This is a genomic window from Cupriavidus sp. GW823-FHT07B10, from assembly GCF_058794355.1.
The window spans coordinates 664537-722207 of the sequence record NZ_JBXAGS010000001.1; the positions used below are offsets into that span (position 1 = coordinate 664537).

48 protein-coding genes and 3 pseudogenes (2 of these 51 only partly in view) are annotated in these 57671 nt (G+C 65.8%); 24 read left to right on the top strand and 27 right to left on the bottom strand.

Annotated elements, in window-relative coordinates:
• The 4 genes in view from tssF to AC1Q6V_RS03225 are tightly spaced (at most 4 nt apart) and all read right to left on the bottom strand, a layout consistent with a single transcriptional unit that may run on beyond the window.
• On the bottom strand, nt 1–234 hold the beginning of the coding sequence (gene tssF, locus AC1Q6V_RS03210) for a type VI secretion system baseplate subunit TssF (RefSeq protein WP_041687169.1). Its footprint begins 1647 nt before the window's first position; only the first 234 of its 1881 coding nucleotides appear in the window; its start codon is at nt 232–234; its stop codon lies beyond the left edge, outside the window.
• A 4-nt stretch (nt 235–238) separates the two neighbouring features.
• Entirely contained in the window at nt 239–760 is a 522-nt protein-coding gene (gene tssE / locus AC1Q6V_RS03215; protein WP_011614627.1) for a type VI secretion system baseplate subunit TssE, read from the bottom strand.
• Nucleotides 753–1589, bottom strand: coding sequence for a type VI secretion system accessory protein TagJ (locus tag AC1Q6V_RS03220; protein WP_454750035.1), 837 nt, complete (start codon nt 1587–1589; stop codon nt 753–755). Before AC1Q6V_RS03220 ends, tssE begins: the two co-directional genes overlap by 8 nt.
• The gene (locus AC1Q6V_RS03225) at nt 1579–2181 is read right to left on the bottom strand and encodes a TagK domain-containing protein (protein WP_454750036.1); all 603 of its coding nucleotides are present in this window, start codon (nt 2179–2181) and stop codon (nt 1579–1581) included. Before AC1Q6V_RS03225 ends, AC1Q6V_RS03220 begins: the two co-directional genes overlap by 11 nt.
• A gap of 454 nt (nt 2182–2635) precedes the next feature.
• Between AC1Q6V_RS03225 and tssH the strand changes: the two genes are divergently transcribed.
• The 15 genes from tssH (at nt 2636) to AC1Q6V_RS03300 (ending at nt 25729) form a co-directional block, all read left to right on the top strand.
• Complete coding sequence (gene tssH, locus AC1Q6V_RS03230; RefSeq protein ID WP_454750037.1) at nt 2636–5350, top strand: type VI secretion system ATPase TssH; 2715 nt, start codon at nt 2636–2638, stop codon at nt 5348–5350.
• Nucleotides 5351–5389: 39 nt separating this feature from the next.
• Nucleotides 5390–5923, top strand: a complete 534-nt coding sequence (gene tssB / locus AC1Q6V_RS03235; protein ID WP_454750038.1) for a type VI secretion system contractile sheath small subunit — start codon at nt 5390–5392, stop codon at nt 5921–5923.
• A 49-nt stretch (nt 5924–5972) separates the two neighbouring features.
• The gene (tssC, locus tag AC1Q6V_RS03240; protein WP_439668580.1) at nt 5973–7466 is read left to right on the top strand and encodes a type VI secretion system contractile sheath large subunit; all 1494 of its coding nucleotides are present in this window, start codon (nt 5973–5975) and stop codon (nt 7464–7466) included.
• A 128-nt stretch (nt 7467–7594) separates the two neighbouring features.
• Nucleotides 7595–8080, top strand: a complete 486-nt coding sequence (locus AC1Q6V_RS03245; RefSeq protein WP_010811256.1) for an Hcp family type VI secretion system effector — start codon at nt 7595–7597, stop codon at nt 8078–8080.
• 313 nt (nt 8081–8393) lie between these two features.
• The gene (locus AC1Q6V_RS03250) at nt 8394–9488 is read left to right on the top strand and encodes a T6SS immunity protein Tli4 family protein (RefSeq protein WP_454750039.1); all 1095 of its coding nucleotides are present in this window, start codon (nt 8394–8396) and stop codon (nt 9486–9488) included.
• A 23-nt stretch (nt 9489–9511) separates the two neighbouring features.
• Nucleotides 9512–12106, top strand: a complete 2595-nt coding sequence (locus AC1Q6V_RS03255; RefSeq protein ID WP_454750040.1) for a type VI secretion system Vgr family protein — start codon at nt 9512–9514, stop codon at nt 12104–12106.
• A 33-nt stretch (nt 12107–12139) separates the two neighbouring features.
• Nucleotides 12140–14488, top strand: a complete 2349-nt coding sequence (locus AC1Q6V_RS03260; protein ID WP_454750041.1) for a T6SS effector phospholipase Tle3 domain-containing protein — start codon at nt 12140–12142, stop codon at nt 14486–14488.
• 91 nt (nt 14489–14579) lie between these two features.
• Nucleotides 14580–16037 (top strand): hypothetical protein, encoded by a 1458-nt coding sequence (locus tag AC1Q6V_RS03265; RefSeq protein WP_492316312.1) that lies wholly within the window; start codon nt 14580–14582, stop codon nt 16035–16037.
• A 15-nt stretch (nt 16038–16052) separates the two neighbouring features.
• Nucleotides 16053–17615: a hypothetical protein gene (locus tag AC1Q6V_RS03270; RefSeq protein ID WP_037025105.1), complete on the top strand. Its 1563-nt coding sequence runs from the start codon at nt 16053–16055 to the stop codon at nt 17613–17615.
• Between the two features lie 145 nt (nt 17616–17760).
• Nucleotides 17761–18021 (top strand): PAAR domain-containing protein, encoded by a 261-nt coding sequence (locus AC1Q6V_RS03275; RefSeq protein WP_010811517.1) that lies wholly within the window; start codon nt 17761–17763, stop codon nt 18019–18021.
• Nucleotides 18022–18050: 29 nt separating this feature from the next.
• On the top strand, nt 18051–18557 hold the full coding sequence (tssJ, locus tag AC1Q6V_RS03280; RefSeq protein ID WP_010811518.1) for a type VI secretion system lipoprotein TssJ: 507 nt from the start codon (nt 18051–18053) through the stop codon (nt 18555–18557).
• A gap of 4 nt (nt 18558–18561) precedes the next feature.
• Nucleotides 18562–19905, top strand: coding sequence for a type VI secretion system baseplate subunit TssK (gene tssK, locus AC1Q6V_RS03285; protein WP_454749298.1), 1344 nt, complete (start codon nt 18562–18564; stop codon nt 19903–19905).
• Nucleotides 19902–21179 (top strand): type VI secretion system protein TssL, long form, encoded by a 1278-nt coding sequence (tssL, locus tag AC1Q6V_RS03290; protein WP_058697001.1) that lies wholly within the window; start codon nt 19902–19904, stop codon nt 21177–21179. Before tssK ends, tssL begins: the two co-directional genes overlap by 4 nt.
• A 12-nt stretch (nt 21180–21191) precedes the next feature.
• Nucleotides 21192–25013, top strand: coding sequence for a type VI secretion system membrane subunit TssM (gene tssM / locus AC1Q6V_RS03295; protein ID WP_454749299.1), 3822 nt, complete (start codon nt 21192–21194; stop codon nt 25011–25013).
• The gene (locus tag AC1Q6V_RS03300) at nt 25010–25729 is read left to right on the top strand and encodes a TagF domain-containing protein (RefSeq protein ID WP_454749300.1); all 720 of its coding nucleotides are present in this window, start codon (nt 25010–25012) and stop codon (nt 25727–25729) included. Before tssM ends, AC1Q6V_RS03300 begins: the two co-directional genes overlap by 4 nt.
• Nucleotides 25730–25775: 46 nt before the next feature.
• On the opposite strand, the gene AC1Q6V_RS03305 is transcribed toward AC1Q6V_RS03300, so the two are convergent.
• From AC1Q6V_RS03305 to AC1Q6V_RS03320, 4 genes and pseudogenes are all read right to left on the bottom strand, one after another.
• On the bottom strand, nt 25776–26471 hold the full coding sequence (locus tag AC1Q6V_RS03305) for a transglycosylase domain-containing protein (RefSeq protein WP_010811523.1): 696 nt from the start codon (nt 26469–26471) through the stop codon (nt 25776–25778).
• 58 nt (nt 26472–26529) lie between these two features.
• On the bottom strand, nt 26530–27579 hold the full coding sequence (locus AC1Q6V_RS03310; RefSeq protein WP_010811524.1) for an Ldh family oxidoreductase: 1050 nt from the start codon (nt 27577–27579) through the stop codon (nt 26530–26532).
• A 13-nt stretch (nt 27580–27592) separates the two neighbouring features.
• Nucleotides 27593–28030, bottom strand: a pseudogene (locus AC1Q6V_RS03315) (anion permease); the annotation flags it as partial.
• 13 nt (nt 28031–28043) lie between these two features.
• Nucleotides 28044–29258 (bottom strand): annotated as a pseudogene (locus AC1Q6V_RS03320) (SLC13 family permease); the annotation flags it as partial.
• 436 nt (nt 29259–29694) lie between these two features.
• Between AC1Q6V_RS03320 and AC1Q6V_RS03325 the strand changes: the two are divergent.
• Entirely contained in the window at nt 29695–29940 is a 246-nt protein-coding gene (locus AC1Q6V_RS03325; RefSeq protein ID WP_010811526.1) for a hypothetical protein, read from the top strand.
• Nucleotides 29941–29990: 50 nt separating this feature from the next.
• Nucleotides 29991–30812 carry a tyrosine-protein phosphatase gene (locus tag AC1Q6V_RS03330; protein ID WP_454749301.1) on the top strand — a complete coding sequence of 274 codons (822 nt, stop codon included), beginning with the start codon at nt 29991–29993 and terminating at the stop codon, nt 30810–30812.
• Nucleotide 30813: 1 nt separating this feature from the next.
• Here the strand turns inward: AC1Q6V_RS03330 and AC1Q6V_RS03335 are convergent, their stop codons facing one another.
• Together AC1Q6V_RS03335 and AC1Q6V_RS03340 are read right to left on the bottom strand one after the other, a co-directional pair.
• Complete coding sequence (locus AC1Q6V_RS03335) at nt 30814–32049, bottom strand: acetate/propionate family kinase (protein WP_454749302.1); 1236 nt, start codon at nt 32047–32049, stop codon at nt 30814–30816.
• A 47-nt stretch (nt 32050–32096) separates the two neighbouring features.
• Nucleotides 32097–32291: pseudogene (locus AC1Q6V_RS03340) on the bottom strand (phosphate acetyltransferase); the annotation flags it as partial.
• Between the two features lie 279 nt (nt 32292–32570).
• On the opposite strand from AC1Q6V_RS03340, the gene AC1Q6V_RS03345 reads away from it, so the two are divergent.
• The 4 genes from AC1Q6V_RS03345 to AC1Q6V_RS03360 all read left to right on the top strand — a co-directional run bounded on the left by AC1Q6V_RS03345 (nt 32571) and on the right by AC1Q6V_RS03360 (nt 36989).
• Nucleotides 32571–34856: a DUF3141 domain-containing protein gene (locus tag AC1Q6V_RS03345; RefSeq protein WP_454749303.1), complete on the top strand. Its 2286-nt coding sequence runs from the start codon at nt 32571–32573 to the stop codon at nt 34854–34856.
• 84 nt (nt 34857–34940) lie between these two features.
• A complete protein-coding gene (locus AC1Q6V_RS03350; protein WP_010811530.1) occupies nt 34941–35735 on the top strand; it encodes a TOBE domain-containing protein in 795 nt (264 codons plus the stop codon).
• Between the two features lie 96 nt (nt 35736–35831).
• Nucleotides 35832–36431 carry a LysE/ArgO family amino acid transporter gene (locus AC1Q6V_RS03355; protein WP_454749304.1) on the top strand — a complete coding sequence of 200 codons (600 nt, stop codon included), beginning with the start codon at nt 35832–35834 and terminating at the stop codon, nt 36429–36431.
• An 18-nt stretch (nt 36432–36449) separates the two neighbouring features.
• A complete protein-coding gene (locus tag AC1Q6V_RS03360) occupies nt 36450–36989 on the top strand; it encodes a class IV adenylate cyclase (protein ID WP_010811532.1) in 540 nt (179 codons plus the stop codon).
• Here the strand turns inward: AC1Q6V_RS03360 and AC1Q6V_RS03365 are convergent.
• From AC1Q6V_RS03365 to AC1Q6V_RS03385, 5 genes are all read right to left on the bottom strand, one after another.
• The gene (locus AC1Q6V_RS03365) at nt 36959–37681 is read right to left on the bottom strand and encodes an ATP-binding cassette domain-containing protein (protein WP_454749305.1); all 723 of its coding nucleotides are present in this window, start codon (nt 37679–37681) and stop codon (nt 36959–36961) included. The two genes, AC1Q6V_RS03360 and AC1Q6V_RS03365, sit on opposite strands and share 31 nt — an antisense overlap.
• Nucleotides 37682–37694: 13 nt before the next feature.
• The gene (gene modB, locus AC1Q6V_RS03370) at nt 37695–38405 is read right to left on the bottom strand and encodes a molybdate ABC transporter permease subunit (protein ID WP_058696992.1); all 711 of its coding nucleotides are present in this window, start codon (nt 38403–38405) and stop codon (nt 37695–37697) included.
• Nucleotides 38406–38423: 18 nt separating this feature from the next.
• Nucleotides 38424–39197: a molybdate ABC transporter substrate-binding protein gene (gene modA / locus AC1Q6V_RS03375; protein ID WP_010811535.1), complete on the bottom strand. Its 774-nt coding sequence runs from the start codon at nt 39195–39197 to the stop codon at nt 38424–38426.
• Nucleotides 39198–39408: 211 nt separating this feature from the next.
• Complete coding sequence (locus AC1Q6V_RS03380) at nt 39409–39603, bottom strand: DUF1059 domain-containing protein (protein ID WP_010811536.1); 195 nt, start codon at nt 39601–39603, stop codon at nt 39409–39411.
• A gap of 71 nt (nt 39604–39674) precedes the next feature.
• A complete protein-coding gene (locus tag AC1Q6V_RS03385; protein ID WP_439671314.1) occupies nt 39675–40616 on the bottom strand; it encodes a 2-hydroxyacid dehydrogenase in 942 nt (313 codons plus the stop codon).
• Between the two features lie 178 nt (nt 40617–40794).
• Between AC1Q6V_RS03385 and AC1Q6V_RS03390 the strand changes: the two genes are divergently transcribed.
• Complete coding sequence (locus tag AC1Q6V_RS03390) at nt 40795–41355, top strand: nucleoside 2-deoxyribosyltransferase (RefSeq protein WP_174549465.1); 561 nt, start codon at nt 40795–40797, stop codon at nt 41353–41355.
• On the opposite strand, the gene AC1Q6V_RS03395 is transcribed toward AC1Q6V_RS03390, so the two are convergent.
• The 7 genes from AC1Q6V_RS03395 to AC1Q6V_RS03425 all read right to left on the bottom strand — a co-directional run bounded on the left by AC1Q6V_RS03395 (nt 41352) and on the right by AC1Q6V_RS03425 (nt 48514).
• On the bottom strand, nt 41352–41957 hold the full coding sequence (locus AC1Q6V_RS03395; protein WP_011614649.1) for a PqiC family protein: 606 nt from the start codon (nt 41955–41957) through the stop codon (nt 41352–41354). The genes AC1Q6V_RS03390 and AC1Q6V_RS03395 overlap by 4 nt on opposite strands.
• Entirely contained in the window at nt 41954–43609 is a 1656-nt protein-coding gene (locus AC1Q6V_RS03400) for a PqiB family protein (protein WP_010811540.1), read from the bottom strand. The genes AC1Q6V_RS03395 and AC1Q6V_RS03400 overlap by 4 nt, the downstream gene beginning before the upstream one ends.
• A complete protein-coding gene (locus AC1Q6V_RS03405; RefSeq protein WP_011614651.1) occupies nt 43596–44348 on the bottom strand; it encodes a paraquat-inducible protein A in 753 nt (250 codons plus the stop codon). Before AC1Q6V_RS03405 ends, AC1Q6V_RS03400 begins: the two co-directional genes overlap by 14 nt.
• Nucleotides 44345–45034: a paraquat-inducible protein A gene (locus tag AC1Q6V_RS03410; protein WP_010811542.1), complete on the bottom strand. Its 690-nt coding sequence runs from the start codon at nt 45032–45034 to the stop codon at nt 44345–44347. Before AC1Q6V_RS03410 ends, AC1Q6V_RS03405 begins: the two co-directional genes overlap by 4 nt.
• On the bottom strand, nt 45034–46191 hold the full coding sequence (locus tag AC1Q6V_RS03415) for an AI-2E family transporter (protein ID WP_010811543.1): 1158 nt from the start codon (nt 46189–46191) through the stop codon (nt 45034–45036). Before AC1Q6V_RS03415 ends, AC1Q6V_RS03410 begins: the two co-directional genes overlap by 1 nt.
• 584 nt (nt 46192–46775) lie before the next feature.
• Nucleotides 46776–47915: an HPP family protein gene (locus AC1Q6V_RS03420; protein WP_010813069.1), complete on the bottom strand. Its 1140-nt coding sequence runs from the start codon at nt 47913–47915 to the stop codon at nt 46776–46778.
• Nucleotides 47916–48094: 179 nt separating this feature from the next.
• On the bottom strand, nt 48095–48514 hold the full coding sequence (locus tag AC1Q6V_RS03425) for an Lrp/AsnC family transcriptional regulator (protein ID WP_010813068.1): 420 nt from the start codon (nt 48512–48514) through the stop codon (nt 48095–48097).
• A 163-nt stretch (nt 48515–48677) separates the two neighbouring features.
• On the opposite strand from AC1Q6V_RS03425, the gene AC1Q6V_RS03430 reads away from it, so the two are divergent.
• Nucleotides 48678–49556: a dimethylarginine dimethylaminohydrolase family protein gene (locus tag AC1Q6V_RS03430; protein WP_011614653.1), complete on the top strand. Its 879-nt coding sequence runs from the start codon at nt 48678–48680 to the stop codon at nt 49554–49556.
• A 35-nt stretch (nt 49557–49591) separates the two neighbouring features.
• Nucleotides 49592–50677 (top strand): ornithine cyclodeaminase, encoded by a 1086-nt coding sequence (ocd, locus tag AC1Q6V_RS03435; protein ID WP_010813066.1) that lies wholly within the window; start codon nt 49592–49594, stop codon nt 50675–50677.
• A 46-nt stretch (nt 50678–50723) separates the two neighbouring features.
• Here ocd and AC1Q6V_RS03440 read toward each other — a convergent pair whose 3' ends face one another.
• The 5 genes from AC1Q6V_RS03440 to AC1Q6V_RS03460 all read right to left on the bottom strand — a co-directional run.
• Nucleotides 50724–51320, bottom strand: a complete 597-nt coding sequence (locus AC1Q6V_RS03440) for a helix-turn-helix domain-containing protein (RefSeq protein WP_010813065.1) — start codon at nt 51318–51320, stop codon at nt 50724–50726.
• Nucleotides 51321–51800: 480 nt separating this feature from the next.
• Complete coding sequence (locus AC1Q6V_RS03445) at nt 51801–53120, bottom strand: sigma-54-dependent transcriptional regulator (RefSeq protein ID WP_010813064.1); 1320 nt, start codon at nt 53118–53120, stop codon at nt 51801–51803.
• Nucleotides 53110–55059 (bottom strand): sensor histidine kinase, encoded by a 1950-nt coding sequence (locus tag AC1Q6V_RS03450; protein WP_011614654.1) that lies wholly within the window; start codon nt 55057–55059, stop codon nt 53110–53112. Before AC1Q6V_RS03450 ends, AC1Q6V_RS03445 begins: the two co-directional genes overlap by 11 nt.
• Nucleotides 55060–55225: 166 nt before the next feature.
• Complete coding sequence (locus AC1Q6V_RS03455) at nt 55226–56536, bottom strand: dicarboxylate/amino acid:cation symporter (RefSeq protein WP_010813062.1); 1311 nt, start codon at nt 56534–56536, stop codon at nt 55226–55228.
• Nucleotides 56537–57144: 608 nt separating this feature from the next.
• On the bottom strand, nt 57145–57671 hold the end of the coding sequence (locus AC1Q6V_RS03460) for an MFS transporter (protein WP_439668595.1). 772 nt of this gene lie beyond the right edge of the window; 527 of the gene's 1299 nt are visible here — the last part of the coding sequence; its start codon lies off the right edge, out of view; its stop codon occupies nt 57145–57147.

Genomic DNA, 57671 nt, shown 5'->3' on the forward strand with positions numbered 1-57671 from the left:
CACCTCCAGCAGCCGCTGGGTGAAGCGTGGGAACTCTGCGTCCAGCTTGATCTCGGTACGCGCTGACAGGAAGCAGAACGCCTCGATCAGGCGCTCGACGTAGGGGTCGGCCACCTCGATGCCCTGCATGCCCAGCCGTTTCGCGACCTTCGGGTGCTGTTTGGCGAATTCCCCGGCCAGCTCGCGCATATAGACGAGCTCGCGATTGTAGTAATCGAGCAGTTGCGGATCCATGGTGTCAGCTGGCGTGGATCGATTGGACACTCATCCGGCTGGTTTCCAGGTCGAGCGAGCTTTGGGCAGTGAACGCCATCGGATACGGGTTCATATGGATCAGGCCTTTGATCTCGAACACCAGGGTGTTATAGCGTTGTGGCGCATCTTCTTTCAGTAGCGGCTTCACTTCCAGCGAGCCGGGGATGAGCCGGGGTTCGAAGTCCAGGATCGCACGCCTGACGATGGTGACGATATCGCTCCACTTGTGTTCGGCCAGATAACTGCCGGCGACCGGGGACACGCCGTAGTTGATGGTCGATGCGGCAGCAGCGGGATAGCGCTTGCGATCGATTTCATCCTCGCGATTGGTGGTGTTGAGCAGATAGGTGAGGTCGCGTTGGATGATCTCGCGCATCTGGGCACGCGTGACGGTGTATTCGTCCGCGCTTTCCGTCTGGCGCTGGGGCGCGTCGTCGCGCAGCCGGTCCAGCAACGTCGGCAGCAGTTGCGAATTCGGGCGGCGCGGCGGGCGGTGTTCAGCCATGCTCCGCGTCCAGGGTGAGCGTTGTCACATCCAGCATGGCGACATCTCCCGTGTCTGTCATCCAGGTCTTCTGGCCGAAACCGATGACACCTGTCTCGCCCGCTTCACTCCAGCTGGTTTCGCGAGCCAGCCGAATCCCGTCGCTGCCTTGTTCGGAGCCTGGGTAGCGCACCGGCAGGAAGCCACGGCTGACCACGCCGTCGGCGAGTGTCACCGTGGCCGGGCGCCATAACAGATCCAGCAACCCGGACGCCTTGCCCAACTCGATCTTGCGCATCTGCGCAAAGGGCAGCCAGGCGTAGCGCCCCGCGGTCACGATCTCGCAGGTCGGTCCCAGCCGTGTGTCTGTGTCGGTAATCCAGGCAAAGCGCACGCCGTCGTGCGCGCCGGCTGAGGCTGGCACCTGCGACAGGGCCAGGTGCCGGCTGGCGTCCGCGGCTGAGCATTCGCCGGCCTTGTTTTCCGCCAGAGCCGTGTGGAGCTTTGCCACCCACGCCGGGGCCGGCAGCAGCGAGCCGGGGGTGCGCTGGCCGGCGAATACCTCGCCACGAAACACCTCCGCACGGATCAGGTCGCGGTACACATGCGCGGTTTGCGCGAAGCCGGGCGCAAGCTGCGTGGCGACCTGCAATTGCTTGAGGGCCCTGGACCAGTCACCGACCACGCAGAGCCACTGGAATAGCTGCCAACGGAAAGCGAAAGAGCCAGGTTCCTCGCGGACCTGCGCCTCCGTCCGGGCCAGCGCGCCTTTGACCGAGCCGCTTCGGCGAAGGATTGATGACAGCCCCGTGCCGGGTGCCTGACGAGGGGTGTGCGCTTCAAGCGTCATGGCCAGGATCAGGCGGCAGCGCCGGCGCGGGACGGTAGGCGCTGCCCATCGACACCAGATGGTGTTCGCGACGGGTAAGCAGGGCCGTGACATCGCGGCGCCGCGTGGGCGCAATGTCGCCAGCGAACAGCCACAGCACGTCCGGCGCAGCCGGGGTTGAAAAGAGTTCGTGCTCTTCCAGGGATTCCCGGGAACCGATCAGCGAATCAATATGGCCTGCCGTGTCCAGCATGTCCATCAAGCTATCGGCATGGTTCGCTTCGCGCGCGAGCGTTTGCAGCGGCTTCGGTTCGCCCTCCGCCGGGATCGGAGCTGTCGACGCTGCGTTGGAGCTGGCATGTGCACTGACGTAGTTCGGGTCCCGTAGCGCCGCCTCGGCCTCGCGTTTGAGCTGATCGAGCACGTCGGCCGGCTCAGGGCCAGCCGCCGCCGTTGTCCCCGCACCACCGGCTGGCTTCACCAGCGAGAACGGATCGGCACCGTCTGGCTGCGTCCCGCCGAGCGCATCCCAAGGCCAGGGCGCATTGCTGTCGCCATCGAGTCTGGCGTTGACGGCGTGGATTTCCGCAGTGCGGTTCTGCCAGTCGCTCATAGCCCGGCCACCTGAGGTTATTGGTTTTCGAAAGCGTCTGATGATAATCGCAAATCCTGGCGTAACGAAATTATAAATGGAATGGAATTTTCCTATTTAATATCCGGAAAATCAGAATTAAAAAGTGATCATAGAGATTTAAGGGTGATCCTATGGACATTGGATAAAAATGATGTATATCTCGGATGGATTGTCAAAATTTGTAATATTCCATGGGGACATGGTGTTGGGTCATTGTCGGCCAGAAGAAAACGTGATAACCGCGCGATGGAGTGAATAAAGTACATAAAATCAATGGGTTATATCGATTTTGGGTGCCGATGCGCCAGAGGCCTAGTCGCGGACGAGACATTTGCTAGCGTATTGTTTTGGTCATATCCTAAAAAAGCCAAATAACAAAATCTCCGTGCAATGGTAGTCCTCTCATCCAAGGGGCGAACGGCAAAGGCATCGAATGGATATTTCGCGTCAGGCATTATTTGGCCGACTCAATCTCACGCTATTCAAGGCGATCGAAAGCGCGACGGCCTTTTGCAAGCTCCGCGGCAACCCGTACGTGGAGCTTGTGCATTGGCTCCACCAACTGCTGCAAGCCCCGGATGGCGACCTGCAGCGGATGCTGCGCCATGCCGGCGCCGACCTGTCCGTGCTTGAAGCCGACCTGACCCGCGCGCTGGCCGCGTTGCCTGCCGGCGCCACCTCGATCAGTGACTTTTCGTTCCAGCTTGAGTCGGCGATCGAGCGAGCGTGGGTCTATGCGACGCTTGCTTTTTCCGATGACCACGTGCGCGGCGCTTATCTGCTCGCTGCGCTGCTCAAGACGCCGGAGTTGCGCCGTACGGTGCTGGGCATCTCAAGCCAGTTCGCGAAGGTGCGGCCCGATGACCTGGTGGAAATGGCACCGGCGCTCATCGCGCAATCGCCTGAGAGCCGTGAAGCGGCTTATGACGGCAGTGGCCTGGCGCCGGCCACACCGGGTGAAGCCAGTGGCGCGACGGCACCTGCCAGTGCCGGCAAGCCCGCCCTGGGCAGGTACTGCCGCGACCTGACCGAGGAGGCACGCGCGGGCCGGCTGGATCCGGTGATCGGCCGCGAGCATGAGATCCGCACCATGACGGACATCCTGCTGCGCCGCCGTCAGAACAATCCGCTCCTGACCGGAGAGGCGGGTGTCGGCAAGACCGCCGTCATCGAGGGGCTGGCACAGGCCATTGCCGCGGGTGAGGTGCCGCCCAGCCTGAAGGACATCAGGCTGCTGAGCCTCGACGTGGGTGCGCTGCTGGCGGGCGCCAGCATGAAAGGCGAGTTCGAAGCGCGGTTGAAGGGCGTGCTTGAGGAAGCTGCCAAATCCCCGACGCCCGTGATCCTGTTCGTCGATGAGGTCCACACACTGGTTGGCGCCGGTGGCCAGGCCGGCACCGGCGATGCCGCGAACCTGCTCAAGCCGGCGCTGGCGCGTGGGACACTGCGCACGATCGGCGCCACCACCTGGAGCGAATACAAGCGCCACATCGAGAAGGACCCGGCGCTCACCCGCCGCTTCCAGGTCCTGCAGGTCATGGAACCGGACGAAGCCAGGGCGGTTGCCATGGTGCGGGGTCTGGTCCGGACGTTCGAGGCGCATCACCAGGTACTGATCCGCGACGAGGGGGTGCGCGCCGCCGTCAGGCTATCGCATCGCTTTATCCCGTCGCGGCAGTTGCCCGACAAGGCGATCAGCCTGCTCGACACCGCTTGTGCGCGCGTAGCCCTGTCATTGCATGCGCCCCCGGCAGAAGTCGAACATCTGCGCCACGAACTCGCCGCGGCCGACGCCGAGTGCGCACTATTGGCCCGGGAAGCCGGCTTTGGCCGGCCGGACGCTGCGCGGATTGCGCTCGCACGGGCTCGGCGCGAGCAGTTCGAAGCCGACCTGGCTTTGGCCTCGGCGCGCTGGGACCGGGTGCGCGGTCTGGCGACCGACCTGGTCGCCCGCCGATACGCACTGGTGCAGTCCGCGTCGGATGAATCGACTGTGGCCGCGCCGGCGCGACGAACCCTGGATGAGCTCGAGGGCCATCTTCATGCCGCGCAAGCGGATGCGCCGCTTGTGTACACGGAAGTGGATGAACGCGTGGTCGCCGCAATCGTCGCCGACTGGACCGGTATCCCGGTTGGGCGCATGGTCGCGGACGAGGTGGCAACCGTGATGCAGCTGCCGCAGACACTTGGCGAACGCGTGATCGGGCAAGGCCATGCGCTGATCCAGCTCGGGGAGCGCGTCACGACCGCCCGTGCACAACTGACTGACCCCAACAAGCCGGTCGGAGTCTTCCTGCTGGCAGGCCCGTCGGGCGTTGGCAAGACCGAGACTGCGCTGGCGTTGGCCGACGCCCTGTACGGCGGTGAGCAAAACCTCATCACCATCAACCTCTCGGAATTCCAGGAGCCGCATACCGTCTCGACGCTCAAGGGCGCGCCGCCGGGTTATGTCGGCTACGGCGAAGGGGGCGTACTGACCGAAGCGGTGCGCCGCCGGCCCTACAGCGTGGTGTTGCTCGACGAGGTCGAGAAGGCCCATGCCGATATCCACGAAGTCTTCTACCAGGTCTTCGACAAGGGCTACATGGAGGATGGCGAGGGGCGCCATATCGACTTCAGGAACACCATCCTGCTGCTCACCAGCAATGCCGGCTCCGATCTGCTGGCGAATCTCTGTGAAGACCCGGCGCTGATGCCGGAGCCCGCTGCACTGCGCGACGCGCTGATGCCCGAGCTGCGCAAGGTATTCCCGGCGGCGTTCCTCGGGCGGCTGGTAGTCGTGCCATATCTGCCGCTGGCGGCTGAAAACCTGGGCCGCATCGTGCGCCTGCATCTCGATCGCGTGGCGGTGCGCATGCAGCATCAGCACGGCATTGTGCTGACTTACGACGACCCGGTGGTCGAGTTCATCGTGGCGCGCTGTCCGGTCGGCGAGACCGACGCCCGGCAGCTGATCGGCTTCATTGAGCAGGTCATCCAGCCGCAACTGGCGCGCCTGTGGCTGTTGGCCCTGTCCGAGAAGCGCGAGCTCGCCATGATCGCGATCCGCGTCGCCGACAGCGCGCCTGCCGGGCTCGCCTACCACACCGAATACCGCGCTGGCCACGATGCCGTTGTGCCGGAGTGTCCCGAGGCCGGCTCGGCTTGACGCCGACCGGCATGTCCATGTAACCCGCAGGGGAGATCCATGTCTGTTGTGAACAGTTCGCAGAAATTCATCGCGCGCAACCGCGCGCCGCGCGTGCAGATCGAGTACGACGTCGAAGTCTATGGCTCGGAGAAGCGTATCGAGCTGCCCTTCGTGATGGGCGTGCTGGCCGACCTGTCGGGCAGGCCGGCCGAGCCGCTGCCGGCGGTTGCCGATCGCAAGTTTCTTGAGATCAATATCGACAACTTCGACGAGCGCATGAAGGCCATGAAGCCGCGCGTGGCGTTTGCGGTGCCCAACACGCTGTCCGGCGACGGCCAGCTCATGGTCGACATGACATTCGAGAGCATCGAGGATTTCTCGCCCGCGGCGGTAGCCGGCAAGGTCGATGCGCTCAGGCAATTGCTCGAAGCCCGCACCCAGCTCGCCAACCTGCAGACCTACATGGATGGCAAGTCCGGCGCCGAATCGCTGATCAACCAGTTGCTGCAGGATCCCGCGCTGCTGCAGTCGCTTGCCAAGGCGCCCAAGCCCAGGGCCGGCGACGACGAACCTCAGTCGCCGCAGTCCTGAATGGATCGGCTACTTGCCTTCCTGAACCACCTCATCAAGCAAGGATTCCATGGCCACCGCCCAACCAGCACAACAGCAAGCGCTCGCGAGCGCTGACCATTCCGACTTCGCCGCGCTGATCAACCGCGAATTCTCGCCCAAGACCGAACAGGCCCGCGAGGCTGTCGACCTCGCCGTCAAGACCCTGGCCGAGCAGGCGCTCGCCAGCTCGTTCACCATGAGCGATGATGCCTACAAGAGCATCGAAGCCATCATCGGCGCCATCGACAAGAAGCTCTCCGAGCAGATCAACCTGATCCTGCACCATGAGGACTTCCAGAAGCTGGAGTCCGCCTGGCGCGGCCTGCACCACCTGGTCTCAAACACCGAAACCGACGACAAGCTGCGCATCCGCGTGATGGATGTGTCCAAGGAAGAGCTGCGCCGGACCCTGCGCCGCTACAAGGGCATCGGCTGGGACCAAAGCCCGTTCTTCAAGCGCATCTATGAAGAAGAGTACGGCCAGCTTGGTGGTGAACCCTACGGCTGCCTGGTAGCCGACTACTACTTCGATCACACACCGCCCGACGTCGAACTCCTTGGCTCGCTTGCCAAGATCTCGGCAGCGGCTCACGCCCCGTTCATTGCAGGCGCCTCGCCGTCGGTGCTGCAGATGGATTCGTGGCAGGAACTCGCCAATCCGCGCGATCTGTCCAAGATATTCCAGAACCTGGAATACGCGCCGTGGAACAGCCTGCGCAACTCGGAAGATGCCCGCTATGTCGGCCTCGCCATGCCGCGTTTCCTGTCGCGCCTTCCCTACGGCATCAAGACCAATCCGGTCGATGAATTTGACTTCGAGGAAGACACCGACGGTGCGGATCACCGCAAGTACGTGTGGAGCAATGCCGCCTACGCCATGGCGGTCAACATCAACCGATCGTTCAAGCTCTATGGCTGGTGCACGCTGATCCGCGGCGTCGAAAGCGGCGGCGTGGTCGAGAACCTGCCGTGCCACACCTTCCCGACCGACGATGGCGGCATTGACATAAAGTGCCCGACCGAAATCGCCATCTCGGACCGCCGTGAAGCCGAACTGTCGAAGAACGGCTTTATCTCGCTGGTGCACCGCAAGAACACCGACTACGCAGCTTTTATCGGTGCCCAGTCGATGCAGAAGCCAGCCGAGTACTACGACGCTGATGCGACCGCCAACGCCAACCTGTCGGCACGCCTGCCGTACCTGTTCGCCTGCTCGCGCTTTGCCCATTACCTGAAGTGCATCGTGCGCGACAAGATCGGCGCCTTCAAGGAACGCGAGGACATGCAGCGCTGGCTCAACGAATGGATCATGAATTACGTTGATGCCGACCCGGCCAACTCGTCGCAGGAGACCAAGGCACGCCGACCGCTGGCTGCAGCCGAGGTGGTCGTCGAGGAACTGGAAGGCAACCCCGGCTACTACAGCGCCAAGTTCTTCCTGCGTCCGCACTTCCAGCTCGAGGGCCTGACCGTTTCGCTGCGGCTGGTGGCGCGCCTGCCGTCGGTCAAGGACGCCGCCTGAGCGTCGCTCAGGCGTTGAAACGTACCGGTAGTTCCACGCCGAGGTATCGCGCCCCTGACCTGATTGGGGCGCGGCCCTGGCTGTGGCTCTTGTCTGCAGTACCTGTCTTAACGTCAAGGAGTTTTGCAATGGCACAGGACATTTTCCTGAAGATCAATGGCATCGATGGCGAGTCGCAGGATTCGTCGCACAAGAACGAAGTCGAAGTGCTGGCCTGGGACTGGAGCATCGAGCAGCAGTCCACCATGCACGCGGGCAGCGGCGGCGGCGCCGGCAAGGCGACCGTGTCGGACCTGTCCTTCGAGCACTTCATCGACCGCGCCTCGCCCAACCTGATGAAGTACTGCCTGACCGGCAAGCACATCAACGAGGCCGTGCTGGTGGTGCGCAAGGCCGGCGGCAATCCGCTCGAATACCTGAAGCTCACCATGACCGACGTGATCGTCACCAAGGTGAGCCCCAAGGGCTCGGTGGATGACGAAGTGCGCATGCGCGAGAAGGTGGCGCTGTCGTTCTCCAGGGTGAAGCAGGAGTATGTGGTGCAGAACGCCCAGGGCGGCAGCGGTGGTGCTGTGACCGCGGGCTACGACATCAAGGGCAATAAGGAAGCCTGATTGTCATGACCGGTCTCGCCGGCTACCCGAGTGGAAGCTGGCGAGGCCAAGGACGCTGGCATTGACCGAGTGCGGAATCCATGCGGATGACAACGGCCAGACTCCGAGCGGCCGTTAAAGAGATGACCTCATGAGTGCGCTAAACAATCTGAAGAGCCTGGCCGTTGGGCGGAATCGCACCGTTAGCGTTTCCAGCGCGGCGATTCCCGACCTGCTGGGACAGCCCCAGCTGGAATGAGATGGCTCAGTTCGTGACGCTGTATAGCATTGTCAAGCTGACGGCACAAGTCAGGACGCCCCCGGGGAACTTGATATGGCCGCCAAACTGAACATGGCTGGCCTGTTTCTGGCCGCACTTCTAACGACTGGCTGTCAACGAGCGGCCACAAATCCCTTTCCGCCCATGGATATCCACCAGCCATACAAGACGCATTGCATTGGCCGTTTCCTAATTGACCTGCCAGAAGAGTTCAATTCGGTACCGGATTCGATGGACAGTCCCGGCGATGCCGAGTTGCTCTATGGCAAAGATAAGGACTTCAAGCGCATCTATGTCAAGGTGCCCAAGCAACGTCCGGTGGAGGCAGAGCCGGTCATCCTGCGCGAAGATTTTGAGCGGGCGGTGAGTAAGCGAATGCAAGAACTAAGGGATGCACGCAATGAAGTTACACATGCCCCGATGTTGGTGTCCAGTACACCGTTAGGTGAAGGTGAAGGAGGCTATCTGATTCGTCGCTACGACAATGCGCAGCAAGGTAAATACTTTAGAAGCGAAATCCACCTCCTGGCGGGAGACTTGCGATACGTCATCTTTGAGGAAAAGAGCTACCCCGATAGCGAGCCGGCGGAAGCGGTAGAAGCGCGGTTGCGAAACCTCGCAGTCCACACTCGCGCCTATACCGACCCGGAGGCTGCCGGTCCCGGCTTCTGCGTCAAAGGCGTAGTGCTGAACGACATCCACGACGAAGAGACGGCGATGTTCAGTTTTCAAAGTGAACTCCATAAGGATCTTCTCTTTGACATCCATTCGCGCGCGCTTGTCACGCAGGACGAGGGCATGATCGCGCGACTGGAAAAGCGATTGGAAGGCGCCCCGCTGGCATATCGGCTCGCATTCCACACCCTACGCAAGGGCAAGCGAACCGTTGCCGGCATGGAAGCAGATGAGCTTGTGGAGACCTTCAAGGAAGAGGGATACAGGCGGCAGGGTTTGAAGGCGGAGACCAAGCGGGATACGCCGCAGTACATGCAGCCGCAGATGCATCTTACGTTAATGACCGGCGGACAGATTCCTGGTGGCGCTTATGTCGACTCATCGATGGATGACGATGAGGTGCTGAGGATTTGGGACAAGGTGGTGAATTCGATCCGGCCCCGGCCAGGTGCGGTGGAGGGAGAGAAGAGGTGAGCAGGGAAACCAGAACCCATCCCATGAATCGGCTAGCTGCTTTTGCTTCGTGTTCTCGCACCGTTAGCGTTTCCAGCGCAGCCATTCCTGATTTGCTGGGACAGCCCCAGCTGGAATTCGTGAGGCTCTCAGGTCATGAGGGATTGAGCGAACTCTTCACCTACAAGGTAGACCTGCGTGCGGTCTCGCCTGCCGCGGAACAGTATCTTGCGGAGGCAGATCCCGATGCGATGATCGGCCGCGAGATGACCGTCACGATCGAGCTCGATGGCATGGGCACAGGGCTGCTGGGTGGCGTGGGCGCAGGGCACCGCGAGATCACCGGCGTCATCTCAGATATCGAGCATGTCGGCGGCGTTGCGGAGAATCGCTTGTACCGGTTCACGCTGCGCCCCTGGCTATGGCTCGCGACGCAGACGTCGGACTTCAAGCCCTTCCAGAAGAAGACGGTGATTGAGATTCTTGACGAGGTGCTTGCGGACTACCCGTTCTCGGTGGAGAAGCGCCTCGATACATCGGTCTATCCGAAGCTTGCCTGGGAGGTGCAGCATGGCGAGACCGATGCGCATTTCATCCAGCGCCTGACCGAAGAGTATGGCATTACATACTTCTTCGAGCATGACGGCGGACACCATCGGCTGATCCTGGCCGCCGAATCGGGCGCGTACCGCGCGTTTCCCAGCGAGGCCTATCGCACGCTGCCACTCTATCCGCGTGGCTTCAAGATCGACCAGGAACATCTGGTCCGCTTCGATCCGGTCAACCGGCTGCGCACGGGCAAGGTGACGTTGAACGACTACGATCCACGCAAGCCGCGCGCGAATCTGACCACCGACAACAGCCAGCCGCGCAATACCAGCTTCGCCGACTTCGAGCGCTACGAGCACCCGGGCGACTATGTCGATCCGGCGGTGGGCGAGATGCGGGCGAGGATCCGCATGGAGGAGCGCCGCTCGCGTGGCCGGCGTGCGCGGGGCGTGGGTGCGCTGCGCGGAGTGGTGGCGGGCTGCACCTACCTGGTGAGCAATCACGGCAACCCGGCGATGAACCGCGAGTATCTGGTGATCGGTGCGACGCTGGAGCTGGAGGATGTCGGCGGCGAATCCGGCAGCGGGCAACAGTTTTCGTGCCGCGTTGCGTTTGAAGCGCACCCCACTGATGAAGTCTTTCGCCCGCCGCGCACGGTCGGCAAGCCATACGTGGCCGGCGTGCAGCGGGCCGTGGTGACCGGCCCGAAGAACCAGGAGATCTGGTGCAACGATCACGGCAACGTGATCATTCAATTCGAATGGGATCGCTACGGGAAGTACGACGAGAACTCGTCGCCGTGGATTCGGGTGGTCAACGGCTGGTCGGGCGACCAGTTCGGCGCGATGCACATTCCGCGTATCGGGCAGGAGGTCATTGTGGCGTTCATCAACGGCGATCCGGACTGTCCCGTGATTGTCGGGCGGGCGCCGAATCAGCTCAATCTGCCGCCGTGGGCGCTGCCGGGGCAGCATGCCTTGTCGGGGATTCGCAGCAAGGAGTTGTTTGGCGGGCGCCACAATCATCTGTTGATGGACGATACGAAGGATCAGATCCAGGCGCAGCTGTCCTCGGATCACCAGGCATCGCAACTGAACCTGGGCTATCTGACCGGGGTGCCGGACCACGCCGGGCGCAAGGACCGGCGTGGTGAAGGCTTCGACCTGCGCACCGATGGGCAGGGTGCCATACGCGGTGGGAAGGGCTTGTTCGTTACCGCGGAAGGGCAGGTAGGCGCCATGGGCGGGCACCTGTCGCGCGACGAGTTTATCCGCTGCATGGAGGCGGCGCTGGAGGCGGCGAAGGCGTTGGGGGACTATGGCCATGCCCATGAAGGGCTGGCTGCCGATACGGACCCGCAGGCCGAACTCACGCGGGCCGTCAGGGAGTGGGACGCTGGCGCCAACAACCACAAGGACGTGCCTGGTGAGGGAGGTCAGCCGTTGATCGGTGCCTATGCGCCGGCGGGCATGGCACTGGCTACGCCCAAGGTATTGACGACGTATGCCGGCAAGCATATCGACACCGTCTCACGGCTGAACCAGCAAATGACCGCAGGGCAGCAGTTCGTTGTCAATGCGGGGCAGGGAATCGGGTTCTTCGCACACAGCGGTGAGCTGCGCGGCATTGCGCACCAGGGCAATCTGCTTCTGCAGGCGCAGAAATCCAACATCGAAGCGAATGCCAGACAGAACGTAGTGGTGACCGCAACCGATGGCAACATCGTTCTGAACGCGGGCAAGAGCCTGAGCTTGATGACAGCGGACGGCGCCGGCATCCGCATTGGCGGAGGCAAGGTGGATATCTATGGTCCTGGCGGGATCCTGCTGCATACGTCGGATTTCGACATCGTAGGGCCGTCCAGCCTGAACGGACCGTTGCCGCAGTTTAGCCAGGGTGACGCGGGCCGAAAGTTCCTGCTGAAGGCAGGCGAGCTCGAGCGACCGGTCCCCAATGCACCCTACCAGATTGTCAAGGCGGACGGCAGTGTGGTGGAAGGTGTAACCAATGCCGCTGGCGAAACCGCGCAGTCGGCTTCGGATCTGATCGAGGCGGTGAGCGTAAAGATATTTGCGCCCAAGCTGTACTGAGTCTGCTTCGCATCGATTGTCACGGAACCAGATATGAGTGCACCCATAGTATCCAGACAAGGGGTCAACCCGATTGCCAGCGCCGACGACATTCACGTTCCAAGTAAGGCGCTCCGAAAGCTCGACCTGAAGACGCTGCCCGGCATCATCATCTTCGTGCACGGCGTGAACTCGAACGGCGAATGGTTCGCCAGCGCTGAAGAAGGCTTGTGCAAAGGCTTGAATCAGCGCCAGCAGCGCGGGGAAACGGGCGATACGTACGACATGGGGGCGCTACGGCCAGCGCAGTATCTGTCGGAGCTGACACCCAAAGGCTACCTGTCCCGGGAAGTCAATGCGACGAACTTCGTTGCCGATGGCGACCAGAGCCCCATTATCCGATTCCGCTGGGGCTATAAAGCTGCCAAGGAGGACCTGGCGACGGTTGGGCCAAACATCTTGCTTGACGAAGAGGATGCCTGGGGCGGCGGTCCCTTCGCCAACGGATGCTCTGCCCTGCCGGATCTGTGGACCACGGGCACGGTCACCGACCTGTTTGCCGGGTTACAGGCGCAGGACCTGAATACGGAGACAAGCCGGCTGATCTACGGCTGCCCCCCACGCCACTATGGAGCGCATGCCGCCCGGCGCCTGGCCGCACTGGTGGCGCAAGTCCGGGTCAAGCATATTGACGCCTATGGCAAGGTGTGTCCGGTCACGGTGGTCTGTCACAGCCAGGGCAATATGGTCGGCATGGCCTCGGCATTTATTGGCAAACATGACTTCGGCGGGGATGGCGTGGCGGACACCTATGTACTCGCCAATCCGCCATACAGCGTCCTGCCGAACTTCTTCGATAACTTCGGGCAATACAACGCCGATACGGACCTGGGCCGCGTCACCGTTTTCGCGCGGCGCAAGACGCTGGATCGCTTCTTTGAGATTGTCGGTGCCTCCAGCTTTGATCATGCCAGCGACGACTGCGTCAACGCCCTGACGCCCACCCGGCGTCCCAAGCAAGGGGAAGCTCCCTGGACGGCCGGGAAGGACAGCAAGGAACGTCAGACACGCAAGCACGTCTTCCTCTATAGCAATCCCCACGATCAAGTGATTTCAGTGAGCACCGTGCAGGGGATGGGGTGGCTGGGCCTGTCGAAGGAGGTGCTGGCCGGTACCGACCACGACATGCTGGAGTCGGCCAAGGCGCGCGGCGATCGCCCCTATGCTTTCGCGCATCATGCCGAAGTCTTGTTCCAGCGTGTGTGGGCCCAGGGTAATCCGGGCAAGTATGGCCAGATGCCATTCGAAGTGGGTGCCAAGCCAAGCAACTTCGTCTATTACGACAGAGGTAACCCGTCGAAGGTCGATCCGATCCAGGGCGATGGGAAGGCATTCTGGTACCGCAAGCCATTGCCACTGCGCTTTCATCTGACGCGGGTATGGCAGGACGACCAGCGCGGCTTCGGAGAAAAGCTTGGTGCGACCGCGCTCGGTGGAATCTATGAAATGGCCTTCGCCCTGCTAAGGGTGACGACGTTCGGGCATGTCAACTATGTGCCCGTGAACGCCGACCCACCGGACGGCTGGACCGTGCCGATCAATGCTCCGGCAGTGAAGGAGGCCATCGCGCCGCGGGCCATTCACCTGTATCACCCCGACAAACGGGCGCCTGACGATGGCGGGCAAAGCGCGAAAGCCGGGACCGTGGAAGGGATCTTCAACCAGGGACCCGAGTCGCACACGGATGCGCTCAATCCGGCAGGCAGGAGCGACGACATCTACGACAAGTACCGGAGCGCGGGGCAGGGCGCGGCGGACTACAGCGACGAAGCGGCGCTGCGCTATGAACACAATGCCAGCGTGCGTCAGCTTGCCCGACGCAAGGCTGACGATCCCTATGAGGCGGCCATTGAGCAGATGAAGGATGGCGGGGACCTTGCGGGGGACGAGTATGCGGAATTCCGCGAGTTCGATGCAGACAAGCGCGGGTATTTCCTGAAATACGCGGTGGATCTGAATGCTACGAACCACTCGACCATCCTGACCAATCCGGTGCACTGCGAGAAGGTGCTCGCCTATGACGTTGATGTGGGTATATGCATGATGCCGCCAAAGGAATTGAAGTGGCTGCGGCAGTTGGCCGACTGGCGGCGCTGCGATCCGGCTGACGATCTCATGAAGGGATGGAGCTGGTACTACGGATCAGGTCGCATTAATGGCCAAGAATTGGCGAAGCGTGAAGAGTATGCGCGAGAAGTGCCGCGCACTCTCGGCATGGATGACGAGCGCTCAGGCAGCCGCCTTTCACAGACGCCTTCCGAAACGCTGCATCAGCGACCCACCGAGCATGACGCGGCCTTCGGCGGGCAGATCCTGCAGGGAGGGCCCCGTGAACACCACTGATCGACGCTCACTACCCATCAATCGTCTTGCCATCGCCATGACTGGAGTCGCCATCGCTGTGCTCCTGTCGGCCTGTTCATCGGGAAAGCCCATGTCTAACTATCACCGAGATCCGTCGCCGTATCCACTTGCTGCGCGCACACTCGCGAGCGGCCCCAACGCGCCGGCAGCGTATGTACTTGGGGTGCAGTGGATGAATCCGCTGATGTGGAAGGACTACCCGACCCATTGGAACCTGTTGTGGGCGCAGGGAATGGCGGACCGCAACCCCTCTGATACGGACAGCCCGCATCTGACGCTCGGTGACGCGCCGGGATTGCTCGTCCGCGGGGTCAACCCGGTCTGGAAGAATGACAATCCCAATCCGGTCTATTGGAAAGCCCTTGATGCCCTGATCCGTGAGCCGCTCTATCCACTGGGCTACCACACGGCGGTCAACGCGAATTACTTCTACTCGATCCGGAACGGCACGCGACGGCCGGACTTTGCCGACATCCGAGTATTTGCCGGGATGTCGCAGGCGTGGATCAATACACCGACCTATATCAAGGAGTCGAATCGGTATCTGAACGGCCTAGACGAACTCGCTCAACATATCCGGCTTGGCATGCCGGCCCCCTCAATACTGGCGGAGAATGAGGAGCACGCCGAGGCGCGCATGTATGACCTCTTCGTGAAGATTTACGACGACAGGGGCAGTCCGGTACGGGGGCTGTCCCATGATAGCGACATGGTGATTGGCCTGCCCACCTTCACGCTTAACGCGGCGCGCCGGCTGTTCTTCATGGAGATCTATAGCGCGGCCGAGGCGATGAGCCTGAAGATCTTCCCCGAACCGAAGCTGGCTAATGTCACGGTGATGGCGGGCGAGGAAACCGTGGGCTTCTATGACCTGCAGGCGGCGATTGCCTACCTGAACGCCAACCCGAAGAAGACGGTGTGGGTGTACACCATGGACGCGCCCAACTACCCGAAAGGCGAGCAGACCAACGAAAATTCGGTGCTGCTGATCCTGGGACATCCCAGCGCGGACTGGGGCTATGCGCCGCTGGCGGCGCTGTACACCCCGCAACAGCACGAGGGCGGCATCGGAGCGAAGGCAGCTACCCCTGGTGGCGCGTGGCAGGGCCTGCTGCAAGCCGTGCAAGCGCAAGTGCCGCAGGAGCATCCGGTCGACCGCGTCTACCACGACATGGACCGGCGCGCGCCCAATGTGACCACAGTGCTTGCGCCCCTGCGTGCGGCGGTGCACCAGCAGTGGCCGGACCTGGACCAGTTGAAAGACTTCCGCAGCGTCTCGGAACATATGGTGGGCCCGGCCCGCGCGGCCAGCGCGGGGCTGAACATTGCCTATGCGGTGGCGTATGCGGACCAGACCGGGCATAGCGCAGTCGTGACCAGCGTGGTGGATCCCAACGATGCGTGGACGGTGCTGGTGGCGCCACCGCCAGGCTGGACCAGGCGCGAACCTCCCAAGGAATGGCCGCGGGCGCGGGGCAGGACAACTGCCTACTACCCGTGGTTCGGCAAGCAGACGGATGGGCGTTGAGGGGATGAAAGAACCATGGCCACTCGCATGAACAAGGTAGCCGTACGGCGCGCGATTGCCGTCATGGTGGGCGCCACCGTCGCGGCGCTCCTGTCGGCCTGTTCATCGGGAAAGCCCATGTCCAACTATCACCGAGATCCGTCGCCGTATCCACTTGCTGCGCGCACACTCGCGAGCGGCCCCAACGCGCCGGCAGCGTATGTACTTGGGGTGCAGTGGATGAATCCGCTGATGTGGAAGGACTACCCGACCCATTGGAACCTGTTGTGGGCGCAGGGAATGGCGGACCGCAACCCCTCTGATACGGACAGCCCGCATCTGAAGCTCGGTGACGCGCCGGGATTGCTCGTCCGCGGGGTCAACCCGGTCTGGAAGAATGACAATCCCAATCCGGTCTATTGGAAAGCCCTTGATGCCCTGATCCGTGAGCCGCTCTATCCACTGGGCTACCACACGGCGGTCAACGCGAATTACTTCTACTCGATCCGGAACGGCACGCGACGGCCGGACTTTGCCGACATCCGAGTATTTGCCGGCATGTCGCAGGCGTGGATCAATACACCCACCTATATCAAGGAGTCCAATCGATACATGAATGGCCGGGACCGATTGGCAGAGCAGATCGATTGGGGAATGCCGGCACCGTCGATTCTGGCAGAGAACGAAGAGCATGCCGATGAGCGTATGGCGGACTATTTTGTGAAGAACTATGCCGGTTATGACGGTCAGCCCAGAAGGGGACTCCCTTATGACTCGGACATGGTAATCGGCCTGCCAACCTTCACGCTTAACGCGGCGCGCCGGCTGTTCTCCATGGAGATCTATAGCGCGGCCGAGGCGATGAGCCTGAAGATCTTCCCCGAACCAAAGCTGGCCAATGTCACGGTGATGGCGGGCGAGGAAACCGTGGGCTTCTATGACCTGCAGGCGGCGATTGCCTACCTGAACGCCAACCCGAAGAAGACGGTGTGGGTGTACACCATGGACGCGCCCAACTACCCGAAAGGCGAGCAGACCAACGAAAATTCGGTGCTGCTGATCCTGGGACATCCCAGCGCGGACTGGGGCTATGCGCCGCTGGCGGCACTGTACACCCCGCAGCAGCACGAGGGCGGCATCAGAGCGAAGTCAGCTGCCCCTGGTGGCGCGTGGCAGGGCCTGCTGCAAGCCGTGCAAGCGCAAGCACCGCAGGCCCATTCGGTCGACCGGGTCTACCACGACATGGATCGGCGCGCGCCCAATGCGAATACGGCGCTCGCCCCGCTGCGTGCGGCGGTGCACCAGCAGTGGCCGGAGCTTGACCAGTTGAAAGATTTCCGCAGCGTCTCGGAACATATGGTGGGCCCGGCCCGCGCGGCCAGCGCGGGACTGAACATTGCCTATGCGGTCGCGTATGCGGACCAGACCGGGCATAGCGCAGTCGTGACCAGCGTGGCGGATCCCAACGATGCGTGGACGGTGCTGGTGGCGCCGCCGCCAGGCTGGACCAGGCGCGAACCGCCCAAAGAATGGCCGCGGGCGCGGGGCAGGACAACTGCCTACTACCCGTGGTTCGGCAAGCAGACGGACCGGCGTTGAGGGGATGAGAACAATGGTCAATTGGATGAACACGCTTTGCCACCAACGAGGATTTCGTCGGGGCGCTCCTGCTGGCTCGCTCATCGGAAGAGTTGCACCGGCCCATTGCAGTATGTACGCCATTTACCTGGGAGCAGATATATCGATGGCAGATTCCATTGTTGTCGTTGGCGATGGTCACACGCATGGTGGCGTCGTGCTGGCAGGCTCGCCCAACCGCAAGATCAACGGTCGCCCTATCGCACGTCAGGGGGATGCAGTCAGTTGTCCCTTGCATGGGATAAGCCGCATTTCGCAGGTAAGAGGCCTGTACAAGGTCGATGGCGTGCCAGGTGCGGTCAGCGGTGATATGACGGATTGCGGCGCGGTACTGATTGGCTCGGTGTCGGCGCGGGTGGGCTCATGACTCGCAAGGCTCTCTTGATACGGCACAGGATGGCGAGAACCGTGTCGCTGCTTGGCCTATTCGCAGTATCGGTCCTCGGCTCGGCCTGCTCCACAGCACCGGCCCAGCGCGAGCAGATGAAGCTGGATCTGGCTGTATCCGCCAAAGATACCGTCAACCCTGACGACAAGGGCAGGCCCTCTCCGGTCCTGGTTCGGGTCTACGAACTCAAGACCGACAGCGCGTTTGAGAATGCGGACTACTACTCGCTGGAGAAGTCGGACAAGACGCTGCTGACGCAGGATCTGCTGGCACGAGACGAGTTCATCCTCCGGCCCGGCGAGTCGCGCGACATCGAGCGCAAGCTCAATCCGGACACGCAAGCCATCGGCATTCTGGTCGGGTACAGGGAGCTTGGCAAAGCCACCTGGAGATCTGTCTACAAACTGCCACCGGCGCCGGACGCTGCGTGGTACCGCATGGCAATTCCGGCACGCAAGGTCAAGCTGCAAGTCTCGTTGGACCAGCAGACCATCACAATTTCCAAACCTGATTGAATCCATGAGCTGGTACAACAAGGTCGTCTGGAGCGAGGGACTGTTCCTGCGCCCGCAACTCTTTCAGCAGCAGGAGCGCTATCTGGAACACTACGCGCACAAGCGTAGCGCCGCGCTCAGCCCGTTCTTCTGGGGCTTTCACCATTTCTCGATCGATGCTGAAGCGCTCTCGCTGGGTAAGCTGGTGGTCTCCAGTGCCGCTGGAATCTTCCAGGACGGTACGCCCTTCGACGCTCCGGCACATACGGCAGTGCCGGCGCCGCTTGCGCTTCAGGCCGAGCACCTGAATCAGATCATCTGTCTGGCGGTGCCGATCCGCACGCCAAATGCGGAAGAAACGAATTTCGATGATGCCACGGATTCCCTGGCGCGATACCGTGCCTTTGAGCAGGAATTGCTGGATGCGAATTCGATCGCACAGGGACCAAAACTGGTGCAGTTGGCAGACTTGCGTCTTCGGCTTTTGCCGGAGAAGGAACTCTCCGAGTCCTGGCTTGGCCTGCCGTTGACAAGAGTGACGGAAATCCGCGCCGATGGCAGTGCCAGACTGGATGCAGCGCTGATTCCGCCGGTCAATGTCTACACGGCCAGTGCATTGCTTCAAACATGGCTTACCGAAATCCACGGCCTCCTGCATCTCAGGGCCGATGCGATGGCCGAGCGCCTGTCTGCTGCCACTATGCGGGGCGGGGATGCTGCCGAAGTATCGGAATACCTGATCCTCCAATTGCTGAACCGGTACGAGCCGATTCTGACCCACCTGCTGAAGGCCAAGGCCGCGTCGCCAGAGGTGTTGTACCTGCACCTGGCGGCATTGTCGGGGGAACTGTCGACGTTCGTGCGCACCCAGACCCGTCGGCCGGCTGAGCATGCGGCTTATCGGCACGATGCTCCGCATCTTTGCCTGAAGCCATTGGTTGACGACCTGCGCTTCCTGCTCAATGTGGTGCTGGAACGCGCTGCGCAGCGGATTGAAATCACGGAGCAGTCACATGGGATCCGAACGGCGGTGCTCGATCCGGGCGAGATCGGCCGTTTCGCGACCTTTGTGCTGGCGGTGACCGCGCAGGTTCCGGCGGATCTGTTGCAGCAGCAGTTTCCGGCCCAGACCAAGGTGGGGCCGTCTGCGCGGTTGGCGGAACTGGTTCGGTCCCATCTTCCTGGAATTCCGCTGCAGCCATTGCCGGTGCCGCCACGGCAGATCCCGTTCAATGCTGGCCATGTCTACTTTGAACTGTCCCAGCAGCACCCGCTCTGGGACCAGGTGGCGCAGTACGGTGGGCTGGCGCTGCACGTAGCGGGGACCTTTCCTGAGTTGCGTATGGAACTGTGGGGAGTGCGGCAATGAGCAAGCCACTTGTGTCGAGTGATCCCCAATTGGACTCGCAAGCAGCACAGCCTGCCAAGGCAGGAGATCGCGCGAGCCCACGCGCCGCAGCGGAGGCGAGCAGCCAGAACGACGCGCGCAAGTCCGTTGAGCAGCGGGTGGAAGAGATCAGCCGCAAGGCCAATCCCTTGCTTGCGGCAGCGCGGCCGCTGTTGCGCGCACTGGCTGACATGCCGACATCGCTGCGACAGGATCAGGCGGCTGCACTGAAGGGAATTCTGGTGGGGGAAGCGAAAGATTTTCAGGCAGTCTGCGAGCGCGCCAATATTCGGCGCGAGCACGTTCTGGCCGCACAGTATTGTCTGTGCACGGCGCTGGATGAGGCTGCCAATGGCATGCCATGGGGGCGCCATACCTGGGCGAACAACAGCTTGCTGATCCAGCTGCATGGCGAAAACGATGGCGGCGAGAAGGTGTTCCAGTTGTTGGGGCGGCTGGCGAGCTCCGCCGCAGAGCACATGGACGTGATCGAGGTGATCTATCACATCTTGTCACTCGGCTTCCTTGGCCGCTATGCTGGCCACGCCGATGGCGATCGCCAGCTCGACGCCATTCGGCAGCGGTTGTTGCACCTGATCAGCGCGGCACGCGAAAGCGTGCCGCGCGACCTGTCGCCACACTGGCGCGGCGCGGACGCCGGGCGCCTCAGCCTGCTTCGCACAGTGCCGGTGTGGGTCACGGCGTCGGTGCTGGCACTGGCGGTCTTTGGCCAGTTCGCCTGGTACAAGTACCAACTCTTGTTCCGCACCCACGATCTCGAACAGCAAATCCTCGCCATCGGCAAGGCAACACCGCCGGAGCCGCCCAAGGCGCTGCGCCTCGCCGAGTTGCTCAAGGATGAGATTGCGCGTGGGGTTGTCAGCGTACAGGAGGATGCGACCCGCAGTGCCGTCACGTTCCGCGGGGATGACATGTTCGGCGGTGGCCGCGCCGAGGTCAGCGACAAGGTCCTGCCGTTGCTGGACAAGGTTGCCGGAGAAATCAACAAGGTATCCGGCAAGGTGACCGTGGTCGGCCACAGCGACAACGTTCCCATCAAGACGGCGAAGTACCCGTCAAACCAGGTGCTGTCGGAAGAGCGTGCTGCGACCGTGACAGAGTACCTGGCCAGCAAGGGCGTCGCAAAGAATCGGCTCGAAGCGATTGGCAAGGGCGATTCGGAGCCGCTTACCGACAACAAGACGCCAGCCGCCCGGGCAAGGAATCGCCGGGTCGAAATCGTTGTAACGCCGTAATCGGGGTCAGGCATGGAATTTCTGAAACGTATCGGCGCTGTGCTGTTCTCCCGGCAGACGCTCGCGCTCATTGCCGTGCTCATGGTCGCGGCAGCTATCTGGTTCATCGGGCCGCTGCTCGGGTTCAGTAGCATGCATCCGCTGGCGGGCATCGGCGCGCGCGTCACGCTCATGGTGCTGTTGCTGGCAACGACGCTGTTCTGGTTGCTTGGCTGGCCGGTCTCCACGATAGGCCTCGCCGCGCTGTGTCTGCTGATCTGGCATGCGGGGCCGTTGCTTGCGATTGGCGCCAGCCATCCGCTGGAGCCGAGCTCAGTCCGCATTCTGCTGATCGCGGCGATTGTGCTCGTGTTCGTCGGCTATGTGTTGTACCTGCTTTGGCAGCGCGCACGCACGGACAAGACTTTTGTCGAGAGCCTGCTGAACTTTGGCGGGAAGCGCGAGGAGGTTGTGGCCAAGGATGAAATCGCCAGGCTGAACACGGCGGTTCAGACTGCCCTGCGACAACTCAAGGGCATGCGTAGCGGCAGCCGGGTCGGTCGCCTGTTCGAAGGCCGCCGCTACCTCTATGAACTGCCCTGGTACATGATGGTTGGCGTGCCGGGGGCCGGCAAGACGACGGCGTTGCTGAACGCCGGACTGCAATTCCCTATCGCGGGTCAGATGAGTGCGGCGGCTCGCGCACGGGATGGCACCGAGCAGGCAGATTGGTGGTTCACCAATGAGGCGGTTCTGATCGACACGGCAGGCCGCTATACGGCGCAGGAAGCGGGTTCGGCGATCGACCCGGCAGAATGGAAGGGATTCCTCGGCCTGCTGCGAAAATATCGCGCCCGCGCCCCGATCAACGGCGCGCTGGTGACGATCAGCGTGGAGGACCTGCTTTGGCACTCCAAAGAGGAGCGGGTGATCGAAGCGGCCAGGATTCGGGCGCGCCTGGCCGAACTGCGCGAGGAACTGGGCATCCAGTTTCCTGTCTACGTGCTGGTGACCAAGGTCGATCAGCTTGCCGGCTTCACGGACTATTGCCAGTACCTGACCAGCGAAGGCCGTGCCCAGCCTTTGGGGTTCACCTTTCCGGTTGCGGGAAAGCGGCGGCGGGGACAGCCAGCAATCGATGTTGTTGCGCAGTGCCGTGAGGAGATGTGGGCGCTGGTGGAGCGGCTGGAAGCCGGGCAGGTCAAACGGCTGTATGAGGAGTTCGATCTGGCCCGACGCCGGGCGCTCTACGCGCTGAGCGACGAGTTCGCGAGCGTGACGGAGCCGCTTGTCGCGATGCTGGAGCAGGTATTCCTTGACTCGCGCTATGACGACACCGAGCGGAATTCCATGTTGCGCGGCGTGTATTTCACCAGTGCGGCGCAAACCGGGGAAGCGATCGTCGCGGATGCGAGCACCGTGATCCGGCGGGTGCGTGGCAACGGGAAGTCTGGCGCCCAGGACGCCGCCGTCGCGGAAAAGTCAACCGGCAACCGCAGCTACTTCCTGCAGGACGTCTTCAAGCGCATCATCGTGCCCGAGGCGCACCTGGTGAAGCCGAACCTGCGCTGGGAGTTCCGCTTCCGCCTGTTGCGCCTGTTTGGCCATGCGCTGGTGCTGGTCATTTCCCTGTGGCTAGCCGGAGCGCTCTATACGAGCTTTGGCGACAATCGCAGCTATCTGGCGGTGGTGCAGGAGAAAGCCAAGGCGCTGGCCGCCACGGTAACGGCGTTTTACAAGAAGCCGCAGCCTGATGCGATGCCGGAGGTGTTGGGAGCGGCCCGCGACCTGCCTGCCTACGCCGGCCTGGATCTGGTCAATCCTTCTGCTGATTGGCGCTATGGCCTGTACAGCGTGGTGCCGGTGCTGGGCGCCGCGACCTTGACCCATACCAGGTTGCAGGACAACCTGCTGGTGCCGTACCTGGTGCGCCGGGTCGAAGCGGTGCTGTCAACGGCGGTCAGTCAGCGCGACGCCAAGCAGGCCTACGACACGCTGCGGGTCTACCTGATGCTGCATGACAAGGACAAGTTCAACGCATCCGACGTGCGTAGCTGGGTGCGCAGCGACTGGGCGACGGGCAACGGGGCGGATGCCTTTGGTGGCCGCGTGGCGGTGCTGGAGCATCTGGACAGCCTGCTCGATGGCAGCCGGCCGGTCTTGTCGCCCTACGCAAAGAACGAGGCACTGATCCGCTCGGCGCGCGATTTCCTGGACAGCGATACCTCGGTCGAACGCCTGTATGACCGCGCCAAGGCGGCCATGATGGAAGAGGCACCGCAGGATTTCACGCTGGTGCGCGCGGTCGGTCCCCAGGCCGGCACGGTCTTTACCCGGGCCAGCGGCGAGCCGCTGGAGCGCGGTATTCCGGGGCTTTTTACCTATGCCGGCTACCACGACCTGTTCAATGTCCGTTTGCCGGAGTTTGTCGCCAGGGCGCAGGCGGTCGACATTTGGGTGATGGGGCGTGGAACAGGGCCTGGCGCTCAAAAAAAAACGGCTGACAATGCCGTCGGCCGGCTCACGGGCAATGATCCGCTCACGCGCGAGATCCGGCGCCTTTACCTGAGCGAATATGCCCGGAACTGGGAGAAGTTTCTGGGTGACATCCGGACCGTGACGGGAAGCAACCTGGCCTTTGACCTGGAGATCCTGCGCAACTTTGCCGCGCCGGATTCACCGCTTGCCCGGCTGGGCAGGGCCGCGGTGCAAGAAACGACGCTCAGCCGCACGCTCGAGCCCGAGGAAAAGTCCCTTGCGGAGAAGGCGTTGTCAGCGCTGGACAAGAAGGCCGACAAAGCCAGCGCACTGAGCGTGCGTGCCGAGGCCCGTCAGGAACGCGAGCTGGTCGATAACCGCTTCGCCGCGCTGCGCGAAGTGGTTACCGGCCAGGCCGACGCGGCGGCGCCAGGCGCGCGGGACACCGCCGGCAAGCCGCAACTGGATACGATTGCCGGCATCGTCAATGCTTACTACACCAGTCTGGTAGTGGCCAATAACGCGCTGAGCACCCGGAACCTGCCGCCGCCCGCGGATGCAGGCGAGCAGTTGCGCATGGAGGCGGCGAAGCTGCCGGCGCCCTTCAAGGCGGTGCTGACCGACCTGGTCGTGCAGGGCGCCAGGGACGTCAACAAGGGTGTTGGCGATATCCTGATTGCGCAGATGGACGCCGTCATCGGCGAGAGCTGCCGCGGCGCCATCGACGGCAAGTATCCGTTCACGCCGACGTCGATGCAGGACGTGGACCCGGAAGACTTTGCACGCGTCTTCGCCGCGGGCGGAGTGTTGGACGACTTTTTCCAGAAGGTGTTGGCGCCGCACGTGGATACCACCATCTCGCCTTGGCGCTACAAGCTGACCGCCCCCGACGTGCCGCCCGTGGCTGGCCCGAGTCTGGTGCCGTTCCAGCGCGCCAGGGAAATCCGGGAAGTGTTCTTCCGGGATCCGGGAGCGAAGAAGATGGCCTGGAAGGTCGACCTGAAGGTGGTGGAACTCGATCCCGAAATCGTCGAGCTGAACATGGACTTCGACGGACAGAGCCAGCGTTACGTGCACGGTCCGGTCATCCCGCTCAAGGTGACCTGGCCGGGACCGCGGGGCGGGCAAGGGGCCGAGATCACTGCCAGCCCCCGGATTCGTCCGGATACCTCGACGCTGGCCGCCAACGGCCCGTGGGCCCTGATGCGGGTGATTGCCAAGGGCAGGCTCGCCGGCTCCGCTAGCGCCAGCCACTTCATGGCCGAATATGACTTCGACGGCCGCAGGGCGAAGCTCGATATCAATACCGGCAGCCTCGCCAACCCCTGGACCACCGGGCTGCTGCAGGGCTTCCAGTGTCCCGGGAGATCCGGGTGATCACGGCGCCGTCGATTTTCGGCAAGCTGCCAGCGCTGGGAGACTTTGTCCGCCACAATGCGCCGCTGGACCAGGTGCAGGCGTGGCGGAGCTGGTTCGATCATCGGGACGACGAACTCCTGGCGAGGGCGGCGTCGCATTCCGCGGGCGGCGGCGTCCGGCATTGGCTGCACCTGACCCCGCCCAGTCTCTCGGTTCAGTCCCGCTTGCGCCCGTCTGAACCATGCCTCTTCATCCTGCGGCCGTGCGGCCTGCAGTTTCCCAGCGAAAGCAGCTACCTGCTCGGTGTCTTGGCTGCATCGCATGACCGGGTTGGGCGCCGCTATCCGCTGGTGGTCTGGCAGGCCGCGAGCGCGCAATGGGCCGGTCATATCCTTGCCGCGCCCGCACAGTGGCTTACCGATTTGGTGCAAATCGTGCACGGCCACACACACACGGCGGACCGCACCGGCCTGGCCGCGGCGGTCGATGCCCTCTGGGCCCGCCATCGGCCAGGCTGGCGTGAGCGTGTCCAGCGTTCGCTCAGGCGGCTGGCCGATGCATCCCGGCTTGGCGCTTCAGGCGACGGCGTTATCGGGCCAAAGTCAACGCGAGACGACTGGCCCCCGGGCCTGTTGCGCGATGGCAGCCTTGGCAGCGTTTGGCAGTCCGCTGCCCACTGCGCTATCGAGATTGACGGCGTTGCTTCCATTCGCCGAATCGTGGCCGGACTCTGATCCTTCCTCCAGGGGGGAATTTTCTGCCAGCGCCATTACCGACGGCTTACCTCAGCCTCAACGGCTCCAGCAATGCCCCGTCATACTCTCCTCGCGAGATCCGTCCAAGCTCCAGCATCCGCTGCAGGATATAAACCTGCCGCTGCCGCGCCCGCCTCGGATTCGCCACCGGATTATTAGCCGACGGCGCCTTGGGGAGCCCGGCAAGCATCGCACACTCAGCCAGCGTCAACTGATCCAGCCGCTTGCCAAAGTAAGTCCGCGCCGCATCGGCAAAGCCGTACGCCCCCTGGCCCAGGTAGATCTTGTTCATGTACAACTCCAGGATCTCGTCCTTGGTCAGCGCCTTTTCAATCCGGTATGAAAGCAGCACCTCGTACAGCTTGCGGGTATAGGTCTTGTCCCGCGACAGGTAGAAATTGCGTGCCACCTGCATGGTGATGGTCGATGCCCCCTGCGACAGCTCGTCCGACAGGTTGGCAACGCCGGCACGGACGACGCCGATGTAGTCGATGCCGTCATGCACGTAGAAGCGCTCATCCTCGATCGCCACCACGGCGCCGGTCAGCTCGCGCGGGATCTTGCCGATGGGCACGTAGTCGGGCGTATGGCGGAAGGCGGTGAGGGCGTCGAGCGACGGCAGTTGCCGGTTGGCGGCCAGGATGGCGATGGCAGCCAGCAGCGCGCCGCCGATCACGGCGAGCACCAGCAGCTTGATGAAGGCGGACCAGAGTCTTTTCATGGCACGTATTGTGCCAGCCGTGTGCGGCAGGGTGCGAGTCCCGCCGCAGGCGGCACCTTCAGGCCGTGGGGACGGCCACGTTGAGCGACTGCGCCAGGCGCTCAAGATTGCGCCAGATGGCCGGGTTGATGTTTAGCGTGTCGCTGGCCTGCGCCCGGTTGGCGGCCTCGTACTCGCCGGGGTACTGCACGCGGTCGACGCCCGGCGCCGGCGGTGTGTCGTGCAGGTAGCGCACGAACGCCTCGACCTCGGCGCTCTGCCAGTCCAGGCCCAGGTCCAGCGCGGGATTGAGCAGCACCGCGAACAGGTTGTTGGTGGCCACGCCGCCGCGCGGATTGTCTGGCTGGATGGTACCGCCGCCGGACAGCACGCCCGCCAGCAGCTCGGCCACAACGCCCAGTGCGTAGCCCTTGTGGCCGCCAAAGGGCAGCAGCGCGCCGGGGTGTTCGCCGAACATGGTTGACGCGTCGGTGGTGGGGTTGCCGTCGGCGCCGATGATGCTGCCTTCGGGCGCCGGCTCGCCTTTCTCGGCCAGCACACGGGCCTTGTTGATGGCAATCGCGCTGGTGGCGATGTCCACCACCAGAGGCGGCCGCCCGTTGGGCATCGGGCCGGCGAAACACAGCGGGTTGGTGGTGAGCCGCGCCACGCGGCCGCCGAACGGCGCCACCACCGGCGCGCGGTTGATCACGTTGGTGAAGCTCAGCAGCACAAAGCCGGCGGCGGCCGCCATCTCGCCGTAGTGGCCCATGCGGCCGAGATGGTGCGAGCGGCGCAGCGTGACGATGCAGTGGCCATGCTGGCGCACGCGCTCGATCGCTGCTTGCATCACGGACTTGCCCACGTGCTGGCCGAAGCCGCCGTCGCCGTCGAACACCATCAGCGTGCCCTGGTCCAGCACGCATTTGGCGCGGCCTTGCGGGTTGACGCTGTGGCTGTCGAGGGCGGTGCGGTAGTTGGGCAGGATCGACAGGCCGTGGCTGATATAGCCGCAGCGGTCGGATTCGACCAGGTGCTCGGCCACGTCGTCAGCGATGTCGGCGGGCACCTGCTGCGCGGCGAGGATGTCGCGGGCAAGCTGGCGGGCGCTGGTGAGGGAGATCTTCATGGTTCGTACCTCCTCAGACCCAGCCCAGCCAGCGCCAGTAGGTGGCTGCGAACAGCAGCATCATGGCGTAGCCGATGATCGTCACGGGGATGCCGATGCGCGCGAACTGGCGGCCGTTGAAGGTTTCCGTGCCCAGGCACACCATGTTCTGCGGCGCGTTGATCGGCAGGATAAAGCCGAAGCTGACGGTAAAGCCCAGCAGCATGGTCATGCCCACGCGGTTGATGTCGCCGGGCAGTGTCTGCAGCACCGCGATCAGGATCGGCAGCAGTGCCGCGGTCAGCGCGGTGGCGCTGGCAAAGCCCAGGTGGATCAGGATCAGGAAGGCCGACAGGATCGCAAACACCGGCAGCGCGCCGTGCGCCGCCAGTCCGGAATGCGTGACCACGAACTGCCCCAGCCACTGGCCGGCGTTGGTGGACAGCAGCGCCGTGCCCAGGCTGATGCCGACTCAGGAAGGCCGACAGGATCGCAAACACCGGCAGCGCGCCGTGCGCCGCCAGTCCGGAATGCGTGACCACGAACTGCCCCAGCCACTGGCCGGCGTTGGTGGACAGCAGCGCCGTGCCCAGGCTGATGCCGACGCCGAACACGATCAGCGTGCCCCACGGCGTGCGTTGCTGCATGGTCTTCCAGTCCATCACGCCGATGCGCGGCATCATCAGGATCACCAGGCCGACGAAGGTCACGGTGGCGGTGTCGAAGCTGTGCAGCTTGCCTTCGGTGGCCCAGAACAGCAGCAGGCCCAGCGATACCGCGGCCAGCCGCTTCTGCGGCGCGCTCATGGGGCCGAGGGCCGACAGCTCGCGCTGCACGGCTTCCTTGCCGCCGGGGATGGCGTCGGTTTCGGCGGGCAGCAGCAAGCGCACCAGGAAATACAGCACCACCGACATTGCGATGGCCCATGGCGCGCCCGCGATCAGCCATTGCAGCCAGGTGATGCGCTCGCCCAGCAGCTTGTCCATGAAGCCCACCGTCAGCAGGTTCTGCGCCGCGGCGGTCTGGATGCCGACGTTCCAGATGCTGGTGGCCTGCGCCACCGTGATCATGATGCCGGCGGCGATATTGGACTTCTTGTCGACGCCGAAGGCGGCGATCACGCCCATCATGATCGGCACCACGCAGGCACTGCGCGCGGTGGCGCTGGGCACCACCAGGCTCAGCGCGATGGTGACGGCGATCGTGCCGATCAGGATGCGGCGCGTGCTGGTGCCAATGGCAGACAGCGTCACCAGCGCGATGCGCCGGTCCAGCCCGGTCACGGTCATCGCCGCGGAGATGAACAGCGCCGCGGCGACCAGTGCCAGCGCGGTGTTGGAGAACCCCGCCAGCGCCATGCCGAGCGCCTTCGAGGTGCCGTACTGCACCGAGGGGTCGTTGACGGTCGGCGCAAAGCCGATCAGCCCCGCCATCAGCGAGGTGATCATGATGGCGCTGGTCTCATATGACACCGCCTCGGTGATCCACACCACGATGGCGAAGGCGAGGATCGCCAGCATGCGCTGGCCGGCGACGGTCAGCCCCTCGGGCTGCGGGATCGCCAGCACCACCAGCAGCGCAGCAACGGCGGCGAACAGGCCCCAGTGCAGCGTGAGTTTCGGCGCCGGCACGACAGCCTGTGCAGCCGCGGCGGAAGGGGCGGAAGGGGCGGAAGGGGGGGAGGCGGAAGTATCTGTCATTGCCGGCATCCTTTTGGTTGGTGATCCTGCTCGGTACCCGGGTGCACCTGGCTCGGACGGCTCTCGGCAGACAGTGCGGCGCGCCGGCGCTGGGACAGCGCGGCCGGCAGGACAGGCAGGTGTCGGTCGCGAGACGGCATCCGTGTGCGGCGTGCCCGGAGCGGCCTCGCTGCTGGCGTGGCCGCCGCGTTCGACATGATAGGAATTTTCCGACCGGCAGCCGGCCCTGTCGAGGGCGATTCCAAGCTATTTCCGCCCGCCATGAGCAAGATCAAGTCCACGTGTGATCAATGGATACCCGCGCCGCCGCAGGCGTCATACCAGTGAGAAGCTCGCCACATAAGGTCTGGCGGCGGTGTGTGTGCGCAAGCGCGCCACCATGGCCCCGGCCGGGTGATGCATGAGCAGGAGTGATCTGAAATAATTGGAGCCGACCATGAAGGTTTTAGTACGTGGACTGAAAGCAGGCCTGGACGCGGCGGCACTGCGCGAGGCGCTGGCGCGGTATGCGAAGATCCGTTCGGTGGAACTGGTGGAAGCGGGCGACCCGAAGCACCCGTGGGCGTGGGTCGATATCGATGCCAGTGCGCTGACGGTGTGGAAGCTGGTGGCGCGGCTGGACCGGCGCTATATCGCCGGCTGCCACCTGCGCTGGCATGTGCCGGCGTACCGCGCGCGCTGATGCGCCGGCACAGCATCGGCCTGCATCGCAAGGACAATCAGGAAAGAACAATGATCAAGTGGCTTCAACGCGCAGGATGCCTGTCCGCCCATGCCGTCGTGCCGCAGGCTCCGGCCGCGGCCAGCGTGCAGGGCCGGCATGACCTGGCATTCGACACCATCAGCAATGCGCGCGACCTGGGCGGCCTGGCCGGCGCGGGCGGACGCCGCGTGCGCCAGGGGCGCCTGTACCGCAGCGGCAACCCCGCGCTGGCCAGCGCGGCGGACCTGGAGCGGCTGCAGACGCTCGGGCTCGACATGGTGGTGGATTTCCGTTCGCCCGGCGAGAAGTCGCCTGAAGAGGCCGCCTTCGGCCAGCGCTTCCACTGGGTGGCGGCGCCCGTGCTGGAGGGCAGCATGGCGATGGATGTGCTGATGCCGCGCCTGCGCGCCAGCACGCCGGCACAGATGGATGCCTTCATGCTGGAGGTCTACGGCGACTTCCCGGTGCGCTACCGCGAGGCCTTTGCCGGCTTCATGCGTACCGCGCAAGGCGGCAAGACGCTGCTGTTCCACTGCACCGCCGGCAAGGACCGCACCGGCTTTGCCGCACTGCTGTTGCTGGCGGCGCTGGGCGTGGCGCAGGACGATATCCTGGCCAACTACCTGGAGTCGAACCAGCGCAATGCGCAGTTCAACCAGACTGCGTTGGCGCGCATGGCCGGGCTTGGCGTGGCCCCCGCGGTGATGACGCCGCTGCTGGAAGTCCGCGCCAGCTATCTCGATGCGTCGATGCAGGCCATCGACGCGGGCTGGGGCAGCGTCGACAACTACCTGCGTGAGGCGCTCGAAGTGGACGTCGCGCAGCTGCGCGGGCACTACCTGGCAGGCTGACTCAGAGCTGCCCGCATTCGCGCAGGATGCGGGCGGTGTTCAGCGCAATCATCCCTTCTTCATCGGTCGGCAGCACCAGCACCGGCACGCGGCTGTCGTCGCGGCTGACGCGCTGGCTGTTCTCGCCGTTGGCGCCACCGTCGAGCGCGATGCCGAACAGCCCCGCCAAGTGTTCGCAGATGCGTGCGCGCACCGGCGGCGAGTTGGCGCCGATGCCCGCGGTGAACACCAGCGCGTCAAGGCCGCCCAGCGTGGTGGCGAGCTTGCCGATCTCCTGCGCGGCGCGGTAGGCATAGAAGTCCAGTGCCAGCCGCGCGCGCGGCGCATCGCTGGCCAGCAGCGCGCGCATGTCGCTGCTCACGCCTGACAGTCCCTTCAGCCCGGATTCCTGGTACAGCATCGTCTGGATCTCGGCCGGCTTCATGCCCTGCTGCGCCAGCCACAGCAGTGCGCCGGGATCGACCGAGCCGCAGCGCGTGCCCATGGGCAGGCCGTCGAGCGCGGTCAGGCCCATGGTGCTTTCCACGCTGCGGCCGTCGCGCATGGCGCACAGGCTGGCGCCGTTGCCCAGGTGGGCCACGATCACGCGGCCCTCGGCCAGGTCGGGCGCGACCTGGCGCAGCCGGCGCGCGATGTACTCGTACGACAGCCCATGGAAGCCATAGCGCCGGATGCCGCGCTCGTAGTACGCGTAGGGCAGCGCCATCAGCTGCGCCAGCACGTCGTGGCCGGCATGGAAGGCGGTGTCGAAGCAGGCCACCTGCAGCAGGTCCGGCACAGCCTCGCGCACCGCGCGGATTGCAGTCAGGTTGTGCGGCTGGTGCAGCGGTGCCAGCGGCACCAGCGCTTCCAGCTTTGCGATTACCTCGTCGTCGATGCGCACGGCCTGCGCATAGTCGGCACCGCCATGCACCACGCGATGGCCGATCGCCACCGGCGGGTTGTCGCGCAGGCCCACGCTCAGTACCAGCCGCACCAGGCGGAAGGCGGCGTCGTGGTCGGCCACCTGGGCCTGCGGGAAGGTCTCGTCGGCGACCACGCGCCCGTCGGCCATGCGCGCGGTCAGGCGCGGCGCCACGCCGATGCCCTCGATCTGGCCGTGCGCGCTCAGCACCGGGTTGATGTCGGCATTGCCATGCGCGGCGTCGGGCACGGCGTAGACCGAGACCTTGACGCTGGATGAGCCGGCGTTGACAACGAGGATGACGGGATGCACGGCGGGGTGGATGGCGGGCACGCTGGATGGACTCCCAAGTGGTTGCGCAAGGGCTGCACGGGCATGGCTCAGACCTGCGCCGCGGCTGCGGCGCTGCGGCGCGCATGGGCCAGCAGCACGGCAATGGCGCAGCTGCCGATGCGCGCGCGTACGCTGTCGGCCCGGCTGGTGAGGATGATGAGAACGCGCGCGCCCAGCACGATGCCGGCGGCTTCGGCGCCGGCCAGGAAGGTCAGCTGCTTGGCCAGCATATTGCCCGCTTCCCTTGCGACAGGCGCCGCCCGGTGCGCAGCCCGCCGGCCGCGCGCGGGTGCGCGATTGCTGCGGTGCGCAAAGTGCCTTGCGCCAGTATAGGCGACGATTCTTTCCAGTCGATGACCGCGCGGCGCGCTAACAGTGTGGCATTGCGCGCAGCCAGTCTCTGGGTTGCACCGCAGGGCAGCGGCTGGTACGCTTGGTTTTGTTGCAGAGCAACATGCGTCACTCCGGCCGCGCCGCCAAGCGCGCGGATACGCCGGACGGGCGCCAACCAGGGGAGTGGAATGACCGCACGCGAACGCGCCGACCTGCCGCGGGACAGCAGCGCCACCTCGACCGCTACCAGTCTGTCCGCGCACGCCAACCCGTTCGCGGCACTGGCACAGCCGGCGCTGGAATACGCCCTGGACGCATGGCAGCGCACCGTGCTGCTGCTCGACATCCTGCGCCAGCGCGGCAACGAGTCCGCCGAGCATGAGCTTGAGGGCATGCCGCCCGTGCTGGTGTTCGAGCACGAGCTGCTGGCCGATGGCCGCCAGTTGCCTGAACCCGCCAACTACGCGCTGCTGCGCATCGTGCCGCCGGCGGACAGCCCGACAGATCCCGCCCTGCGCCCCTTCGTGGTGATCGACCCGCGCGCAGGCCACGGCCCGGGCATCGGCGGTTTCAAGGCCGACAGCGAGATCGGCATCGCGCTGCGCACCGGTCATCCGTGCTATTTCATCACCTTCTTCTACGAGCCCTGCCCGGGCCAGACCATCGAATCGGTGGCGCGCGCCGAGGCTGCCTTCCTGCAGATCGTTGGCGAGCGCCACCCGGATGCACCGGGCAAGCCCTTCATCATCGGCAACTGCCAGGCTGGCTGGGCGCTGATGATGCTGGCCGCGGTGGCGCCGGAGCGCACCGGCCCGTTGCTGCTGGCCGGCGCGCCGCTGGCGTACTGGTCCGGCGTGCGCGGGCGCAACCCGATGCGCTACAGCGGCGGCCTGCTGGGCGGTTCGTGGCTGGCCTCGCTGATTGCTGACCTGGGCAATGGCCGCTTCGACGGCGCCTGGCTGGTGGAGAACTTCGAACAGCTCAATCCCGCCAATACACTGTGGGAGAAGCTCTACGACGTCTATGCGAAGGCCGACACCGAAGGCCCGCGTTTCCTCGACTTCGAGCGCTGGTGGGGTGGCCACTTCCTGATGAACCGCGCCGAGATCGACTGGATCGTGCAGAAGCTGTTCGTCGGCAACCGGCTCACCGCGGGCGAGGTGCGTAGCACCGACGGCAAGACCGTGGTGGACCTGCGCAACGTGCGCTCGCCGGTGATCATCTTTGCCTCCTGGGGAGACAACATTACGCCGCCGCAGCAGGCGCTGAACTGGATCCCGGACCTGTACGCGAGCGATGAGGAACTGGTCGCCAACGACCAGGTGATCGTCTACTGCCTGCACCCGACCGTGGGCCACCTCGGCATTTTTGTCTCCGCGGGCGTGGCCAACCGCGAGCACAGCGAACTGTTCTGCGCACTGGACCTGATCGACGTGCTGCCGCCGGGCCTGTACGAGGCGAAGATCGAAGACGTCGCGCCCGACCTGCGGCACCGCGACCTGGTCGAAGGGCGCTACCTGATGCGCTTCGAGTGCCGCGGCATTGCCGACATCCTGGCGCTGGACGACGGCCGCGACGACGAGCGCGCCTTCGAGGTGGTGCGGCGCGTGGCCGAGGTCAACCAGCATATCTACGACACCTTCGCCTCGCCGTGGGTACGCGCCATGTCCAACGAATTGAGCGCGCAGTGGCTGCGCGCGCTGCATCCCGCGCGGCTGGAGCGCGAGCTGGCGACCGACGTGAACCCATGGATGGCGTGGATCGGCGCGCTGGCGCCGCTGGTGCGCGAGCATCGCGCGCCGGTATCGGCGGACAATCCGCTGCTGACGCTGGAGCACGCGGCCTCGGCGCAGATCGTCAGCGCGCTCGACCAGTTCCGCGACCTGCGCGATGCCTGGTACGAGCGGGCCTTCGAGGCGATCTACGCTTCGCCGGCGATGGCGGCGCTGGTGGGGCTGCGCGCGCCGGCGCCGGTCAACCTGGAGTCGCCCGTGACTGTGGCGCTGCGCAAGGAGCTGGCCGCGCGCCGGCTGCATGATGCCGAGGCGGCGATCGGGCAGGGTGGCACGCTGGAGGCCTTTGTGCGCGTGCTGGCCTACGTTGCCGATCGCCCCAGCGCCATCGAGGAGCGGCCGTTCAACCTGCTGCGTCGTATCGCGCGCGAACAGCAGCAAGCCACCGGGCAATCCGGCGGCCAGGCCGACCTGGCCGCGTTCAAGACCGCGGTGCGCCAGCAGAGCTTTATCGTCAGGCTGGATCCGCAGCGCGCGATCCGGGCGCTGCCGGCACTGGTGCCGGACCGCGAGACCCGCCGCAAGCTGATGGTGGCGGCGCATCGCGTGATGACGGTCGGCGGCCCGCTGTCAGGCGAGCGGCTGGGGCGCTATCGCGAAGTCGCCGAAGTGATGGGGACGGGTCATCCGCGCGAGGTTGCCGACTCAGCCAAGGGGGATGAGGCCGCGCACCAGGACTGAGTGCGCCGGACCGATCCGCAATTCGGATTACCATAGCCGCGTCTCGGACTCCATTGCGGTGCCGGCCACCGGCACCCGACATCCATGCTTGAACTTCAGGGGGCCATCTGGTTCCGCTCCGGCTCGCAAGACTGGGGCGGCAAGGACCGCATCGCGCTGCTCGCCGCCATCGGCGAACACGGCTCGATCACCGCAGCCGCGCGCGCGGTCGGCATCAGCTACAAGGCCGCGTGGGACGCCATCGATGCCATGAACAACAGCGCGGGCGAGCCGCTGGTGGTGCGCGCCGCCGGGGGCAAGGGCGGCGGCGGCACGCACCTGACCGCGCGCGGCGAGCAACTGATCCGCACCTATCGTGCGCTGGAAGGCGAACACCAGCGCTTTGTCGCACAGCTGTCGCTCTTGGGCGAGGGGGCGGCCGACGATATCCACCTGATGAGGCGAATGATGATCAAGACCAGTGCACGCAACAAGCTGTTCGGGCGCGTGGCCAGCGTGCGCGGCGGCGCGGTCAATGACGAGGTCGTGCTGGAACTGCCCGGCGGGCAGCAGATCGTTGCCACCATCACGCATGAAAGCGTCGAGACGCTGGCCCTGGCCGAGGGCGCGGAGGCGTTTGCGCTGATCAAGGCATCTTCGGTGCTGGTGGGGCTGCCCGATCCGGGGATGCGGCTGTCGGCGCGCAACCAGCTGCCGGGCGTGGTGTCGCGCGTGATGCCGGGTGCGGTGAATGCCGAGGTGGTGATCGAACTCGACGGCGGCGGTACGGTTGCGGCGATCGTGACCAATGGCAGTGTGGAAGCGCTGGGGCTGCAGGTGGGGGTGGCTGCGCTGGCGGTGTTCAAGGCGTCAAGCGTGATCCTGGGTGTAGTGGCGTGAGGTAGTCCTGCGGCAGGAATGGGAAGATGGGCGGGCATGGCGGCTGCCCCCGGCGTGCAATAATAGCCACCCAAAAAAACAGCCGTTCCACATCCAATGCACGCCGCCCTGGCCGGCTTCTCCCTCGGTCTTTCCCTGATTCTTGCCATCGGTTCCCAGAATGCTTTCGTGCTGCGACAAGGGTTGCGGCGCGAGCATGTGCTCTGGGTCTGCCTGGTGTGCGCGCTTTCCGATGCGCTGCTGATCCTGCTGGGCGTTTCCGGCTTTGCCGTGATGATCCGCGAGCTGCCCTGGCTGGGTGCGGCGATGCGCTACGGCGGCGCGGCTTTCCTGATCTGGTATGGCGCGCGCAGCTTCCTGGCCGCGTGGCGCTCGAACGCGGTGCTGGATCCCAGCGACGCCGCGCCGCGGCCGCTTGGGGCCGCGCTGGCGGTGTGCCTGGCGTTCACCTGGCTCAATCCACATGTGTATCTCGATACGGTGATGCTGATCGGTTCGGTGTCGACGCAGTTCGCAGGGAACGCGCGCGAGTTCGCCGCGGGTGCCATGACCGCGTCGTTCCTGTTCTTCTTTTCGCTGGGCTATGGCGCGGCGCTGCTGCGGCCGGTGTTTGCGCGGTCGCGTGCGTGGCAGGTGCTGGAAGTGGTGATCGGCATCACCATGTGGGTGATTGCCGCGCGGCTGCTGCTGGGCTGATTGCAAGGAGACAGACGCATGCCAAGAAACGTCGAGATCAAGGCCCGCATTGACAGTATCGAAGCCGTGTTGCCGCATGCGGCAGCGCTGGCCGACAGCGGTCCCGAATACATCCGCCAGGACGATACCTTCTTCCCCTGTGTCAACGGCCGGCTCAAGCTGCGCGAGTTTGCGCCCGACCGCGGCGAGCTGATCTTCTATGCGCGTGCCGACGAGGCGGGGCCGAAGGAGAGCTTCTATATCCTGTCGCCGACGCGATCGCCGGATACCCTGCGCGCGGCGCTGGCCGCGGCGCATGGCGAGGGCGGGCGGGTGCGCAAGCTGCGCACGCTGTACCTGGCTGGCCGCACGCGCGTGCACCTGGACCGGGTCGAGGACCTTGGCGATTTCCTGGAATTGGAAGTGGTGCTGGCCGAAGACGAGCGCCTGGAGAACGGCGTGGCCGAAGCCCACGCATTGCTGGCGCGGCTGGGCATTCCCGCGTCCAACCTGATTGAAGGCGCTTACGTCGACCTGCTGCGCGCGGCTCAGGCCACGCGCGCCGACACCGGCGCGTAGACCGGCGGATGGTGGCGGCTGGTGCCGCTGCCGAAGATGCGGCCCTCGCGGATTTCCAGCACGTGGTCGCCCAGCGCCTCGACATCGGCGGGATCGTGCGAGATCACCAGCATCGGCACATCCAGGCTGGCCTGCAGCGTGCGCAACTCCGCGCGCATGCGCGCGCGCAGCGCGGGGTCGAGCGCGGAGAAGGGTTCATCCAGCAAGACGATGTCGGGCTGCGCCACCAGCGCGCGCGCCAGTGCCACGCGCTGCTTCTGGCCGCCGGAGATCTCCGCCGGGAAGTTGCCGACGATGTCGGCCAGGCCGAAGGCGTCGATCCAGCGCTGCGCTTCCGGATGCACGGCGCCGCGGCGCGGGTTGCGCCAGCCGCGCGACAGGCCGAAAGCGATGTTCTGGCCCACGGTCAGGTGCGGGAACAGCGCGTATTCCTGGAACAGGTAGGCCACCCGGCGCTCTTGCGGGCGCACGTCGATGCCGGCGTCGGCATCGAACAGCGTGCGGCCGTTCAGCACGATGCGGCCGCTGTCCGGTGCCAGCAGGCCGGCGATGGCGCGCAGCGTCAGGCTCTTGCCGGCGCCCGAGGGTCCGAATAGCGCAATGCGCCGGCTGGCCGAATCGAAATCGATATCCAGTGCAAAGTGGCGGTCGGCCGAGACCATCTGCTTGCGGATGCTGACGTGCATGCTCATGGCGGGTCCCGGCTTAGCGGATGCGCGGGCGCAGGCGCCGGCGTTCATAGAGTTCAGCGGGATTGCGCGCGGCGGCCGGCACCAGGCGCCCGGCGACCACCAGCAGCAGCACGCAGGTGACGGAGGTCACCAGCACCAGCAGGTTGGCGGTGTTGTCGTCGCCGGCCTGCACCGCCTCATAGATGGCGACTGACAGCGTTTGCGTGCGTCCGGGCAGGTTGCCGGCGATCATCAGCGTGGCGCCGAATTCGCCCAGCGCGCGGGCAAAGGCCAGCAGCACGCCGGCGATGATGCCGCGCGCGGCCAGCGGCAGCGTGACGCGGAAGAAGATGCCGGCTTCGGGCACGCCCAGCACGCGGGCGGCGTTTTCCAGCTGATGGTCCACGCCTTCAAAGGCGGCGCGCGCTGACTTGAGCACCAGCGGGAAGGCGACGATGGTGGAGGCCAGCACCGCGCCCTGCCAGGTGAAGACCAGTTCGATGCCCAGGCGCGCCAGCCACTCACCGAAGATGCCACGGCGCCCGACCAGCACCAGCAGGTAATAGCCGAGCACCGTGGGCGGCAGCACCAGCGGCAGCGTCAGCACCGCATCGACCACGTCACGCAGCGGCGAGCGCCAGCGCGCCAGCGCCCAGGCCGCGCCGACGCCGAGCACGGCATTCAGCGCGGTGGCCCAGCCGGCCACCTTCAGCGACAGCAGCAGCGGTACCCAGACGGCGTCCATGGTGCGCGCAGCGTTCCGTCAGGGCTTCTGGAAGCCGAAACGCGACAGGATGGCCTGGCCTTCCGGCGAGGCGACGTAGTCGACGAACTGCGCCGCTTCCTTCTGCTGGCGCGTCTGGCCGGTGATGGCGATGGGGTAGGTCACCGGCGTGCGGCTTGGCACGCGCACGGCCACCTTGACCTTGTCCGGCATCACCGCGGCGTCGGTGGCAAAGACGAAGCCGGCCTGGACTTCGCCGCGCGCGACGTAGTCCAGGCTCTGGCGCACGTTCTGCGCCGGCACGCCCTTGGCGGCCACGGCGTCCCACAGCCCGGCCGCTTCCAGCGCGCCGCGGGTGTAGCGGCCCACCGGCACCGAGGCCGGGTTGCCGTAGGCGATGCGCTTCACTTCCGGGCGGGTCAGGTCCTGCAGCGAGGCGATGGCCAGCTTGCTGTCCGCGGGCACGATCAGCACCACCTGGTTGGCGGCGAAGTTGCGGCGCGAGGCCGGCGCGATCACCTTCTCGGCCTCGGCCTTGTTCATTGCCTCCTGGTCGGCCGAGGCAAACACGTCGGCCGGCGCGCCCTTGATGATCTGCTGCATCAGCACGTCGGACGCGCCGAAGTTCAGCACCACGTGCGTGCCGGGATGGGCGCGCTCGAACGACTCGGCCAGCGACTTGAAGGCATTGGTCAGGCTGGATGCCGCGGACACCACCAGGTCGGCGGCAAAGGCAGGCGGCGCGGCCAGCGCCAGCGTGGCGACGCAAGCGGCCAGCAGGAACCCGCGGCGGCAGGAACGGAGGGCAGACATCGGAATCCTCGGGAATCGGCCAGCCGGCATGTGTGGCAAGGCCTGTGCGGGTGGACTGTCACGCGCAATATACGTCTGTATATAGCGCTACGTCAATGATGCGCCATGACGGCCGTCATGGGTATTCGACGTGGCTTAAGTGCTGTATCAGGGACTGCGAATGAGCCCCAGTGGTGGGAGCCGGCGCCCCCGGGCGCCAGCCGTGCCGGTTTCACGCCGGCGGCATGCCATCCTTGAACAATGACTTCAACTGGGTGCGCAACTCAGGGGTGTCCTGATGCTGGTGCACCGCTACCGCGTGCTGGACCGCGGCTTCGAGCAGTTCGTCTTCGCTGTCGGCGCTCATTGCCACCGTGCAGTGGGTGTCGCTCGGGAACTCGCGGCAATCGATAAACTTGCGTGCCATGATGCCTCCTGACGCCGGCCCGCAGAGTGGGCTGGAGCCGGTGCATCCAGTATAGGCACGGCGGTAGCCGTCTACAGCACTGGCGTCAGCACTCTGCCGTCAGCCAGGAATGCATCCAGGTTCTGCAGCGTCAGCGCGGTCATGGCGGCGCGCGTTTCATGCGTGCCGCTGGCCATGTGCGGCGCCAGCACGACATTGTCCAGTGCCATCAGTGCGGGCGGCACGTTGGGCTCGTCCTGGAACACATCCAGGCCGGCGCCGCCCAGGCGCCCGTCAACCAGAGCCTCGACCATTGCCGCCTCGTCGATCACGCTGCCGCGCGACACATTGACCAGGATGCCCCTGGGCCCGAGGGCGTCGATGACCTCGCGCGATACCAGCCCGGCCGTCGACGGCCCGCCGACGGTGGCCACCACGAGGAAGTCGGCCCATGTCGCCAGCGCCTTCAGGTCCGGCTCGAAGCGCCACGGCGCGCCCTCGCGCGGGCGGCGGTTGTTGTAGGCGATCTCCATGTCGAAGCCCTGCGCGCGGCGCGCCACGATCTCGCCGATGCGGCCCAGCCCGAGGATGCCGAGCTTCTTGCCCGACACGCGCGTGGTCAGCGGGAAGCCGCCCTGCGGCCAGCGCCCGGCGCGCACGAAGCGGTCGCCATGGGCGATGCCGCGCGCCGCGTCCAGCAGCAGCCCGAAGGCCAGGTCGGCAACGCAGTCGTTGAGCACGTCGGGTGTGTTGCTGACCTGGATGCCGCGCGCGCGGGCCGCATCCAGCGCGATCGCGTCATAGCCCACGCCGAAGCTGACGATGGCTTCCAGGCGCGGCAGCGCATCGATCAGCGCCGCGCTGCAGCCGTGGCGCGCCGAGGTCACCACCACGCGCACCTGCTGGCCCTCGCTGCGCGCCCACGCGATCGGATCGGCCTGCTGCCACAGCGCGGCGGCGCCGTAGTGTTGCTGCAGGGTGGCATTGGTCCGCGGCGCGAGCGGGCCGACCTGGAGGATCTGGGGAGCAGGCATGGGATGCGGGATGCAAGGAGGGGACGGGCAATGGTAGCGCAAGGGGCCCCTCATGCGCAGGGAGCTGGCAAAGCGTGCGCGCGCAAGTTGCGCGATGTTCATGCAGGCCGGTGGTATCGCGCCCGCGGGCGGCGGGTTATGCTGCGATCCTGATCCCTGTTGCCCCACTTCACGTGCCATGAAAACCATCTACCTGGCTGGCTTCGACGTCTTTCGCAAGGATGCGCGCGCCTGGGGCGAGCACCTCAAGTCGCTGTGCGCGGCGCACGGCTTCAGCGGCCTGTATCCGCTCGACAAATCCGCGCCCGATGGCCTGTCGGGCGCCGACACCGCGCGCTGGATCTATGACGCCAATCTTGCGCTGCTGCGGCGCGCCGACATGGTGATGGCCAACCTCGACGATTTCCGCGGACCGGGCGAGCCGGATTCCGGCACCGCGTTCGAGGTGGGCTTTGCGGTGGCGCTGCAGAAGCCGGTCTGGGCCTACAGCGCGGATGCGGGCACGCTGCGCGAGCGCGTCACCGTGGCCACCGACGAGGATGGTGCGCCGCTGGATGCGCGCGGCTTCGTGGTGGAGGATTTCGGGCTGGGCAAGAACCTGATGCTGGCGTGTGCGGCGAAGCTGGTGCAGGGTGGGGCGGCCGAGTGCCTGGCGGCGATGGCCGAGGCGATTCACCGGCGGGCGGCTGAAGCGGCCGCGCGCCGCGAGCGCGACGCGGCCGCGTGGGGCGACGACTAGCGCTGCAGCGACAGCACCCCGGCCGCGATATCGGCCGCCGTGGTGGCGACGATCTCGCGGTACGCCGCCACGACGCCATCGACTGCGCCGGGCGCCGGCAGCTCTGCCTGGGTGCGGCCGCTGACCACCTTGCCGTCAGGCAGCCGCCGCACGGTCCAGTTGATGGTGGCGCCGGCACGCTGGCCCACGTCGGCATCCAGGCGCAGCACTTCCGTGGTGATCCGGTACAGCGGCTGCACGTCGGACATCCCCTGCTGGTAGGTGTCGACCGCGCCCAGCGTGGCCTGCAGGCGCTGCGACAGCGCGTCGCGCAGCTCGTCGGGCAGCGGCGCGGACCAGCGCGCCAGGTCCAGCAGGCGCAGGCCGGCGTCGCCGCCATCGCGCACCACCAGTTGCGGGCGGTTGAGCCGCTCCGGCACGCGCACCGGCGCGACTTCCAGCCATAGCGTGTTGGTCGATGCCGGCGTCGTCGTGGCCGGCAGCGGCGCGACCGCGCCCTGCGCCAGCGTGTAGTAGCGCGGCTCGGGCGAGGCGCACCCGGCCAGCACGGCCGCGGCCAGCGCGCCGGCGAGGAGGCTGGTGATAGGAAGGCGCTTCATCATTCTTGCTCCGGCTTGCCGCGCAGCAGCGCTTCAGGGTGGCGTTCGAGGTAATCGGTCAGCGTGCGCAGCGACGTGGCGGTGCGCGTCAGCTCCTGCAGCATGCGGCGCGTGTCCTGCTGCAGCGGCGCGTCCGAGGCCAGCGTGCCGTTGGCCGCGGTCAGCGTCTTGCGCGCATCCTGCAGCGCGGCCAGCACCTGCGGCGCAACGTCGCCGTTGAGCTGCTGCACCAGCTTGTCGGCGGTTGCCAGTGTCCTGTTCAGGCTGGCCACCGTGGTTCGCAGGTCCTGGCCGATCTGGTCGAACGGCACCTTGTCGATGCGGTTGACGATATCGCCCACCTGCGCCTGCAGCTGGTCGAAGGTGCCAGGCGTGGTGGCGAATTCCGGGATCGGCGCGTCCAGGTCGACCTTGGCCGGCGGTGCCTTCGGGAAGAAGTCGAGCGCCACGTAGAGCTGGCCGGTGAGCAGGTTGCCGGTGCGCAGCTGCGCGCGCATGCCACGCTGCAGCAGCCCCTGGATGATCTTGCGCGCGCGCTCGCGGTCTTCGACATCGCGTTCGCGGAAGCCCATGCGCGACGGGTACAGCTCCACCACCACGGGCATGCGGAACGCTTTCTTGTCGCGCTGGTACTCGATGCCGATCGAACGCACCTGGCCCACGATTACACCGCGGAAATCCACCGGTGCACCCGGCGACAGCCCGCGCACGGACTGGTCGAAATTGAGCACCGCCAGCGTGGGCGCCAGTTCTTCCGGCTCCTTCATCGCCTCGGCCTGGTCGTTGGCCAGCAGGAACTGCGTGTTCTCGGCTGCGGCGTCGGTGGCGGTGGTGTGGTCCGGCGCCTGGAAGGCGACGCCGCCCAGCAGCACCGTCACCAGTGACTGGGTCGACAGCTTGAGCCCGCCCGCATCGAGCTTCAGGTCCACGCCGCTGGCATGCCAGAAGCGTGTGTCGGCGGTAACCAGCTTGTCATAGGGTTTGTTGACGAACACGCGCAGCGTGAGGTCGCGTCCATTGGGGTCGAGCTGGTAGGCCACCACCTGGCCCACCAGCACGCGCCGGTAGTAGACCGGCGAGCCGATATCGAGCGAGCCCAGCTCGGAGGCGCGCAGCACGAACTGCTTGCCGGAGGCATCGGTGGTCACCACCGGCGGCACTTCCAGCCCCTTGAAGTCGCGCGCGGATTCATTCGACTTGCCCGCGTCCACGCCGATATAGGCGCCCGACAGCAGCGTCTCCAGCCCGGACACGCCGCTGGCCGCAAAGCGCGGGCGCACCACCCAGAAGCGGGTGTCGGCCACGGCGAAGTTCTCGGCGTCCTTGGTCAGGTCGATCGACGCCACCACGTGCGAGCGGTCGCGTGCCAGCCGCACCGACTTGACCAGCCCGATGTCGACGTCCTTGTAGCGCACCGCCGTCTTGCCGGGCGTCAGGCCCTCGGCGGTGCGGAAGGTGACCGTGATCTCCGGCCCGCGCGAGGTCAGCGTATGCACCAGCAGCGAGATGCCGACCACCGCGGCGACGATCGGGATCAGCCAGACCAGCGAGGGCAGCCAGCGCGCGCGGCGCCGGCGTTCTGGCCGCGGCAGGCCCGGTGGTGCCGGCGGGGGCGAACCCGAGGGTGTGGAGGCTTGGTTGTCAGTGTCGGGCATTGTTGTCTTCCAGCGAATCCCACAGCAGGCGCGGATCGAAGCTGAGCGAGGCCAGCATGGTCATGACCACGACCGCGCCGAAGGCCATGGCGCCGCCGCCTGGGATGATGGTGGCCAGCGCCCCGGCCCGCACCAGCGAGGCCAGCAGCGCCACCACGAAAATATCGAGCATCGACCAGCGGCCGATCACCTCCACCAGCCCGTACAGCCGGGTCTGCTGCCGGATCCGCCAGGTCGAGCGGAAATGCACGGACAGCAGCAGGAAGGTGAGGATCACCATCTTCAGCAGCGGCACGATGATGCTGGCGATCAGCACCAGCCCGGCCAGCATGTGCGAGCCGGACAGCCACAGGTAGATCACGCCGGACAGGATGGTGTCCTGCTGCGTGCCGAGGATGGACTGGGTCACCATTACCGGCAGCACGTTGGCGGGAATATAGAGGATAAAGGCGGCCAGCAGGAAAGCCCAGGTGCGCGCCAGGCTGTCGGGCTTGCGATGGTGCAGGGTGGCGCCGCAGCGCGGGCAGGGCTCGCCCTCCAGTGTGCGCGGGCTGACCAGGTCGCAGGCGTGGCACGACAGCAGGCCCAGCCGGCTGGCGGTCGGGACCTGCGGCAGCGGGCTGCGCTCGTCGTCGTCGGTGAGTTCGGCCACCACCTCGCGCGCCAGCTGGCGCGGGCGGGCCAGGCGGCCGCCTGGCTGGCGGGGACGCTGCGTCGGCGGTTGCGGCTGTTCCGTCATCGGCCTTCCTCGCCCGCAGCCGCGGCGTTGTCATCGGGTGTTTCCAGATGGCGCCACAGGTCGCGCGGATCGAACGACAACATCGCCGCCAGCACGATCACCAGCGCCGCGAACGACCACAGCGCGATGCCGGGCAGCACGCGCGCCATGCTGGACAGCTTCACCAGCGTGACCAGCACGCCGATCATGAAGACTTCGATCATGCCCCAGGGCCGGGTCTGGCGGATGCCGCGCACGATGCGGTCGAAACCGGCGGGCATGCGATGCTGCGCCATCGGCACCAGCAGATAGGCCATCATCAGCATTTCGGACAGAGGAAAAAGGATGGTGGTGGCGAACACCAGTGCCGCCACCAGCCCCATCTTGTCGGTGTACAGGGCCTGCACGGCGCCCAGCAGCGTGGTCTGGGTGCGGACCCCCTGCAGGTCCATCTCGACGATCGGGTAGGCGTTTGAGACCAGGAACAGGATCAGCGCGGTGATCACCAGCGGCAGCAGCCGTTGATACTGGCGGCGGCTTTCGCGGTAGAGCTGGCCGCCGCAGCGCAGGCACAGCGCGCGCTCGCCGGGCGAGATCGGCGTGCGTTCGTAGACCGCGTCACAGTATTCGCATGCCACCAGCCGGTGCAGCATGGCCGGCGAGAGGTCCGGGGTGGCGGGCGCGCCGGGCGCGTCGTGTCCTGCCATCAGCCGGGGTGCTTGCCGGTCGTGGCCGGCGGGACGTCGGGGTTGTCGACCACGGCCGGCGCCGGCGGCGCGGCCGCCAGTGCCTCGCTCTGCTTCAGGTCTTGCTTTACCTCTGCCTGCGAGCCGATGGTCCAGTCGCGCAGCAGCGCATAGGCCACTGCCAGCAGCGTCGGGCCGATGAACACGCCCAGGAAGCCGAACGCCAGCGCGCCGCCGAGCACGCCCAGCATGATCCAGATCAGAGGCATGCCGGTGCCCTTGCTGATCAGCAGCGGCTTGACGATGTTGTCAGCCATGCTGACCACGCCCACGCCCCATACCACCAGGAAGATGGCCCAGCCGGTGGCGCCGGTGTGGTACAGCCACAGCGCGGCCGGCAGCCACACCAGCGGCGGGCCGACCGGGATCACCGACAGGAAGAAGGTCACGAAGCCAAGGATGGCAGCGCCCGGCACGCCCGCGATCCACAGGCCGATGCCGGCCAGAACGGCCTGGATGAAGGCCGTGCCCAGCACGCCGTAGACCACGCCCTTGACGGTGCTGCCGGCCAGCTCCAGCAGGTGGTCGGCGCGCTCGCCGGCGATGCGGTGCATGCCCGCGCGCAACCAGGCAATGGCAAGCTCGCCGCCGGTGTAGAAGAAGAACGCCAGGATGATCGACAGCGCCAGCTGGCCCAGCCCGGCGCCGATCGACAGCCCGGCGCCCAGCAGCATGTGGCCAACCGGGGCGATCAGCTTGCGCAGGTTGGCGACCATCTCGGAATCGGCATTGATGACGCTGTTCCAGGAGTTCTGCAGGTAGGAGCCGACATAGGGAAGGCTGCTCAGCCAGGCCGGCAGCTGCGGGATGCCGTGTTCCCTATAGCGGTCAACCAGCGCGGACAGCTCGTCCAGGTGCGCCGAGAAGCTGGCGCCGGCGTAGACGAACGGACCCAGCACCACCACGGTGGCCAGCAGCACGCAGATCAACGCTGCCAGGCTGCGCCGGTTGCCCAGCCAGCGCGACAGCACCGTGTAGGGGTACCACGAGCTGAAGGCCAGGATCGCGCCCCACAGCAGCGCGGTGGTGAACGGCGCGAGCACCAGCAGCGAGCCGCCGATCAGCACGATCAGTGCGAAGACGGCTGCGATCTTCTCAATTAACTGGCCGGAACTCATGGATGGATCTCCCTTGGTCCCGTCGGTGTGACGGGAACGGCGTAAATATAGCTTACGTTGGGTGGGGCGATGCGGAAGGGGGGCGGTGGGTTAGTCGTCACTATGGCGGTGGGCCGCTGCGTGCGGCGTGTTCCCCCTCGTGGGGGCACAGTGCCATAGGTTTGTGACGGTGGATAGCGGGTGGGTGTCTGGGCTTTTTGCTAGCGGTCGGTATGTGGCGCTTGGTCGGCGTGGCTGTTTCGCCGGCGTAGCTGGCGAGTCACTTTTTGTCCGAGCGACAAAAAGTAACCAAAAAACGCGTCGCCTGAGCGGCCGGCAATCAATTCCAGGGTGTTGGTGGTTCGCACGGTGGTGCTTGCCGTTCCGGCGTGGTTGCCCGTTCGACCCTGCTACGCCATGTGAGTCAGGGGCAGTGCCTGCGTTAACCCACTATTGAACGATCCCCATGCAGGGCGCAGGCCGCCTGCTGCGAGCGGCATCGCGGGGACGCCTACGGCTGCTGCGCGGGCTCAAAGTGCATCGTCGGTTTCTTCTGCGCTTGCGCGGGGCGCAGCCAAAGGCGTTGATGCGATGTCCGGGTGCCCTCAATCCGGCACCGCCATCACCCCACTCTTGAGCAGTGCAGCCACCAGATCCGACTGCGTCACCATCCCCACCACGCGCCGGTGGTCGTCGATCACCGGCGCGTGGTGCAAGCCGCCGTCCGAGAATGCCTGGGCCAACTCCACCATCGGCTGCTCGGGTCGGGCGGTGACAACGGCGCGTGTCATCAGGTCCCGCACGGTACCAGCCAGCCGCCGCGCACCGGTATCACGCTGCGCCGCAAAAAAATCGCTCTGGGTGATGATGCCTACCAGCCGCCGGGTGGCGTCCACTACCGGCAGGGCCTTGATACGGTGCCGCGACAGCAGGTGCCCGGCCTCATGTGCAGGCTGGTCCGGGGTCACCATGACCACGTCGCGCGACATGATCTCGCCGCACAGCACGTTGCCGAAGTGGCGCCGGTAGGCGCGCAACTGCGCGGCCACCAGGATCTGTTCGAGGTCGTCTTCTTCGATATCCAGGAATTCGCCGCGCACCTTCAGCGCAGCATCGAGGTCGGCGCGGGTGACGCCAACGCGCTGGGATGGCGGCACGTCCTTGGTCCCGTGCTGCATGGCAGGCTCGGGCGGGCGGTGCGGGTAGCGCCGCCGCGACAGGTTGTTGAAGGCCAGCGCCATCATCAGCAGCAGCATCGAATTGAACAGCACGGGCACGGCAACGAAGCCGAAGCCCAGCGCACTGACCGCCGGCCCGCCGAATACGGCGGTGATGGCCACCGCGCCGCTGGGCGGGTGCACGCAGTGGAACTGGAACATCAGGGCGATGGAGACGGCCACTGCGACCGCTGCGGCCAGGCCAGGGTCCGGGATCCAGCGCGCGCACGCCACGCCGACCACCGCGGCAATCAGGTTGCCGCCAATCACTGACCAGGGCTGTGCCAGCGGCGATGATGGCACGGCGAACAGCAGCACCGCGCAGGCCCCCATCGGCGCGACAAACCAGGGGTTGAAGCCGCCCAAGGTCTGGTGGCTGATCCATTCAGTGCAGAGCAGGCCCAGCAGGGCGCCCAGGCAGCTTTTGAGGCGCTCCTTGCGGCTGGCGGCAACGGGTAGCGGAACGAATGTGCGCAGCCATGCACGGGCATTCTGCGCCAGGGCAGCGACAGCGGGGGCGGTTGGCATTCTTGTGACGGGGGGCGCTTTGGAATGGTGCGCGTAATATATCACGGGGTGATATATTTGGCCGCCTTTGGTGCAGCGCATCCCAATCGTGGGGCGTGATGCACCGCACAAGCGCATGGCGGCACTGGGCGTGGCGCGCCTGCCGGTGGTGGGAAGCGCCGGGACCTGGGCGGGTCCCTTTACTTGTAGGTCGACAGCAGGATGCTGGTCTCGGTGGCGCTGATGCCATCGATCAGCCGGATCCGGTCCAGCGCGCGGTCGAACGCTTCCAGTGTGTCGGCGCGCAGCTCGGCAATGATGTCCCAGCGGCCGTTGGTGGTATGCAGCGCTTGCACATTGGGCTCGCCGCGCAGCGCCTGCAGCACGGTGCGGGCCTTGTTGCCTTCCACGGCAATCGTCATCCAGGCGCGGATGCGGTGCGCTTCGGCCTCGGGCCGCAGGCGCACCGTGTAGCCAACGATCACCCCTTCCTGTTCCAGTTTGTCGATGCGGTTCTGCACGGTCGCGCGCGACACGCGCAGCGCCTGCGCCAGCGCCGTGACCGGCATGCGCGCGTTGTCGCGCAGGAGTGAAATCAACTGGTGGTCGGTGGCATCCATGGGGTGGGCAAACAGTCTTTTCAAAGCGCCAGCATACGCTGGCATTTTGATAAATGCCTCGCGCAAATTGCGCAATTTGCTGGCTATTAGTTAACACCAGCTTGCCCGAGAATTCAATCGAGCGATTGATTTCCCGAAACCTGCCATCAAAAAAGGAGCCCCCGTGACCCACTCCCCCACGATCCTGCTGGTCGAGCCGACCTTCTACGACGTGTCGTACAGCATCAATCCGTGGATGGACCCGGCTGCCTGGGCACGCGACCCGCGCGGCATGCACCGCAGCGCGATGCAGTCGTTCGACGCGCTGCGCGAGGCGCTGGGCCGGGCCGGCTTTGCGGTCGAGGTGGCCCCCGGCGCGCCGGGGCTGCCCGACATGGTGTTCCCGGCCAACGCCGCGGTGGTGCTCGATGGCCGCGCGTTGCTGGCGCGCTTTCGCTACCCGCAACGCCGTGGTGAAGAAGCGCCGTTCGCCGACATCTTCGGCAAGCTGCGCGAACGCGGCCTGCTCGACGAAGTCGCGCTGCTGCCCGAGGGCTGCTTCCAGGAAGGCGCGGGCGACTGCATCTGGGATGCCGGCCGCGGCCACTTCTGGGCCGGGTTCGGTCCGCGCTCGTCGCATGAGGCAGCCGTGGCGGTGTCGAACTACTTCGGCAAGGACGTGGTGGCGCTGGAACTGGCCACCGAGCAGAGCTACCACCTGGACGTCTGCTTCTGCCCGCTTTCCGGCGGCGAGGTGCTGTACTACCCGCCGGCCTTCAGCGAAGCGGCGTTGCGCGAACTGCGCGCGCGCGTGCCGGCGCGGCTGCGCATCGAGGCCAGCGCCGACGACCTGCGCCACTTCAGCGTCAATGCCGTCAATCTCGACGACCAGGTGGTGATGACCCGCACCACGCCGCACCTGCGCACCGAGCTGGGCCGGCGCGGCTACCAGCTGCATGAGGTCGACCTGTCGCCCTTCATGCTGTCCGGCGGCGGCGCCTATTGCATGACGCTGCGCCTGGATCGCCGCAGCGGGCCGGGCATCGCCGCGGTGGCGGCCTGAGTGCAGGCATCGCACAGACAGCCAAGGAGACGGTCATGAAAAGCACCGCCCGATCCCTGTTCCTGGACGCCAGTGACGTGGCCCGGCTGGTGGCCACCATCGGCCCGCAGGCCGCCATCGTGGACCTGGCCGGGCAGGTCCGGCAGGCCTTTCTGCGCTGGCACGACTTCGACAAGTCCGCGCGGCTGGCGAGCCATTCCGCGCGTGGCGTGATCGAGCTGATGCCGGTCAGCGACGGCATCCAGTATGCGTTCAAGTATGTCAACGGCCATCCGCGCAATGCGCAGCATGGCATGCCGACGGTGATGGCCTGCGGCCTGCTGGCCGAGGTGGAAACCGGCTTCCCGCTGATGCTGGCTGACCTGACGCTGGCCACTGCGCTGCGCACCGCGGCCACCTCGGCGCTGGCGGCGCGCGCCATGGCGCGGCCCGGTGCGGCGACGATGGCGCTGATCGGCAACGGCGCGCAGGCCGAGTTCCAGGTGCTGGCCTTCCAGGCGATGCTGGGCGTGCGCGAGATCGCCGCCTATGACATCGATCCCGCCGCCACGACACGGCTGATGCGCAACCTTGGTGGCGTACCCGGACTTTCGATCCGGCGTGCCGAATCGATCGAGGCCGCGCTGGCCGGGGCGGACATTGTCTCCACGGTCACCGCCGACAAGACTCGCGCCACCATCCTCACGCCGGAAATGGTGCGGCCCGGCATGCACCTTAATGCGGTTGGCGGCGACTGCCCCGGCAAGACTGAACTGCACCCCGATATCCTGCGCCGCGCGCGCATCGTGGTGGAATACGAAGACCAGACGCGCATCGAAGGCGAGATCCAGCAGTTGCCGGCCGACGCGCCGGTGACCGAGCTGTGGCAGGTGCTGGCCGGCCACGCGCCCGGCCGCGCGGCGGCGGACGAGGTGACCGTGTTCGATTCGGTTGGGTTTGCGCTGGAAGACTACGCCGCGCTGCGCTGGCTCTACACCGCAGCGCAGGCGCACCGGGCGGGCAGGGCGGTTGAGCTGGTGGCGATGCCGCCGGATCCGCGCAACCTGTACGGCTGGATGATGGCGCAGGCCGACGGCGACGAAGCCGGGCTGGCAACGCCGCGGCAGGCGGCAGTGGCCTGAGGCTGCAAGCGATGCCGGGGCCGGCATGGCCCCGGCGCAGCCGTGCTCAGGCGGTGCGGCCCATCATCAGCTGGGCGCGCAGGAAGCCCTTGACCTCTTCCAGCGACGGCGTCTTCAGGAACACCATGATGCCCCAGTGCTGCAGGGCATCGGCCACGCCTTCATAGGCCTGGCGGTTGGTGATCACGGCGAAGATCACGTGCTGGCTGGCAAAGAAATTTTGTAGCTTCTCGATGGTGGCCGACTCGGCGTCGTTCAGTTCGTCGACGTAGTACAGCACCACGCGCGGATGCTCGCTGACCGAGGTGATGACGGTGTCCAGCACATCGTCGACCACCACGCTCTTGAGCGGCAGCCCCCACTTGGCAAGCTGGCCGTGGATGCGCTGCGCTTCCTGGTGGTTGGGGTGGAATACCACCAGGTCCAGGCCGTGCGGCGACGCCGATTCCGGCCCGATGCGCGTCGCCAGCAGGCGGTGCACGGTTTCCTTGTGGATGCGCCGATGGCCGCCGTTGGTCTTCCAGGCGCCAAGTTCGCCGCGCTCGACCATCTTCTGGACGGTGCCCAGAGAGACGTTAAGCAGTTTTGCCGCTGTACGCGTGCTGTAATAAGGCTTTTCAGCCAGTGCCGGATCCAGTTTCATCCCATCACCCGTGGTCCTGAAGGCAGTCGCGCCGGGACGGCGCCCGCGGCGCCAGGCACATGCGCCGCGCGGTTGTCACTGCCAATGGTTGACTGACCCTGTGTCCTGACCCGCTCCCCCGCCGGCCGGACGGCTTTCTTTATAAATTTGTTGTTTCTTTCATTTCCAGCCGATCAGCGACTTTCTGGACGTATTGAAGATCTCAGACTCGGATCTGCTGGAAGCCAATAATATGCCGCAAACGCCAATCCATCTGTAAGAAAAAACATAAATCCATCGCGTATTGGTTGTTTAACGCACATTGGTGCTTGCAGGCAGGCACGACAGTAACGCAGACATTGTCCTGCCCCGGTGGTTCCCCGGGGTTCGACGCAGCTCTGAAGCATCCGCTGAATACAGCGGGCGCTTCAGAGTTCTGTCGTGACATGACAGATTGCGCGGCATGGCCGGCGCGACTGTTCCCGATTCCCCGGCCACGCTTCAAAGCCCGTACTTGCGCACCTTGTCGAACAGCGTGGTCTTCGCCACGCCCAGGGCTTCGCTGGCGCGGCTCAGGTTGCCGTCGTGGCGGCGCATGGCATCGGCAATCAGTGCGCGCTCGAATTGCTCGACTGCCTGCGCCAGCGGCAGGGCTTCGGGAGCGGTGGTGCCGTGGCCGGGGTTGCAGCCCAGCCCCAGCACATGGCGCTCGGCCAGGTTGCGCAGCTCGCGCACATTGCCGGGCCATGGGTAGGCTACCAGCGCGGCCAGCTCGGCCGGGGTCGCGGGCACAGCCTCGCGGTTGAAGCGCAACGCGGCCTGCGCGACGAAATGCTCGAACAAAGCTGGCACGTCTTCGCGCCGCTCGCGCAGCGGCGGCAATTCCAGCGTGATCACGTTCAGGCGGTAATACAGGTCGGCGCGGAACTGGCCGGCATCGGAGAGCGCGCGCAGGTCGGCCTTGGTGGCGGCCACCACGCGCGTGTTGACCGGCACCGGCTGGTTGGAGCCAAGCCGTTCCACCACGCGTTCCTGCAGCACCCGCAGCAGCTTGATCTGCAGCGGCATCGGCATGCTCTCGATCTCGTCGAGAAACAGCGTGCCGCCTTCGGCGTGTTCGATCTTGCCGATGCGGCGGCGCGCGGCACCGGTGAACGAGCCGGCTTCATGGCCGAAGATCTCGCTCTCGAACAGCTGCTCTGGCAGGCCGCCGCAGTTGATGGCAACAAAGTTGCGCGCGTGGCGCTGGCTGGCCTCATGCAGGCAGCGCGCCACCAGTTCCTTGCCGGTGCCGGTCTCGCCGTGGATCAGCACATTGGCGTCGGTGCCGGCCAGGTCGGCGATCAGGCGGCGCAGCCGCTCGACCGTGGGCGAATGGCCGATCAGGTGGGCTTCCAGCTTCTGGCGGCCCGCCAGCCGTTCTCGCAGTTCTGACACTTCCAGCGCGAGCCGGCGTTGCTCCAGCGCGCGGCGCGTGGCGTCCACCAGCTGCTCGGGCGAGAACGGCTTTTCCAGGAAGTCGTAGGCGCCTTGCTTCATCGCCTGCACCGCCAGCCCCACGTCGCCATGGCCGGTGATCATGATCACCGGCAGCGCGGGGTCGCGCTCGCGCAGTTGCGCGAGCAGCGCCATGCCGTCCTGGCCCGGCAGGCGAATGTCGCTGACGACCACGCCGGCATAGCCCGGCCCGGCCTCGCGCAACGCGGCCTCGGCGCTGCCCACGCCACGCGTGGCAATGCCCTCCAGGCGCAGCGCCTGCTCGCAGCCCAGGCGTACGTCGGCATCGTCCTCGACGATCAGTACAGTCAGGTCAGCCGGCATGCTTTGCGTCCTGTGGGTTGGCGTCGTGCGGCGCCAGCGGCAGCACCAGCGTGAAGCAGGCGCCGCCGTCCGGGTGGTTGGCGGCGGACAGGCTGCCGCCGTTTTCATTGAGGATGCCGGCCGACAGCGTGAGGCCGAGCCCCAGCCCTTGCCCGGCGGGCTTGGTGGTGAAGAAGGGCTCGAACAGTCGTGCGAAGGCTTCCTCGGACAAGCCGGCGCCATTGTCGCGCACGGTCAGGTGGACCATGGCGCCCGCCACGTGCGCGTGCAGCGCAATGCGCGGCGCGGGCTGGCCGGCGAGGGCATCGAGCGCGTTGCCGAGCAGGTTCACCAGTACCTGTTCCAGGCGGTTGGGATCGCACACCACCGCCAGCGTCGGATCGACATCGCGCTGCAGCGCGGGTTGGACCGCGTCCACGCGCGTCTGCAGCAGGAACAATGCGTTGTCCACCGCTTCGGCCAGCCTGGCCTGGCGGCGGCCGTTGCCGGACTTGCGTGCAAACGACTTGAGCGCGCCGGTGATGCGGCCCATGCGTTCGACCAGCCCGATGATGGTGTCGAGGTTGGCGCGCACGGTGGCGTAGTCGCCGCGCTCGAGGAACTTGCCGGTATTGCCTGAGATGGTGCGCAGCGCCGCCAGCGGCTGGTTCAGCTCATGCGCGATGCCGGTCGACATCTGCCCCACGGCGGCCAGCTTGCCGGCCTGCAGCAGCCCGTCCTGGGCCTGGCGCAGCACGGTCTCGGCACGGATGCGTTCGGCCACCTCGGCCTGCAGGCGCTGGTTGGAGGTGGACAGGTCGGCGGTGCGATCGGCCACCTTGCGCTCCAGCTCGCTGTTGGCCGCCTCCAGCGCGGCGCGCGCCGCCAGGCGCTCGTTGACGATTCGCCGGCGCACGTTCCACGCCGCCCCCAGCAGCAGCACGAAGGCGCTCAGCACGCCGGCCAGTGCCGCCGTGTTGAGCGCGGCCACGCGTGCCTGCGAGGTATTGGTCAGCAGCGTCAGCTGCCAGTCGGTGCCGGGCAGCGCGGCATGCTGCGCCAGCATCGGCGGGCCGCGGCGCAGGCGCACCAGTTCGTCGCTGCTGCTGCCGTTGCCGTTGTTCAGCTTGCGCACCAGGGTCAGCGGCAGTTGCGGCAGCGGGGCGCGGTTGTACTGGAGGCTGCGCATCAGGCGCTCGCGCGCCTCGGGTGACAGGGGGCGCAGCGCGGCCAGCTTCCATGACGGGTCCGAGGCCAGGATCACCACGCCGTTCTCGTCGGTCAGCAGCATCTGGCTGTCGGCGCCCTGCCAGCGGTTCTCCAGCGGCTCCAGGCCAATCTTGACCACCGCCACGCCGACCGGGTTGTCGCGCTCGCCCAGCGGCGCCGACAGGTAGTAGCCCGATTCGCTGCGGGTGGTGCCCACGCCGTAGAAGCGCCCCAACTGGCCGTCCATGGCCGCCTGGAAGTACGGGCGGAAACTCAGCGCTTCGCCCAGGTAGCTGTCCGGGCGCTGCCAGTTGCTGCTGGCCAGCACCTTGCCGTGCGCATCCAGCACATAGATCACGCGCGTGCCGGCGCGCGTATTGAGGGCGCTCAGGTAGTCATTGGCGCGTGCCGCGCGGGCGGCGTCGTCCGGGCGCAGCAGCAGCGCGGCGATGCGCTCGTCCAGCGACAGCAGGCCGGGCACGTAGTCGTAGTGCGCCAGCTCGCTTTCCAGTGCCTGCGTGTACAGCCGCAACTGCACCTGGCCGCGTTCGGCCTGGCGCGCCAGCGCGGTGTCGTAGCTGTAGCGGTAGCCGAGCGAGCCCGCCAGGCCCACCAGCATGGCCAGCGCCAGCAGCGCGAGCAGCGGCGCAAGGCCGCGCAGGCCGTGGGGCAGGCGCGAGCCGGTGGGTGCGGCGGACGCGGGTGCGGTGGCGCGGGTGGTATCGCCGGGAGGGTGTAGCGGACCGGTCATCAGGTGTTGGGTGAGGCAGGTGGCAAAGCCGCCGCGCGGACCAGAGGGGCAGGGGCCGGCGCGGGTGCCTACTTTTACCACACCAGGGGGGCGGTGCCGCGCCAGAATGCAAAAAGGCCCGGTTGCCGTATCGGCAACCGGGCCCTGGCACGCCTGGCGGACGGTATTACTTGCCCGCGAGGACCTGGGCAGGTGCCAGGCCGGTGGTGGTATCCGCGGCGGGTTCATCCTCCTCGGACGGTACCGGCGCGCCGATGGCGTCTTCGCTTTTGGCGACGACGGCGGTGGCAATCGCATTGCCGAGCACATTGGTCACGGTGCGACCCATGTCGAGTACGTGGTCGATGCCCAGCACCAGCAGGATGCCGGCCTCCGGCAGGCCGAACATCGGCAGCACGGCGGCGACCACCACCAGCGAGGCGCGCGGCACGCCGGCGATGCCCTTGCTGGTGACAAGCAGGACCAGCAGCATGGTGATCTGCTGGGTCAGCGACAGCTCGATGCCATACACCTGCGCCACGAACAGCGCGGCAAACGAGGTGTACATGATCGAGCCGTCCAGGTTGAACGAGTAGCCCAGCGGCAGCACGAAGTTGGTGATGCGCTCCTTGACGCCGAAACGGGTCAGCTGGTCGATCACTTTCGGGTAGGCCGATTCGCTGCTGGCGGTGGCGAAGCCGATCATCAGCGGCGCGCGCATCTGCTTGAGCAGGCGGAACACGTCACGGCCCAGGAAGAAGTAGCCGCCGGCGATCAGCGCCACCCACAGCAGCGCCAGCGCCAGGTACAGGCTGCCAATCAGCTTGGCGTACACGACCAGCACGCCCAGGCCCTGCGCGGTGATCACCGCCGCGATGGCGCCGAACACGCCAACCGGGGCAAACGCCATCACGTAGTTGGTGACCTTCAGCATCACCGTGGCGAGGCCTTCGATGCCTTGCAGCACGGGCTTGCCCACGCCGTCCTTGACCGTGCCCAGCGCAAAGCCGAAGAACAGCGAGAACACCACGATCTGCAGGATCTCGTTGTGCGCCATGGCCTCGACAAAGCTCTTGGGGAACATGTGGGCGATGAAGTCGCGCAGGTTCAGCGCGCCGGTCTTCAGGTTCGAGGCCGCGTCAGCTGGCGGCAGCGGCAGGTTCATGCCGTGGCCGGGTTCCAGCAGGTTGGCCATCACCAGGCCCAGCAGCAGCGAGGTGATCGAGGCGCCAATGAACCACATCATTGCCTTCAGGCCGATGCGGCCCACGGCGCGGCCATCGCCCATGCTGGCGATGCCGGCCACCAGCGTGGCGAACACCAGCGGGCCGATGATCATCTTGATCATCCGCAGGAATACATCGGTCAGGATGGACAGGTGGTCCGCAATCGATTTGGCGGTGGCGGCGTCCGGCGCCATGTTGTGCGCGGCGGTGCCGACCAGCACGCCGAGCAGCATCGCAATGAAGATCAGGGTGGGCAGTCGATTCAGTTTCATCGTGGATCAGGCCTGTGCGTCCGTCTCCTGTGGCAGGGACGGGCGTCTGTGTATTGCGGGAAGGCTGGGCGGCGATGTCGGGGCGCCGGGCCGGCCTTGTCGTGGTTCAGCGCGGCAACAGGTGCCGTGGGTTCGCCGGAGTGGCGAAGGGGGTGGGCAAGGCGGGGTCGGTCATGTGTGTGTCCTCCTTTGTTTTTGGCATCGGCCGGGACGCCGGGCGGCGTGCCGGCATACCCGTCTGGCGCTGTAAGCGGCGGCCTATATTGCACGCGCCGTGCCAGCCCGAAAGGGCTGCAGGAGTTGTGCAACTTGTTGAATACAAAGGAGAAAAAGATGTGATTCCGGCGCCGGATTCGGGAATCCGGACCGGCATGCGAAAACGCCGTTCGGGAATCCGAACGGCGTTCTAGGTGTTAACCCGGGGTTTTGAGGTGCTGGCAGCGGGGGAAGGTGGGGCGTTTGCCGGCGTCACAGGGCTGGAAAAAACGAGGGCCTTGCTTGATGTGGTTCCTGGCCAAACCACCCTCTCCCCATGAGGGGAGAGGGAGAACACCTTGCTTAGGCTAGCTCGGGCGGCTTTGGAGCACCCTTTGCAGGCGCCGGGGAACTCATTTCAGCCGCCGTCCCAGCGTTTCCGGCACCATTGCCAGGCCGATCAGCGATACCAGGCCACAGCCGATCACATACAGCGCGGGCGCATTGGCGTCACCGGTGACCTGGATCAGCCGGGTCGAAAAATACTGCGCAAAGCCGCCGAAGATCGCGATCGCCACGCAATACGCGATCGACAGCCCGGTGGCGCGCAGCCGCTGCGGCAGCACCTCGCTGACCAGGACCATCGAGGCCGGCGCGGTCATCGACATCGGCACCGACAGGCAGCCCACCACCACCAGCAGGCGCGCGAGCGACGGCTCGGCGTTGATCAGCACGAAGGCCGGGTAGACCATTGCCAGCAGCGCCACGCGCGACCACAGCACCACGGTCTTGCGGCCGATGCGGTCAGCCAGCCAGCCCGCGAACGGCGACAGCACCACCTGCACCAGCGCCGCCACGCACGCGGCCCAGATGCCCAGCGACAGCGGCATCTTCAGCACGCTGACCGCGTAGTTGCTGAGGTAGTACACGACGATATAGG

Coding starts and splice junctions, on each gene's coding strand:
- tssE (WP_011614627.1), bottom strand. CDS start 760: ATGGCTGAACACCGCCCGCCGCGCCGCCCGAATTCGCAACTGCTGCCG.
- AC1Q6V_RS03220 (WP_454750035.1), bottom strand. CDS start 1,589: ATGACGCTTGAAGCGCACACCCCTCGTCAGGCACCCGGCACGGGGCTG.
- AC1Q6V_RS03225 (WP_454750036.1), bottom strand. CDS start 2,181: ATGAGCGACTGGCAGAACCGCACTGCGGAAATCCACGCCGTCAACGCC.
- tssH (WP_454750037.1), top strand. CDS start 2,636: ATGGATATTTCGCGTCAGGCATTATTTGGCCGACTCAATCTCACGCTA.
- tssB (WP_454750038.1), top strand. CDS start 5,390: ATGTCTGTTGTGAACAGTTCGCAGAAATTCATCGCGCGCAACCGCGCG.
- tssC (WP_439668580.1), top strand. CDS start 5,973: ATGGCCACCGCCCAACCAGCACAACAGCAAGCGCTCGCGAGCGCTGAC.
- AC1Q6V_RS03245 (WP_010811256.1), top strand. CDS start 7,595: ATGGCACAGGACATTTTCCTGAAGATCAATGGCATCGATGGCGAGTCG.
- AC1Q6V_RS03250 (WP_454750039.1), top strand. CDS start 8,394: ATGGCCGCCAAACTGAACATGGCTGGCCTGTTTCTGGCCGCACTTCTA.
- AC1Q6V_RS03255 (WP_454750040.1), top strand. CDS start 9,512: ATGAATCGGCTAGCTGCTTTTGCTTCGTGTTCTCGCACCGTTAGCGTT.
- AC1Q6V_RS03260 (WP_454750041.1), top strand. CDS start 12,140: ATGAGTGCACCCATAGTATCCAGACAAGGGGTCAACCCGATTGCCAGC.
- AC1Q6V_RS03265 (WP_492316312.1), top strand. CDS start 14,580: ATGTCTAACTATCACCGAGATCCGTCGCCGTATCCACTTGCTGCGCGC.
- AC1Q6V_RS03270 (WP_037025105.1), top strand. CDS start 16,053: ATGGCCACTCGCATGAACAAGGTAGCCGTACGGCGCGCGATTGCCGTC.
- AC1Q6V_RS03275 (WP_010811517.1), top strand. CDS start 17,761: ATGGCAGATTCCATTGTTGTCGTTGGCGATGGTCACACGCATGGTGGC.
- tssJ (WP_010811518.1), top strand. CDS start 18,051: ATGGCGAGAACCGTGTCGCTGCTTGGCCTATTCGCAGTATCGGTCCTC.
- tssK (WP_454749298.1), top strand. CDS start 18,562: ATGAGCTGGTACAACAAGGTCGTCTGGAGCGAGGGACTGTTCCTGCGC.
- tssL (WP_058697001.1), top strand. CDS start 19,902: ATGAGCAAGCCACTTGTGTCGAGTGATCCCCAATTGGACTCGCAAGCA.
- tssM (WP_454749299.1), top strand. CDS start 21,192: ATGGAATTTCTGAAACGTATCGGCGCTGTGCTGTTCTCCCGGCAGACG.
- AC1Q6V_RS03305 (WP_010811523.1), bottom strand. CDS start 26,471: ATGAAAAGACTCTGGTCCGCCTTCATCAAGCTGCTGGTGCTCGCCGTG.
- AC1Q6V_RS03310 (WP_010811524.1), bottom strand. CDS start 27,579: ATGAAGATCTCCCTCACCAGCGCCCGCCAGCTTGCCCGCGACATCCTC.
- AC1Q6V_RS03325 (WP_010811526.1), top strand. CDS start 29,695: ATGAAGGTTTTAGTACGTGGACTGAAAGCAGGCCTGGACGCGGCGGCA.
- AC1Q6V_RS03330 (WP_454749301.1), top strand. CDS start 29,991: ATGATCAAGTGGCTTCAACGCGCAGGATGCCTGTCCGCCCATGCCGTC.
- AC1Q6V_RS03345 (WP_454749303.1), top strand. CDS start 32,571: ATGACCGCACGCGAACGCGCCGACCTGCCGCGGGACAGCAGCGCCACC.
- AC1Q6V_RS03350 (WP_010811530.1), top strand. CDS start 34,941: ATGCTTGAACTTCAGGGGGCCATCTGGTTCCGCTCCGGCTCGCAAGAC.
- AC1Q6V_RS03355 (WP_454749304.1), top strand. CDS start 35,832: ATGCACGCCGCCCTGGCCGGCTTCTCCCTCGGTCTTTCCCTGATTCTT.
- AC1Q6V_RS03360 (WP_010811532.1), top strand. CDS start 36,450: ATGCCAAGAAACGTCGAGATCAAGGCCCGCATTGACAGTATCGAAGCC.
- AC1Q6V_RS03365 (WP_454749305.1), bottom strand. CDS start 37,681: ATGAGCATGCACGTCAGCATCCGCAAGCAGATGGTCTCGGCCGACCGC.
- modB (WP_058696992.1), bottom strand. CDS start 38,405: ATGGACGCCGTCTGGGTACCGCTGCTGCTGTCGCTGAAGGTGGCCGGC.
- modA (WP_010811535.1), bottom strand. CDS start 39,197: ATGTCTGCCCTCCGTTCCTGCCGCCGCGGGTTCCTGCTGGCCGCTTGC.
- AC1Q6V_RS03380 (WP_010811536.1), bottom strand. CDS start 39,603: ATGGCACGCAAGTTTATCGATTGCCGCGAGTTCCCGAGCGACACCCAC.
- AC1Q6V_RS03385 (WP_439671314.1), bottom strand. CDS start 40,616: ATGCCTGCTCCCCAGATCCTCCAGGTCGGCCCGCTCGCGCCGCGGACC.
- AC1Q6V_RS03390 (WP_174549465.1), top strand. CDS start 40,795: ATGAAAACCATCTACCTGGCTGGCTTCGACGTCTTTCGCAAGGATGCG.
- AC1Q6V_RS03395 (WP_011614649.1), bottom strand. CDS start 41,957: ATGATGAAGCGCCTTCCTATCACCAGCCTCCTCGCCGGCGCGCTGGCC.
- AC1Q6V_RS03400 (WP_010811540.1), bottom strand. CDS start 43,609: ATGCCCGACACTGACAACCAAGCCTCCACACCCTCGGGTTCGCCCCCG.
- AC1Q6V_RS03405 (WP_011614651.1), bottom strand. CDS start 44,348: ATGACGGAACAGCCGCAACCGCCGACGCAGCGTCCCCGCCAGCCAGGC.
- AC1Q6V_RS03410 (WP_010811542.1), bottom strand. CDS start 45,034: ATGGCAGGACACGACGCGCCCGGCGCGCCCGCCACCCCGGACCTCTCG.
- AC1Q6V_RS03415 (WP_010811543.1), bottom strand. CDS start 46,191: ATGAGTTCCGGCCAGTTAATTGAGAAGATCGCAGCCGTCTTCGCACTG.
- AC1Q6V_RS03420 (WP_010813069.1), bottom strand. CDS start 47,915: ATGCCAACCGCCCCCGCTGTCGCTGCCCTGGCGCAGAATGCCCGTGCA.
- AC1Q6V_RS03425 (WP_010813068.1), bottom strand. CDS start 48,514: ATGGATGCCACCGACCACCAGTTGATTTCACTCCTGCGCGACAACGCG.
- ocd (WP_010813066.1), top strand. CDS start 49,592: ATGAAAAGCACCGCCCGATCCCTGTTCCTGGACGCCAGTGACGTGGCC.
- AC1Q6V_RS03440 (WP_010813065.1), bottom strand. CDS start 51,320: ATGAAACTGGATCCGGCACTGGCTGAAAAGCCTTATTACAGCACGCGT.
- AC1Q6V_RS03445 (WP_010813064.1), bottom strand. CDS start 53,120: ATGCCGGCTGACCTGACTGTACTGATCGTCGAGGACGATGCCGACGTA.
- AC1Q6V_RS03450 (WP_011614654.1), bottom strand. CDS start 55,059: ATGACCGGTCCGCTACACCCTCCCGGCGATACCACCCGCGCCACCGCA.
- AC1Q6V_RS03455 (WP_010813062.1), bottom strand. CDS start 56,536: ATGAAACTGAATCGACTGCCCACCCTGATCTTCATTGCGATGCTGCTC.